At 61.4% G+C, this 57,671-nt stretch carries 45 protein-coding genes (1 of these 45 running past the window's edge); 22 read left to right on the top strand and 23 right to left on the bottom strand.

Going from position 1 to position 57,671, the window contains the following annotated elements; translation table 11 throughout:
- Together ACILSO_RS23870 and ACILSO_RS23865 are read left to right on the top strand one after the other, a co-directional pair.
- Window positions 1-564, top strand: the 3' portion of a protein-coding gene (locus ACILSO_RS23870) for a YceH family protein (RefSeq protein WP_395739984.1). Its footprint begins 138 nt before the window's first position; the window shows 564 of its 702 coding nt (coding positions 139-702); the start codon falls outside the window, past its left edge; the stop codon is at window positions 562-564.
- Window positions 565-604: 40 nt separating this feature from the next.
- Entirely contained in the window at window positions 605-2,422 is a 1,818-nt protein-coding gene (locus ACILSO_RS23865) for a hypothetical protein (protein ID WP_395739983.1), read from the top strand.
- Window positions 2,423-2,438: 16 nt separating this feature from the next.
- Here ACILSO_RS23865 and ACILSO_RS23860 read toward each other — a convergent pair whose 3' ends face one another.
- From ACILSO_RS23860 to ACILSO_RS23850, 3 genes are all read right to left on the bottom strand, one after another.
- Window positions 2,439-3,992 (bottom strand): PDZ domain-containing protein, encoded by a 1,554-nt coding sequence (locus ACILSO_RS23860; protein ID WP_395739982.1) that lies wholly within the window; start codon window positions 3,990-3,992, stop codon window positions 2,439-2,441.
- A gap of 51 nt (window positions 3,993-4,043) precedes the next feature.
- Window positions 4,044-5,546, bottom strand: a complete 1,503-nt coding sequence (locus ACILSO_RS23855) for a PDZ domain-containing protein (RefSeq protein ID WP_395739981.1) — start codon at window positions 5,544-5,546, stop codon at window positions 4,044-4,046.
- Between the two features lie 86 nt (window positions 5,547-5,632).
- Window positions 5,633-7,306, bottom strand: a complete 1,674-nt coding sequence (locus tag ACILSO_RS23850) for a sialate O-acetylesterase (RefSeq protein ID WP_395739980.1) — start codon at window positions 7,304-7,306, stop codon at window positions 5,633-5,635.
- A 225-nt stretch (window positions 7,307-7,531) separates the two neighbouring features.
- Here ACILSO_RS23850 and ACILSO_RS23845 point away from each other — a divergent pair, with 225 nt between their 5' ends.
- Together ACILSO_RS23845 and ACILSO_RS23840 are read left to right on the top strand one after the other, a co-directional pair.
- Window positions 7,532-8,875 carry a hypothetical protein gene (locus ACILSO_RS23845; RefSeq protein ID WP_395739979.1) on the top strand — a complete coding sequence of 448 codons (1,344 nt, stop codon included), beginning with the start codon at window positions 7,532-7,534 and terminating at the stop codon, window positions 8,873-8,875.
- Between the two features lie 135 nt (window positions 8,876-9,010).
- On the top strand, window positions 9,011-10,582 hold the full coding sequence (locus ACILSO_RS23840; RefSeq protein WP_395739978.1) for a peptide ABC transporter substrate-binding protein: 1,572 nt from the start codon (window positions 9,011-9,013) through the stop codon (window positions 10,580-10,582).
- Here the strand turns inward: ACILSO_RS23840 and ACILSO_RS23835 are convergent, their stop codons facing one another.
- The gene (locus tag ACILSO_RS23835) at window positions 10,583-12,184 is read right to left on the bottom strand and encodes a hypothetical protein (RefSeq protein WP_395739977.1); all 1,602 of its coding nucleotides are present in this window, start codon (window positions 12,182-12,184) and stop codon (window positions 10,583-10,585) included.
- A 65-nt stretch (window positions 12,185-12,249) separates the two neighbouring features.
- Window positions 12,250-12,885, bottom strand: a complete 636-nt coding sequence (locus ACILSO_RS23830) for a hypothetical protein (protein WP_395739976.1) — start codon at window positions 12,883-12,885, stop codon at window positions 12,250-12,252.
- 175 nt (window positions 12,886-13,060) lie between these two features.
- Here ACILSO_RS23830 and ACILSO_RS23825 point away from each other — a divergent pair, with 175 nt between their 5' ends.
- Window positions 13,061-15,598 carry an efflux RND transporter permease subunit gene (locus tag ACILSO_RS23825; protein ID WP_395739975.1) on the top strand — a complete coding sequence of 846 codons (2,538 nt, stop codon included), beginning with the start codon at window positions 13,061-13,063 and terminating at the stop codon, window positions 15,596-15,598.
- Here the strand turns inward: ACILSO_RS23825 and ACILSO_RS23820 are convergent.
- From ACILSO_RS23820 to ACILSO_RS23775, 10 genes are all read right to left on the bottom strand, one after another.
- A complete protein-coding gene (locus ACILSO_RS23820; RefSeq protein WP_395739974.1) occupies window positions 15,591-16,850 on the bottom strand; it encodes a beta-ketoacyl-[acyl-carrier-protein] synthase family protein in 1,260 nt (419 codons plus the stop codon). The genes ACILSO_RS23825 and ACILSO_RS23820 overlap by 8 nt on opposite strands.
- The gene (locus tag ACILSO_RS23815) at window positions 16,847-17,209 is read right to left on the bottom strand and encodes a phosphopantetheine-binding protein (protein WP_395739973.1); all 363 of its coding nucleotides are present in this window, start codon (window positions 17,207-17,209) and stop codon (window positions 16,847-16,849) included. Before ACILSO_RS23815 ends, ACILSO_RS23820 begins: the two co-directional genes overlap by 4 nt.
- A 30-nt stretch (window positions 17,210-17,239) precedes the next feature.
- The gene (locus tag ACILSO_RS23810) at window positions 17,240-18,088 is read right to left on the bottom strand and encodes an SAM-dependent methyltransferase (RefSeq protein ID WP_395739972.1); all 849 of its coding nucleotides are present in this window, start codon (window positions 18,086-18,088) and stop codon (window positions 17,240-17,242) included.
- Entirely contained in the window at window positions 18,085-19,278 is a 1,194-nt protein-coding gene (locus ACILSO_RS23805; RefSeq protein ID WP_395740065.1) for an FAD-dependent oxidoreductase, read from the bottom strand. The genes ACILSO_RS23810 and ACILSO_RS23805 overlap by 4 nt, the downstream gene beginning before the upstream one ends.
- A gap of 14 nt (window positions 19,279-19,292) precedes the next feature.
- Window positions 19,293-20,453: a type III polyketide synthase gene (locus ACILSO_RS23800; RefSeq protein WP_395739971.1), complete on the bottom strand. Its 1,161-nt coding sequence runs from the start codon at window positions 20,451-20,453 to the stop codon at window positions 19,293-19,295.
- A gap of 3 nt (window positions 20,454-20,456) precedes the next feature.
- Entirely contained in the window at window positions 20,457-21,032 is a 576-nt protein-coding gene (locus ACILSO_RS23795) for a YceI family protein (protein WP_395739970.1), read from the bottom strand.
- Window positions 21,033-21,190: 158 nt separating this feature from the next.
- Window positions 21,191-21,673, bottom strand: coding sequence for a hypothetical protein (locus ACILSO_RS23790; protein WP_395739969.1), 483 nt, complete (start codon window positions 21,671-21,673; stop codon window positions 21,191-21,193).
- Window positions 21,674-21,870: 197 nt separating this feature from the next.
- The gene (locus ACILSO_RS23785) at window positions 21,871-27,159 is read right to left on the bottom strand and encodes a beta strand repeat-containing protein (RefSeq protein WP_395739968.1); all 5,289 of its coding nucleotides are present in this window, start codon (window positions 27,157-27,159) and stop codon (window positions 21,871-21,873) included.
- Window positions 27,160-27,170: 11 nt separating this feature from the next.
- Window positions 27,171-27,788 (bottom strand): RNA polymerase sigma factor, encoded by a 618-nt coding sequence (locus ACILSO_RS23780; protein ID WP_395739967.1) that lies wholly within the window; start codon window positions 27,786-27,788, stop codon window positions 27,171-27,173.
- A 126-nt stretch (window positions 27,789-27,914) separates the two neighbouring features.
- Entirely contained in the window at window positions 27,915-30,203 is a 2,289-nt protein-coding gene (locus ACILSO_RS23775; protein ID WP_395739966.1) for a multiheme c-type cytochrome, read from the bottom strand.
- A gap of 118 nt (window positions 30,204-30,321) precedes the next feature.
- Here ACILSO_RS23775 and ACILSO_RS23770 point away from each other — a divergent pair, with 118 nt between their 5' ends.
- The 9 genes from ACILSO_RS23770 (at window position 30,322) to xerA (ending at window position 40,122) form a co-directional block, all read left to right on the top strand.
- Window positions 30,322-31,002: a response regulator transcription factor gene (locus ACILSO_RS23770; RefSeq protein ID WP_395739965.1), complete on the top strand. Its 681-nt coding sequence runs from the start codon at window positions 30,322-30,324 to the stop codon at window positions 31,000-31,002.
- Between the two features lie 4 nt (window positions 31,003-31,006).
- Window positions 31,007-32,395, top strand: coding sequence for a sensor histidine kinase (locus tag ACILSO_RS23765; RefSeq protein WP_395739964.1), 1,389 nt, complete (start codon window positions 31,007-31,009; stop codon window positions 32,393-32,395).
- 385 nt (window positions 32,396-32,780) lie between these two features.
- The gene (locus ACILSO_RS23760; RefSeq protein WP_395739963.1) at window positions 32,781-33,068 is read left to right on the top strand and encodes a hypothetical protein; all 288 of its coding nucleotides are present in this window, start codon (window positions 32,781-32,783) and stop codon (window positions 33,066-33,068) included.
- Between the two features lie 69 nt (window positions 33,069-33,137).
- On the top strand, window positions 33,138-33,785 hold the full coding sequence (locus ACILSO_RS23755; protein ID WP_395739962.1) for a dihydrofolate reductase family protein: 648 nt from the start codon (window positions 33,138-33,140) through the stop codon (window positions 33,783-33,785).
- A 395-nt stretch (window positions 33,786-34,180) separates the two neighbouring features.
- Window positions 34,181-35,182 carry a hypothetical protein gene (locus tag ACILSO_RS23750; protein ID WP_395739961.1) on the top strand — a complete coding sequence of 334 codons (1,002 nt, stop codon included), beginning with the start codon at window positions 34,181-34,183 and terminating at the stop codon, window positions 35,180-35,182.
- Window positions 35,183-35,264: 82 nt separating this feature from the next.
- Complete coding sequence (locus ACILSO_RS23745) at window positions 35,265-35,990, top strand: DUF434 domain-containing protein (RefSeq protein ID WP_395739960.1); 726 nt, start codon at window positions 35,265-35,267, stop codon at window positions 35,988-35,990.
- A gap of 391 nt (window positions 35,991-36,381) precedes the next feature.
- Window positions 36,382-38,058, top strand: a complete 1,677-nt coding sequence (locus tag ACILSO_RS23740) for a 4Fe-4S binding protein (protein WP_395739959.1) — start codon at window positions 36,382-36,384, stop codon at window positions 38,056-38,058.
- A gap of 315 nt (window positions 38,059-38,373) precedes the next feature.
- On the top strand, window positions 38,374-39,168 hold the full coding sequence (locus tag ACILSO_RS23735; protein WP_395739958.1) for a hypothetical protein: 795 nt from the start codon (window positions 38,374-38,376) through the stop codon (window positions 39,166-39,168).
- 36 nt (window positions 39,169-39,204) lie between these two features.
- Window positions 39,205-40,122 (top strand): site-specific tyrosine recombinase/integron integrase, encoded by a 918-nt coding sequence (gene xerA / locus ACILSO_RS23730; RefSeq protein ID WP_395739957.1) that lies wholly within the window; start codon window positions 39,205-39,207, stop codon window positions 40,120-40,122.
- Window positions 40,123-40,135: 13 nt separating this feature from the next.
- On the opposite strand, the gene ACILSO_RS23725 is transcribed toward xerA, so the two are convergent.
- The 3 genes from ACILSO_RS23725 to ACILSO_RS23715 form a co-directional block, all read right to left on the bottom strand.
- Window positions 40,136-40,726, bottom strand: coding sequence for a hypothetical protein (locus ACILSO_RS23725; RefSeq protein ID WP_395739956.1), 591 nt, complete (start codon window positions 40,724-40,726; stop codon window positions 40,136-40,138).
- A 78-nt stretch (window positions 40,727-40,804) separates the two neighbouring features.
- Window positions 40,805-41,743 (bottom strand): 2-hydroxyacid dehydrogenase, encoded by a 939-nt coding sequence (locus tag ACILSO_RS23720; RefSeq protein ID WP_395739955.1) that lies wholly within the window; start codon window positions 41,741-41,743, stop codon window positions 40,805-40,807.
- A 44-nt stretch (window positions 41,744-41,787) separates the two neighbouring features.
- Window positions 41,788-42,168, bottom strand: coding sequence for a globin (locus tag ACILSO_RS23715; protein WP_395739954.1), 381 nt, complete (start codon window positions 42,166-42,168; stop codon window positions 41,788-41,790).
- Between the two features lie 271 nt (window positions 42,169-42,439).
- Here ACILSO_RS23715 and msrA point away from each other — a divergent pair, with 271 nt between their 5' ends.
- The 5 genes from msrA to ACILSO_RS23690 all read left to right on the top strand — a co-directional run bounded on the left by msrA (window position 42,440) and on the right by ACILSO_RS23690 (window position 48,235).
- Window positions 42,440-43,108, top strand: a complete 669-nt coding sequence (msrA, locus tag ACILSO_RS23710) for a peptide-methionine (S)-S-oxide reductase MsrA (protein WP_395739953.1) — start codon at window positions 42,440-42,442, stop codon at window positions 43,106-43,108.
- Between the two features lie 207 nt (window positions 43,109-43,315).
- Complete coding sequence (locus tag ACILSO_RS23705; protein ID WP_395739952.1) at window positions 43,316-44,338, top strand: hypothetical protein; 1,023 nt, start codon at window positions 43,316-43,318, stop codon at window positions 44,336-44,338.
- Window positions 44,339-44,417: 79 nt separating this feature from the next.
- Window positions 44,418-45,791: an HD domain-containing protein gene (locus ACILSO_RS23700; RefSeq protein ID WP_395739951.1), complete on the top strand. Its 1,374-nt coding sequence runs from the start codon at window positions 44,418-44,420 to the stop codon at window positions 45,789-45,791.
- Window positions 45,792-45,800: 9 nt separating this feature from the next.
- On the top strand, window positions 45,801-46,316 hold the full coding sequence (locus ACILSO_RS23695; protein WP_395739950.1) for a hypothetical protein: 516 nt from the start codon (window positions 45,801-45,803) through the stop codon (window positions 46,314-46,316).
- Between the two features lie 188 nt (window positions 46,317-46,504).
- Window positions 46,505-48,235, top strand: coding sequence for a hypothetical protein (locus tag ACILSO_RS23690; protein ID WP_395739949.1), 1,731 nt, complete (start codon window positions 46,505-46,507; stop codon window positions 48,233-48,235).
- 76 nt (window positions 48,236-48,311) lie between these two features.
- On the opposite strand, the gene ACILSO_RS23685 is transcribed toward ACILSO_RS23690, so the two are convergent.
- Both ACILSO_RS23685 and ACILSO_RS23680 read right to left on the bottom strand, forming a co-directional pair.
- Window positions 48,312-48,887: a transposase gene (locus ACILSO_RS23685; protein WP_395739948.1), complete on the bottom strand. Its 576-nt coding sequence runs from the start codon at window positions 48,885-48,887 to the stop codon at window positions 48,312-48,314.
- Between the two features lie 490 nt (window positions 48,888-49,377).
- Entirely contained in the window at window positions 49,378-50,646 is a 1,269-nt protein-coding gene (locus ACILSO_RS23680; RefSeq protein WP_395739947.1) for a Gfo/Idh/MocA family protein, read from the bottom strand.
- Window positions 50,647-50,840: 194 nt separating this feature from the next.
- Here ACILSO_RS23680 and bioB point away from each other — a divergent pair, with 194 nt between their 5' ends.
- Both bioB and ACILSO_RS23670 read left to right on the top strand, forming a co-directional pair.
- Window positions 50,841-51,878 (top strand): biotin synthase BioB, encoded by a 1,038-nt coding sequence (gene bioB, locus ACILSO_RS23675; protein ID WP_395739946.1) that lies wholly within the window; start codon window positions 50,841-50,843, stop codon window positions 51,876-51,878.
- Between the two features lie 18 nt (window positions 51,879-51,896).
- Entirely contained in the window at window positions 51,897-52,370 is a 474-nt protein-coding gene (locus ACILSO_RS23670) for a hypothetical protein (protein ID WP_395739945.1), read from the top strand.
- Between the two features lie 26 nt (window positions 52,371-52,396).
- Here ACILSO_RS23670 and ACILSO_RS23665 read toward each other — a convergent pair whose 3' ends face one another.
- The 3 genes from ACILSO_RS23665 to ACILSO_RS23655 all read right to left on the bottom strand — a co-directional run bounded on the left by ACILSO_RS23665 (window position 52,397) and on the right by ACILSO_RS23655 (window position 56,778).
- Window positions 52,397-53,155, bottom strand: a complete 759-nt coding sequence (locus ACILSO_RS23665; RefSeq protein ID WP_395739944.1) for a purine-nucleoside phosphorylase — start codon at window positions 53,153-53,155, stop codon at window positions 52,397-52,399.
- Window positions 53,156-53,245: 90 nt separating this feature from the next.
- The gene (locus tag ACILSO_RS23660; RefSeq protein ID WP_395739943.1) at window positions 53,246-54,172 is read right to left on the bottom strand and encodes a 2-dehydropantoate 2-reductase; all 927 of its coding nucleotides are present in this window, start codon (window positions 54,170-54,172) and stop codon (window positions 53,246-53,248) included.
- Between the two features lie 140 nt (window positions 54,173-54,312).
- Entirely contained in the window at window positions 54,313-56,778 is a 2,466-nt protein-coding gene (locus ACILSO_RS23655) for a DEAD/DEAH box helicase (protein WP_395739942.1), read from the bottom strand.
- 128 nt (window positions 56,779-56,906) lie between these two features.
- Here ACILSO_RS23655 and ACILSO_RS23650 point away from each other — a divergent pair, with 128 nt between their 5' ends.
- Window positions 56,907-57,479 carry a hypothetical protein gene (locus ACILSO_RS23650; protein ID WP_395739941.1) on the top strand — a complete coding sequence of 191 codons (573 nt, stop codon included), beginning with the start codon at window positions 56,907-56,909 and terminating at the stop codon, window positions 57,477-57,479.
- Window positions 57,480-57,671 lie beyond the last annotated feature (192 nt).

Raw genomic sequence — 57,671 nt, 5'->3', positions numbered from 1 at the left:
TGCAATCAGACCACCAACCGCGACCCCATCGTGCGTTATGATGAGCGCACCGTTTTGCGCGCCTTGGAGTCCATGAAATCCCACGGCTATGTCTTTGAAGTGAACGTCGTGGGCGGCCGCACTCTCAAATACCGTCACAATCTCAAAGGCAAGCTGCCCGGTCTGGACCGCTCCCACATGGCACTGCTGTGCATGCTCATGCTGCGCGGTTCGCAGACCGCTGGCGAGCTGCGGCAGCGCACGGAGCGCCTCTTTGAATTTCCCGACATGCAGAGCGTGGAGAACACTCTGGCGGAGCTCATTGGCTACAATGAAGGCCCGCTCGTGCAATGCATCCCCGCAGGCCCCGGGCAGCGCGTGGCGCAGTTCATGCATCTGCTCTGCGGCGAAGTGGCCGGGGCGCCGGGCACCGGCCTCTCCTCTCATGCCCCCGCTGCACCGCCCGCGGAAGAATCCTCCACTTCTGGAGCGGATGCCGAGTGGCGTGCGAAGATGGAAGCGGAGATTTCTCTGCTCAAGGCGCAGGTGTCCCGCCTGCAGACGCTGATTGGCGCCGTGAAGTAAGCCATTGCCAAAAAGCGCGGCATTGCAGATGATCGCGCTCATGAAGCGCCGTTTGTTCGCGTTGATCACCTTGGCTGCTGCCGTCTGCCCGCCATCGTCAGCCGCGCCGCCGGAACCTGCCCCTCCGCTGGAAAAAAAGGCGGTGCGTGATTTGATCCGTGAAGTCGCAGCAAAAATCGAAGAGAAGTACAAAGGCATTCATCCCGATGCAGACGGACTCGTGCAGCGTGTGGAGGAGACTCTTGCGGCAGATGAACCCGCCCCGCCAGATTCCGCAGACCGCCGGTCCATGCTGGCGCGCAAGATGACCCTGATGAATGGACGGGCAGGCTTCAACAGCATGATAGGCACCCACGGTGCTGTCTTTGACAACACAGACACAGGCTTCATGCAGCGCTATCACGATCTGGAATCCGCAGACACAAAGGATGCCGCTGAAGTCTGGCGCTGGCTGGAGATGGGGGATGCCGCACGGCATTTGAAGTGGCATGACAAAGAGCAGCAGTGTGCGCAGCGTGCCCTGGGTGCTGCGCGTGCTCTCATTTCCCGCGAGCCAAAAAACGCGGAGGCCTATGCGCTGCTGGGCATGGCGCTCGAATGGAGCAGCGAAAAACTCACCGCGCTGCGCACCGCCCTCAAGCTCGACCCGCGCGAGCCTCAGGCGCTCCACGAGCTCCTCTGCCATCGCGTCATGCAGGTGCTGGAGTCGGCTGCTCTGCGCCGTGACTTTGCTTTGGAGGAAAAAGAAACGGACTACACGGCCCTCGCACGAGCCTTGTATGACCGTCCTTTGTCAGAGGAGGAGTTTCTGGCCTTCGACCGGCGTCAGGAGGAGCTGCGGCGGGAACTGGCCAATCTGCTCTCGACCGCCCAGGAGCGCCATGACCTGCGGACCTATCTCAAATCCGTGAGTCTGCTCTCCCTCATCAAACAGCACCGCATGGAGGCCACTCTGGCTGCCAGGCGCCCTCTGGAAGAAAGTTTCGAAGAATTCTCAGGCAAACTGGCGCTCACGCTCGGCAGCAACGCCGTGACAGTCTTCGAAGATGAAACGCTCTTGCGGAACGCGCTCAATCTGGCGGCAGATGATGCCGAGGCCACGGGCACCATCATCCTGCTCGCGCTCATCGGCGACTCCATGCGTTCGCAGACCACCCAGAAAAAGCCCCCGGAGTCCCGCATGGAAATCGTGCGTCAAACTTCTGACCGGCTCCTTGAAATGTCCCGTGCGGAACAGCACCCCCAGGCAGCTCGTGCAGCCGAAGCCGCCTTCATCATCGAGGTGTGCATGATGATGATTTCTCAGCGTGAGCCGAAGCATTTCGATCTCCTCCTGCGTGCGATTCATCTGGACCCTTTCCGCCAGCGCACCCAGCACATGCTGATGGGGCTGTGTGCCGGCATGCTGCCGCAGGCTGAGGATTCTCCCGCCGCGGCCGCGCTCGCCCTCACGGAGCTGGCTCTGCTGCCCGGTCTGCAAACACGCCGCACCTGCTCCGCCACCGCCGCCGTGCTGCATGACTGGCCGTCCGCCCACCACCACATTGACGCCTGCCTCAAAGAAAAACCGGACGACCTCGGCCTGCTCAATCAACAGATCGTCACCATGCTTCGCGAGAGCCAGTCCAAAGCCACGCTCAAAAAAGCGGAGCTTCATTTTCAAAAAGCCGAAGCCCTGCACGAAAAATCAAACGGCGCCGCCAGCAAGGAGGATCTCAGCCTGCTCGCGCGCAGCCACATCCTCTACCTCGCCATCTGCGGCAAAAACGACGCCGCACACGAAGAACTGGCCGAGGTGAAACGCGCGCAGGTTCTGGATGGCAGGCAATGTGAGGAGCTGGAAGAGCTGCTGCGCTGACTGCGGGGGAACCGCACTACTCCAGCCGCTTCAGGCTGCCGATGCGGTAGGCACCGCCCAGGAGGCGCATGTTGTCACGCTCAGCATTGAAGCTGTCCAGGTAGAGAAGGTGCGGGAATTCATTGAGCTCAATCACATGCACGCTGTCCTTGGCGTTCTTGAATGCTTCCGCAAGGTCGTCCAGCTCCTTGATGACACGGCCGTTCACCTTGTTCACCACCTGGCCGCCCAGCTTGTCATATCCTTGGGTGCTCGGTGTCGGCAGCACCAGGCTCAGGAAGATGAGCTTCTTGCGCCCTTCCTCCTCATACTTGTCCGGATGCGAGGCGATGCGTGAAAGGCGCAGGATGGCGCCTCCGCGCTGATCTTCGCCAAAGGCATCCAGATAGGGGTGGGAGAGCTCTTGAAAGAGCAGCCCGCCCATCAGCACGTAGCGCGGGCCTTTGTCAAAAAGGTACGGCAGCACCAGAAAGTCGTCCGGCTTGCGCCTGGCCAGCTCTCCCGTGAGCATGACTTCCTTGCCGTCCCGAACCACTTTGATTTCGACCTTGTCCCCCACGTAGGCGCGGCCACGCACCAGGTGGCTGGAGCTCAGCGCGCCAAACTGCGGATCCTTGTAGTTGCCACGCGAATCAATGCTGAAGCCATTGATCGCCACCAGGATGTCTCCCTTTTTCAATCCGGCCTTTTCAGCAGAGCCGCCTTTCATCACCATGCTGATGAGCACCCCAGGTGCGTCGGGTTTCATGCCCAGGTACTCGCGATACTGCTCGTCCATCGTGGCCTGCATTTCCATGCCCAGGCTGGGAAAGCCCTCGTAGCTGCCGTCGGCCACATCTTTGAGAAAGTGTTCAATGATCGGCGCGGGCAGGATCGTGGTGATCTGGTTTTTCGAGTCATACGTCAGCAGCAGTCCCACGAGCTTGCCTGCCTTGTTGACCACTGGCAGCGTGAAGCTGTTTCCCTCGCTGCGCACAATGTTGTTGGCCTCGTAAACCAGAAAGCCCGAGCCTTCCACGATGTAGCGGCGGATCAGCACCTTGCCGATGATTAGCTCGCTTTCGATCAGCTCACCCACTCGCCCCGTCTGCAGAATGTCCACCTTGTCGCCGATGCGGGCGCTTACATCCACCGCCATCGGCTTGAGTCCTGAAAAGAAGGCTTTCTGCCTGTCCGAGGGCACGGTCTCCAGCAGCGCCAGATTGGCCTCATAGTCCACCGCCACCGCCTTCGCGGGGATCTTGTGCCCCTTCTCCGGCAGTTCCAGCTCGATGTAGGTGGCATCCGCCACCATTTGCGCCGTCACCAGCACACGGTTGCCCGCCATCACGACTCCCAGGCCACGCCGGCCGGAGGGAGACTCCTTCTGCCATGGCAGATGCAGGCTGTAAGGCTGGGAGGTGGCATTCACCCTCACCACCGAGTTGTTTTGCACCACATGCTGCGGCGCGGGTGCGGCTTCAGCAGCGGGCTGCGCGCGCTTTTTTTTGGGCGTGTCAGCCGCGGGCGTTTGTGCCTGCAGCGCGGTGCCACCGAGGACCAGCAGGAGGAAAATCTGGGAAAGCTTCATGGGAACGTGGGAGCAAAAGGAGTTCAGAATCAGATCAGGCGGTTTCCACGGCTATTCGTCACCTAGGTAGGTGTCTTCCATGATGTTGTAGGTGTCCATGATGCGCTTGTGCGCGGCCTCGGCCAGCTCCCGCTTGAGCACCAGCGGGCGGTTCTTTTCCAGCAGCATGATCTCGATGAATGGCTTGTCCTTCTTCGCCAGGGCGGTCTGCACATCCTTCAGGGATTTGATCTTCACGCCGTTGATTTCATCCACGATGCTGTGCGCATAGGGAGCCAGCCAGGTGTTCACTTCATCCGGCAGCACGTTTGTCAGCACCACGGGCTCCGGCAGCTCCACATACAGTTTCTCCGTCAGGAAGTTGTCGAAGACGTAGTTCACCGTGTCATCGCGCATCTGGTGTGCGTCCATCAGGTTGCGGTCCAGCGGCTGAAACACCAGCCCCGCGCTCACGATGTAGCGCGGCCGCTGGTTGTACTGTGCGCCCAGCCGCACATAGGGGTCGAAGCGCTTCAGCGTCACCGTTGTCTCCATCTTCTTGCCTTCGCGCATGTATTTCAGCTTGATGGTGTCTCCGGCAAACTTGCGCTCCACAATTTCATTCATGTCCATCAGCTCGCCTTCAAAGCGCACCAGCCCGTTGTTCATCACCGGATTGTCATCGATGCTCAGGATCACATCGCCAATCTTGAGCAGTTCGCCGACGCTGCCCTGCGGTTCCACATCACCCACCATGACACCCACGCCATCGCCATTGATTCCCAGCGCCTTGGCCTGCGCCGGGTTTTCGATCGGAAAGTCGCTCGCCGCCAGGTCCACATAGTGGTCATAGCGCCCGTCCTCGATGTCCTTCAGGAAGCGCTTGATCACCGGCACCGGAATCATGTAGCCCACGTTCTGCGCCACCCGTCCGCTGAAGCCCTGGAAGGCCACGCCCACCACCTTGCCCTCCTGCATCACCGGTCCGCCCGAGTTCCCCGGGTTGATCGCCGCATCCACCTGGATCGCCAGATGCGAGTCCACGCTCGTATGGCTGTAAGGCCGGAAGTCGATGCGCGAAACCACGCCGCGTGTCACCGAGATGCGGTCTCCGCCGATCGGATAACCAATCGCGATCACCTCCGTGTTCAGCTGCGGAATGCCGCCAAAGTCCAGCGGCTTGAGCTTTTCAAAGTGCTTCCCGTCCTCCGCCTCGATCAAGGCCAGGTCGCAGTCATGCGCGATGTGCACGATCTTCGCCGGATGCGGCTCCGGATCATTCGTCGTGCGGATCAAAATGCGCGTGGCATTGCTGACGACGTGCGCATTCGTCAGAAAGCGGTTTTTGCCAATGAGGAATCCCGTGCCACTGCCCCCGCTCGGCTGCCCGGCGTTCCATGGCTCACGATAGTCAGGCACCAGCACTGAGACATCGATGTTTACAATGCCTTCCCATGCGCCCGAGGTGGTGTCGATCGCCTGGGGTGCTGCAGGAGGTGGCGGAACGGGTTGCGCGCTGAGAGCTGAAGGCAGCAGGGCCAGGGCGAGATAAGGCAGGAGCGGGCGGATGTTCATGCGGGATGACTTGAGGCCATGAACATACGCTTCCCGCCGCTTCTAACACAAGTTTGCTGAAGAAATAATCGGCATCGGCGCAGGCCCTAGTTTGCGGGCTTGGCCTGCTTTTTGGCTTCGTTGGCCTTTTTCGCCTCCATGAGCTTCTTCAGATCCTCGGTACGCTTGGCGGCCTGGGCGGCGGGATTGGTCGGACTGGCAGGATCCGTGATCATGGGGAAATCGTCCGTGCGGAAGGGCGTCACCGGCAGTCCTTCAGCGGAGTACACATTGCACACCGGATTGTCCGCCCAGGCATAACGGACCGCCACCGGCTTCGCCACGCCTTCGGCGCTCACCTCGATCTGGTTTGTGCCCTTCTTTGAGCCGCCCACGATGCTGGCTTTCGCCCACACCCACTTCTTGTCCTCACCGCAGATGGCAAAGCCCCTGGCCTCATCCGTGTCCACCGTGCGCAGGCCCTGCGGAGCGTAGTCAAAGGTCAGCACCGCCTTGGCTCCTTCAAACTTCGCGTCTTTCAGCTCGGGGCTGCGGTAAACCAGCTTCTGTCCGTAGTCGTTCACCAGCGCCCAGCGGGCCAGGCGCTCAGCCACGTCACGTTTGTTATGGGGGTGAATGTCGTTCGCCTCACCCAGGTCGGTGATCACGCACTGGCCGGTGTGCTTCAGCTTGCTCATCGTCAGCGTCTGCGCCTCGCGCAGCTCCGCCCAGTCGCTTTCCACGGGCTCTGTCTGGTAGTTCTTGTAGTCCGCCAGCTGCACCCAGTAGAAGGGGAAGTCTCCCTGCTTCCACTCCTTGCGCCAATGCTCGATCATGAAGGGAAACAGGTCACGATATTCTTTGGCGCGACCCGAATTCGACTCGCCCTGATACCAGATCACGCCCTTGATGCCGTAGCCGATCGTCGGGTGCAGCACACCCGCATACAGATTCCCTGGACGATGCTGGCCCGTCATCGGGTTCTGAGGCGCACGTGGCCCTGGTTTGGTGAACATTTCCTTGGCCTTCGCAGCCGCAACCCGTTCCTTGTTCCAGGCATCCAGCTTCGCTTTGTGATCCGCCACCTGCTTCTCAAACGCCTCCTTCGTGAAGGTTGCCTCCTGCTGTTTCCAGCGCGCGATGATCGAGGCAAAGCGCGGATCCTTCTCCAGCACATCACGCTTCACCCAGGCCTCGCAGGCGCTGCCGCCCCAGGCATTGTCGATGAGGCCCACCGGCACGCCCAGCATCTCGTGCAGCACCCGGCCGTAGTGATACCCAACCGCGGTGAACTGCCCCGCATTGGCCGGGCTGCACTCCTCCCACTGCCCCTTGAAGTCGTCCTGAATCTCCTGGGTCCCCACCTGCGGAACCGAGATCAGGCGGATCTGCGGGTGCTTCGCCTGCGCGATGTCCAGGTCCGCATCCCACGTGCTGCTCAGATTGAACCCCATGTTTGACTGCCCGGAGCAGATCCACACTTCGCCCACGAGCACGTTTTTCAGTTCCTTCGTGCTGCTGCCCTTGATCGTAATCGTGGCCGGCTGAGCATTGGCCGGCACCGCGTCCAGCTTCACCGTCCATTTGCCCTTGTCATCCGCTTTGGCCGTCTTCGTCTGCCCGGCAAACGTCACCGTCACCTCAGTCCCCGGTGCATCCCATCCCCACAGCGGATTCGCCTGCTTCTGCTGCAGCACCATGTTGTCGCCAATGATGGCCGGAAGTTTCAGTTCCGCGCGGGCGGAAACGGCGAGGAGGGTGAGGAGGCAGAGTATGCGCATGGGTCGGGAAAATGAGGGACGTTGGGAACGCTGGATGAAGGCGATTCATTGCAGAAGGATGCGAGGAATGTGCAAGAGACAGTTAGCAGCCATGCCATACTTTTCTGAAAGGCGTCCAATTGGCGTTTTTGTCCCCAGTGTCTTCATGAGAGGAGCGGACACGGTCTGACATGTGAACGAATTTCCTCGACACATGATGGTGGTTTCAGACATAAGAATTTTTACATGACTCAAGCCGATTACGACACCCTCGCCAAAGCTCCCTTGTTTGTCTTCCTGCACGTTGCGCATGCCAAAGGTACAATCACTTCCGCTGATGAAAAACGCTTTGCGGAACTTTCGGAGGAGGCGGCGAAGCCGAATGCGCGCATGTGCCTCTATACCGATGTCATGCGCCATTTGACCATTCATTTTGACCGACTGTATCCCGAAGTGAATGGCAGCCATGAAGGTCCTGCATTAGTGCGGGCCATTCGGCAGATCCTGCAAAGTCTGCCACAGGAAGAAAGCATCCGCTTTCGCTCCCATCTGGCGAGAGTCGCGATTGCCTCTGCGCGCGATGAGGCAGGGCATCCTGTGACTGCGGCGGTTCAAATGTGCACAACGATGGGCGAGACCTTTGGGATGCCAAACTACGGCCATTACAACAAACGGCTGACCGATGGCCTCGAAATCGTGGACTACTGGCCCGGCTGCGATCCCTTGCTCGCAGACTTCAGCGATGCTGAACTGCGCAGCCTGGCCGCTGTTTTCGGCTGTCTTTTTGCCACACTTAACGGCTGTCATGGAGCAGCGGCGACCCATGCTTTCGACGATGCTGTGCGGGACTGGCTCATGGCCGCTTACTCTCCAGGGAAGGAAACCTGCCGCGTGCATTCTTTGCTGCGTTATCTCGACCAGCTGTTTTCACTGACGCACGTCGAAGTGCAGTTCACCCAGTCCAGCCTTCCTGTTTTTCAGGAGGGGTATGCCCTCCTTCAGGCAAAATTCAGCGCCGAGGAACAGGCGCGCTTCATGCATTTTTTTAATACATTGGGTGCAGTTTTCATGACGCCAGACGCACCCCCTGCAGCGTCCGAAATGCTGACCAAGATCACCGCCATCATGCAAGGCGAGTCTGCGCCGGAGGAGGACGACAGACTGCAAGAGGAGGAGCTGGATCTCATGAGCCTGGGCTTCATCGCTGCCTTCACACTAGTGGCCGGGGCGGACGGCAAAATGGGCCGTAAGGAAATGGAGACTTTTGTCAATCTCATCGAATCCCTGCAACAGGCTGAGCATCTAGGGCCGGTGGTGCAGTCCTTGACGCGCATACCCAGTGTCTTAGACAGCTTGTGGCCGCTCGCAACTGCTCGCAATGCTCAGCCGATGAAACTCGTGCAAGCCGCGATACGGCTCGTCGAAGAGCGACTGGACCCTGCAGAACATGCTGCCTATTGCGCTCTCATCATGACTTTGGCCGAAGCAACGGCCGAAGCAGAGGGCGGCTTTTTGGGGATGGGCTCAAAGATCAGCAAGGAGGAGCGCGTCGTGCTGGACCACCTCAAAGCGATCATTGGTATTGAGTAAGAAAGCACCAAGGCAAAAACGAGGACGGACGGCCTACGGTAATAGCGTGGGTGATTCGGTCTTCGAGCTTCATCATTCATTCGTCATTCTTCATTCTGATTTCGTCATTGCCCCCGGCCCGTGCTACCCTCCCGCGTGTCCCGCCTCGCCCTCGCCGCCGCTCTCCTGTTCTCCCTCGCCGCCTGCGGCAAATCACGGCCGCGCGCGGACCTCGTCTTCATCAATGGCGCGGAACCCGAGAGCATCGATCCGCACATCGTCACCGATCAAGTCGGCATGCGCGTCGCTTCCGCCTTGTTCGAAGGACTTTGCCGCATCGATGAAGCAGGCAAGCCGCAGCCCGGTCTCGCCGAGCGCTGGGACGTCACGCCGGACCGCAAGACCTACACCTTCCACCTCCGCCCCGGCACCACCTGGAGCGACGGCACGCCGCTCACCACGCGTGATTTTCTCTACTCGTGGCAGCGCATCCTCAGCCCCGACTTCGGGGCCGACTACGCCAGCCAGCTCTACGTGATCAAAAACGCCAGCGCCTTCAACGAGGGCCGGCTCAAAGACTTCTCCCAGGTCGGCGTCCTCGCGCTCGATGACCGCACGCTGCGTGTCGAACTCGAAAGCCCCACGCCTTACTTCATCGACCTCTGCGCCATCACGCCCTTCTGTCCCGTGCCGCGGCACATCAACGAAAAGCACGGCACCGCATGGATCAAGCCCGGCCTCCTCATCGGCAACGGCGCCTACATTCTCGAAGACTGGCTGCTGGATGACCGCATCTCGCTCCGCCGCAACGAACGCTACTGGGACGCTGCGAATGTGCCGCTGAAGACCATCGACATCCTTCCCATTTCGGAGCCGAACACCGCCATCAATTACTTCCTCACCGGCCAGGCCGACCTCATCATGGACAAGGGCATGGTTCCCACCTCCCTCACCGCCAAACTCAAACAGCAGCCCTACTTCCACACCGGCCCCTTCCTCGGCAGTTTTTTCACCCGCTTCAACGTCACCCGCGCCCCCTTCGACAATCCCAAGATCCGCCTTGCCTTCTCACTCGCCATCGACCGCAAACGCATCACCGAAAAAATCACCCAACTCGGCGAGCGCAATGCTTTCAGCCTCACCCCGCCCGGTGCCGGACAAGACTACCAGCCGCCCCCCGGTCCCGAGTTCGATCCTGAGCGCGCCAGAAAGCTCCTCGCCGAAGCCGGCTACCCCGGAGGCAAAGGCTTCCCTCGCGTCGATCACCTCTATTTTCCGAAACCCTTGGAGCGCAATATCGCCATCGAGCTCCAGGCCATGTGGCAGCAGCACCTCGGCGTCAGCGTCGATCTCGCCAAGCAGGAATGGAAGATCTACCTCGACTCCATGAAGGAGAAAAATTATGACCTCTGCCGCAGCAGCTGGGTGGGCGACTACAACGACCCCGGCACTTTTCTGGAGATGTTCCTCTCCACCAATGGCAACAACCGCACCGGCTGGGCCAGCCCGCAGTATGACGAACTCATCGCCGCCGCCGCCCGCGAACCCGATCAAAACCGCCGCAACACCCTCTTCCAGCAGGCCGAAAAACTCCTGGTCACCGACGACTGCGTCATCATTCCCATCTATCACTATGTCGGAGTCCAGTTCTACCACGCCGATCGTCTCGCCGGCCTTCAGCCCAACATGATCGACGACCACCCCTTCCGCTGCATGCGCTGGAAATAGTCATTTCGCCACTCCAGCCACGGCGATCCCAAGCTCCACGGTCGGTTCGCTCGCATCGTCCATCGGCGGTTCCGTCGGTCTTCCGTCCGCGGATTTCAGATCATTCCCCACCGACCAGATCAGCCCGCGTGCCAGGCTGTACTGCAGCGGCCCGCCGGTGTAAGGATCCACCGGCACATCGAGCAAATAGTTAAACGTGCGCAGCTGATCCAGCGTCACGGGCACCGTTTTCTTCTCAGCAATGCAGCGCCGCACGGCAAACAGGGCGATGATCAAATTCCCCCGGGTGCGCACCAGCCCCAGTTCGGCGGGCAGGGGAGTGTAAAGCTTCATGCGCTGGTGGTAGTAGGCCAGGCCGGCGGAGTTCGGCTGGTAGGTGGTATCAGGAGCCATGCTCTCCTTCAGCCGCACCTCGGCCGTGTGGATCAGCGGTGCCTGCGTCTCCGCTTTCATCTGCCGAAATGCGATGGCAAAATGCTGCAGTGTTTCATGCGGCTTGAAGAAGAGCCGGCCCGGACGTTGCAGCTGCACGCCACCCGGCATCGTGTCCAGATTCTCCCCGCTCTTCGGTCCGAGAATGAGTTTTTTCTCATGCACGTAAAACCCGTTCATGGCGCTCTCCAGCACCTTCGTGGAAGGCTGGCACACATTGAACTGCCGCTGAAACTGCCTCAGCGTGGACTCCGGCAGCTTCGTTTGCCGCAGCAGATCCGCGAGCGTTTGGGCCGCCAGGGTGTGCGCCTCCAGCGCACGCCTGTAGCACGAGGGCCATGCCCAGATCTGCTCCAGCCGCCAGCCAAGTTCCGCCAGATCGATCCCTGCGGTAAACGCCGCCTCCTCGTGCATGCGGCGCGAGAGATAGGCCGCCTCCGCCTGCTTCAGCAGCATCGCCTGGCGCCAGCGCGGGTCCGCGCAGGGATCCGCCGCATGCCAGGCCGCATGCGTGGCATGCCAGTCCGCGTCTTCCAGCAGGTCACGCAGATTGTCCAGAGCCGTTCCGTTGGCCTGCACCACGCGCGAAAGCGTGGGCGTGTCCCACAGCCACGGCGGCTTGGTGTACAATTCCGCATTCTCAAACGGAACAAGCGCGTTCAAAAACTTGTGCAGCTTTTCCGGCGTCTGGATCGTCACCGCCTGATCCACCGGCCGGTTTAACCGCAGGTCTTCATCCAGCCCCGCGTTTTGATCGTCCACATACAGCCAGGCGATGAACACCAAGGCCAGAAGGCCCATGCTCAGGATCGCCAGAGTGGACCACGAGGCCTCCCGCTCCACCGCCTGTGCAGGCCGCCTCGGCTTCGTCACCAGCCGGGAGGGCGGCGCCTTTCGCGGTGGCGGCGGGGCTGCCTCTGCCAGTTCGTCCCTCGGCGGTGCTGGCTGCGGTTCGGGCTCCGGCACCGGTTTAGGTTTTGGCTGCGGCACAGGCTTGGACTCCTGCGGTGCAGGCGCCGCTTTCTTCTCCACGTAGGGGATTTTTTTTCCTGGCGGGGCATCCTGCCATTCCAGATCCAGCTCCCATGGGGACGCCCAGGCAAGACTCGCTCTCCCGCGATGGGCGGGCTTCTCAGCGGGTGTTTCTGTCGGCGAGTGCGGCCGGATCATGCGCCGCAGTATGAATGCACTCCGGCAGCACGGCAACGGGCGTAATAGCATTCCTGACGCGGCTCTCAGCGCCACGCCATGAACCGCAGGCCGCCCAGCGGATGCTCGTGCGCCTCTGTTTTCCACTCCTTGCCAAGCCCCAGCGCCTCCTGCAATTCCCGCCCGCGAAACCCCGCACGAATGCTCGCCTGCAAGTCATGCCGCTGCACGTGGTTCAGCTCCGCCACCACGCAAAACAACCAGCCTGTCATCGTATGCACCCAGCGCCGCGCCGGCTCCGCAGCGATGATCAGTCGCGTCACCGGAGATATCCGCGCACCCAGCATTCCCAGCTGCTCCTTCGTGAAATGGTGCAGAAACAGATTCGCGATCACGATCTCCGTTCCGGGCAGCGCCTGCTTCAGCACATCTCCCTGCGTCCAGTCTGCCCCCGCCGGCCAGTGCTCCGGCCTCGGGGCCAGATCAAACGCATGCAGATCCGACTCCGCGCAGCACCCGGCTTCCACCAGCCGCAAAGACAGCGCCCCATCCCCCGCCCCCAGTTCGGTCACCCGCCATCCCTTCTCTCCGTGCCGTCTCACCATCCTCTCGATCCACCGGTGATTTCCCATGATGCCATTGACCTGCAGCATCTCCTCCCGCGAACGGATCGCGTCGGGATCATCATGCGGCAGGATGTCGAGCAGTTCAGGTTGGAGCACGCGCACTTTCATCCCGAGGTATCGTTTTACGCAGTGCCGCCGCGTCTCAGCATGTTTTTGTGGCGGATTTCACGGGCGCAAAGCATCCGCCTCAGCCCGAGGCGAAACATCCCATGCTCAATGTGCGCCATTGCGGAGCCGGAACCTCGGGCCGAATTCTTCCTCCTGCACCATCATGGATACGTCCCCCTCCGCAGCTCCCGCCAGCGCTCTCCTCACCCGGTTTTTTGTGGAGCATCGTCTGCTCGGCTGGCTGGCCATGGCTGCGGTGCTTGCCTGGGGCTGGCTCTCTTTTCAAAGGCTGCCGCAGCAGGAAGACCCGACTTTTCCCACGCATGATGCGGTGCTCCTCACCGTGCATCCGCTCCTCACTGCCGCGCAAATGGAGCAGGAGGTGACGGCCAGGCTGGAAGCCGCGCTCGCCCGCCTCCCCACATTGGAAAAGCTGCAGTCGCAGTCACAGGACAACGTCTCCACCATCGTCATCAGACTCCACGCCGACCGCAAGGAAGCCATCGATGAACAATGGCGGAAGACTCGCGAGATCTTGAAAACGGTGCCCCTCCCCGAAGGCAGCGAGGAGCCGCGTCTGGAGACGGACTACCAGCTCCCTGCCACGCTGCTCTTTGCCGTCCTGGGAGACCAGGCGGCCGCAGGAGCCGATGCGATCGAGAAAGCGCTCAGGGCCGTGCCCAGCAGCGGCCGCATCCGCCAGTTTGGCCATGCACCGGCAGAGATCACCTCTTTTGAGGACATGGTGGCCGCCAGCTACTCCGTGCGCACTCTTCACCGGGGAAAAAGCGGCGCGCTGCAGCCCGCCTCATGCGTGCTCGTGGCCGTGGAGATGAAAGCGGGAAACATCATCCATGACTTCAAGGAGGCTGTGCTTGCGAAAATAGGCAGCCTCTCTTTGCCGGAAGGCGTCCAGGTCATCACCGTCTCCGACCAGCCCGCCGCCACAGCTCACCGCATCAGCGAGTTCCTTCGCTGCTTCATCGAGGCGGTTGCGGTTGTCGTTCTCGTGGCTCTGCTGCTCATGGACTGGCGCACCGCGCTCGTCGTGGCCCTGGCCATTCCTCTCACCATCGCCATGACCCTCGGTGGCATGGCCGCCTTGCATGTCCCCCTCCAGCAGATTTCCATCGCCGCGCTGATCATCTCCCTGGGCATGCTCGTTGACGATCCCGTGGTCGCCTCGGACGGCATCAACCGCGAGCTCGCTGAAGGGCAGCCTCGTGGCATCGCCGCCTGGCTCGGCCCGTTCCGGCTGCGCCGCGCCATCTTCTTTGGCACCATCATCAACATCGTCGCCTTCCTGCCGCTCGCTCTCCTGCCCGGAGACATGGGCGCCTTCATCATCTCCCTGCCCATCGTCATCACTCTGGCGCTCGTCTCCTCCCGCTTAGTTTCCATGACCTTCATCCCGCTTCTTGGCTATTACCTGCTGCGTGGCCAGAGGGGCTTCGATGCAGTCACCGGCTCCCACCCGCTGCACCGTCTCATTCCGTTTTATCAGCGCACCCTGCAGCGCGCGCTGCGCAGGCCTCTGCCCACCATCCTTGCCGCTTACGGCCTTCTCGCTGCCAGCACCGCTCTCATCCCACTTTTCGGCAAGCAGTTCTTTCCCGTCGCCGAGCGCAGCCAGTTCCTCATCGACCTTCGGCTGCCTGAAGGGAGCAGCATTGAGCAGACACAGAAAGTCACAGCACAGATCGGTGAAAGGCTGCAGCAGGAGGAGGCCATTCAGAGCGCTGTCATGGTGAGCGGCGGCGGCACCCCCATGTTCTACTACAACGTGCTTCCCCGCCAGCCTGCGCCAAACGTGGCCCAGGTGCTGGTCAATACGCGCCATGCGGAGGACGTCCCCGCACTCATCATGCACCTGCGCGAGGTCTTTGACCGCGAGGTCAAAGACGCGCTCTGCCTCGTCAAACAGATCGAGCAGGGTCCCGCTCTGGAGACTCCCATTCAGATCGAAATCAGCGGTGAGGACATCCCGGTCAAGACTTCCCAGGTACGCCAGGCACTGATCGAGGCCGGAGCTTACAAAGTGCACGATGATTCAGGCGTCCTCACCCGCATCAATCAGCAGCGGACGGTGACGGTGAAAGCCCTGGCGCCGTTCGGCTCGCTGGCCTCGGGCATTTTGCACAAGGCACGCGCATCCTTTCCCGCCTCCGGCATCGCCTTTGGCGGCGAAGAGCGTGAACTTCTCAACAGCCAGCGCGAGATGGAGCGCGTCCTCAAAATCTCCCTCGCCCTCATCGCGCTGGCGATGATGGTGCAGTTCCGCTCCATGGTGAAGTCACTCGTCGTCATGCTCACCGTGCCCCTGGGGCTGATCGGCGCTTTTGCAGGCATGGCAGCCACGCATGCCTCCTTTGGTTTCATGGCGCTGATCGGCATTGTCAGCCTGGCCGGTGTCATCGTGAGTCACATCATTGTGCTGTCCGATTTCATCGAAGAAGAGCGGGCCGCAGGCATGGAGCTGGAACCGGCGCTCATGCGGGCTGCTCTGGTGCGCCTGCGTGCCGTGCTGGCCACCGTGTTTGCCACCGTCTGTGGCTTGATCCCGCTGGCTGTGACCGGCGGCGAACTCTGGCGACCGCTGACCGCCGTGCATATCTTTGGCCTGCTCTTTGGCACCGTGCTCACGCTCGTGGTCCTGCCCGTCCTCTACCTCCAGTTTGCCAGATGGCGCTGGATCAGGTAGCCGAAAAAATCAGCGTCACGTTCGAGCCGCCAAAGCCGCTCGAGTTGCTCATCGCCACCTTCGGCACCTCGTCCGTCGGCGCAGTCAAAATATTCACTCCTTCACACGCGGGATCCAGGTTCTGGATCTTTGCCGAGATTGGCATGAAGCCCTCCTTCAGCGCCACGCAGCAGATGCCAGCCTCCAGCGCTCCTGCCAGGCACAGGCCATGGCCCGTCAGCGCCTTCGTGCTGCTCACCTTGGGTTTCTTGTCACCCGTGAAAACCGTTTTCAGCGCGCTCAGTTCCGCGATGTCGCCTGCATTCGTCGCCGTCGCATGCGCGTTGATGTAATCGACCGCCGCAGCCTCCAGTCCGGCATCTTCCAGCGCATTCGTCATCGCACGCGCCAGTCCGCTGCCGCTGGGGTCCGGCGCCACCACATCGTAGCCATCCGAGCCCTGGCCCCAGCCAGACACCTCCGCATACACGGTGGCGCCGCGCGCCGCGGCCTGCTCCGCTTCTTCCAGCACCAGCACCACACTGCCGCCTGTCGTGATGAATCCATCACGCCCGGCGTCAAACGGCTTTGGCGCCAGCGCCGGATCGCTGTGGGAGCTCAGCGCCCGCAGCGAGGCAAACGGCAGGATCGTGTGCAGCACCTGCGCATCCTCCGCGCCCACCACAAACATGGTCTTCTGCCGTCCCATCCGGATCATGTCGCACGCATGCCCCAGCGCATGAGAGGAAGAAGCACACGCGCTGTTAAACGCCAGAGTCGCCCCATGGATCTTGAACAGCGCCGTCAGGTTCAGGTGCAGTGAGTTCGGCATCCCCGTGATCACCACCGGAGCTGATGTTCTCGCCGGCCCGCGCTTGATCACCGAATCCATTGCCAGATACGTCATCCACGGCGATCCTGCCGAGGCGCAATACAGCCCCGTCTGCGCGTCAGAAACCTGCGCCGGCTCCATCTTCGAGTCCGCGATCGCCTCCAGCATCGCCGCATACGCAAACACCGCGTTTGGCACCATCGTGCGGAGCTGCGCCCGGTTCAGCTTCACATGCTCCGGGAAGGTCCAGTCCAGCGGGTCGCTCGTCGGAAAGGCAAAGCCCTTCACCGTACCCGCCAGCTTCACACGGTCATTCGCCGCAGCCAGCTCCGGCACAAACTCGATGCCCGACTTCCCCTCGCGCAGGCTTTCCGTCACCTCCGCGCGGTTGTTGCCAATGCTGGAGACAAAGCCCAGCCCTGTCACGACGACACGCTTCATGAAGCGCCCGCCCCAAATTTGGCACGCAGGAATTTCTTCAGATCGCCCAGCGTCACGATCCCGCTCAGCTCTTCATTGGCGATCGTCAGGCCCAGCACTTCCTCCGCCGTCATCACCACTTCGATCATCCCAAAGGAATCCATGCCGATGTCCTCGATCAGCTTCATGTCATCCGTTACCGAAGCCATGCCATCCGGCCGTGGGTTGGCCGCATCACGCGCCAGCACGCCGGGGATGATCACATCAAGTTCGTCCAGGTTTTTTGTTTCTTCAAAGCGCAGCGCCGCAGCCACGGTCTCCTCACTGCAACGTTTGAGGGACTTGGTGATTTCCTGGGTTCGTTCTTCGCTGACTGGCATGGCCGGTGTTTAGTCAGTTCTGGGAGGGGTTCAACGCTTTTCGGCGTGGAAGACTCCGTACCTCTGCACTCCCAGCTCATACGCCAGCCAGATCCGGAACAGGGTCAGGGCAAAGATGCGGTTCGGATTGCGCGAGCTGAACAGAAAGCGGCGGTAGTGCGACTTGGTCAGCAGCCCCTTCACCGTGCGCAGGGCGCACAGCGGCCAGGTCCTCTTCACCTGCCCGGCGTAGTCCTTGAACTGGTAGTTCACAAATCCCGCTCCCTCCGTCGCCGCCCGAAACTCGCTCTCCGGCCTCACCCCCGCGATCTGCGTTTCCCGCGTGATGGCGTCAATCAGGTGCCGCCTGGCAAAATCGTCCGGGTTCTCGCAGCTCATCCAGGCGGTGGCCACCAGTCGGCCTCCTGGCTTCAGCACCCGGAAGCATTCACGAAAAAAGCCGGGCAGGTCCGGCATGTGCTCGAGGCTCTCCACGGTTTGAACAATGTCAAAGTGGTTGTCCGGCAGGCCGTTGGCATACCAGTCCCGCAGCATGAAATGCGTCTTTCCCGGCACCGAATTGTGCGCCTCCGCATAGGCCACCTGCACCGCTGAGATCGTCATCCCCGTGATATTGACCCCGTGGTTCTGCGCCAGAATCCGCGCCGTCGTGCCATAGCCGCACCCGATGTCGCACACCTCTTTTCCGGGACTGTGCCCGCCGAGATCGGCCACGATTTTGACGAGGTTTTCCGCCGCTTCCGTGTCAGTCTCCCGGCCCGTAAGCCACACGCCGTGGTGGATGTGCTCCCCCCAGATCTCGCGGTAAAACTGATCCAGATCGTCGTAGTGGGAGGCGGCGCCTTCGATGGTGGGGATGTACGTGGGGCTGTCGGTCATGAGGCAGTGTCCAGGGTGCGCGGTTCCAGCCTTGAGGCAGGGACGCGTTTGAGCGTGTTGAAAGGAATGGTCAGCATGGCGTAAAACGCCCCCATCCGCCGGGCCACCGGCCCCTGGCAGAAAAGGTGTTTCAAGATGAAATCCCGCACCAAGGAGCGCGCGCGGCCCCGCCAGGTGCCCAGCCACATGCCCCACTCCGCGCGGAAGATCGCCGTCTTCACCGCCTTGCGCCGGCAGCGGTCGTAGGCAGGCAGCAGCTTCAGCGGTTCGCTGCGCGTCAGGATCTCAGCCAGGAACTCCGCATCTGCAAAGCCCGTGTTCATCCCCTGTCCTCCGATCGGGCTCATGCCGTGCGCCGCATCTCCGCAGAAAATCACCCGCCCGTCATAGTAGCGGTCGCAGTTGAACTTCCGGGGCGTGAAGACGCTTTCATTCAACTGGTCCGCCACAGGCACATCGATGCCGGTGCGCCACCGCGCCAGCTGGCTTACCAGACCCGGCGGCGGCCGCTCCATTCGCGTCTCTGTCTGCACCACCCAGCGCCGCTGGCCACCCGGCAGCGGAAACGACTCCACCGAGCCATCCGCCGTGAAAAACAGGTGCGCCTCGTCTCCCAGGCCGCTGCGGTCCACAAAGTCTCCCATCACAAAATGGCAGTCATAGCTGCGCCCCGGCGCCCGCATCCCGAGAATGCTGCGCACGGAGCTGCGGCTCCCATCACACGCCACCACGTAGCGTGCCGTCAGCCTTCTCCCGCCGGCCTGCACCTCGCAGCCGTCAGCCTGCTGCCTCACATACCCCACTTCACACCCCGCTTCGATGTGCTCCTGCCCCAGATGGTTTTGCAAAATCGCGATCGTGGCAGCCTGCGGCAGTGAAAGGATGTAGCGCCGCTCGTCCGGGATTTCCCGAAACGACACGCACCCCAGCCTCCCCCGCTGACCGTGCACAAAGCAGTCCCGCACCTTCACCCCTCCGCTGACGAACTCCTCCGCCAGCCCCAGCTTGTCCAGGATCTGCAGCGATGGCGGCGTGATGCCGATGGCCGCCGAATGGGTGATGGGACCCGTGCGCCGCTCCACCACGCGGATGCGCTGCCCCTGCTGCTTCAGCAGGCACGCCAGCAGCAGCCCCACCGGCCCGCCGCCCACGATGATCACATCGAAGTCCGAGGCCCCCGCCAATGGCATGTTCGCACCGCTTTTCATGCCGCTGCCGTTTGCGCCATGACGGCGGGTTTCGCCATTCCCGCGGGCGGTATTGCCGCACCGCACCGCTCCAGCACCGCCGTCTCCACCGTCAGCCCGGGCCCAAAGGCGATCGCGCACGTCGTGGCACGCTCCGTTTCCGCCTCTTCCAGAAAGCCCTTCAGCACAAACATCACCGTCGGGCTGCTCATGTTTCCGTAGTCACGCAGCACACTGCGGGACATCTCCAGCGCGGTTGTGGGCAGCGCCAGCTGCTCCTCGATCTGCTCCAAAATCGCCCGTCCCCCCGGGTGCACAGCCCACTCATCGATGTCCTCCACCTTCAGCCCGCGCTTGTCCAAAATGCTGGCCAGCATTTCCCGGATGTTGCTGCCGATCAGCTCCGGCACATACGCGGACAGCACCATGTTAAATCCGTTGTCCCCAATGTCCCAGGCCATGTGCGCCTCGCTTCCGGGCACCAACGCTGACTGAAACGCCTGCACCCGGTAAAACGGCCGGTCGCCCACAGGCTCCCGTGCGCTCACCAGCGCCGCCGCCGCACCGTCCGCAAACAGCGCATTGGCCACAATGCTCTCCGGCCGGTCGCTCACCTGCAGGTGCAGCGAGCACAGCTCCAGGCACATCACCAGCACCACCGCCTGCGGGTTCGCCTCGCAAAACTGCGCCGCCATCCGCAGCGCCGGAAACGCCGCGTAGCACCCCATGAACCCCACCGTGTAGCGCTCCACGCTCTCATTCAGTCCCAGTTCACGGATGATGTGGTAGTCCGGCCCCGGATTCGCAAACCCCGTGCACGAAGCAAACACCACATGCGTGATCTCCCCCTTCTCAAACTCCGGGCACTCCCCCAGCGTTTTCCGCGCGAGCCTCACCGCCAGCTCCCGCGCCGCGCGTGCATACAGCGCATTGCGCTGGCCGGTGGTCGGCGAATTCATGGTCCCGTCCGGCAGCGTGTGGAAGAGCCCCCCTTCCTCTTTCATGAAGTCATCGCACGCGCTGTACCGCGTCTCGATTCCCGTGCGCTCGTAAATCATGTCGATCAGCCGTTTGGCCCGCGGCTCCGCGACCCAGCCCTTCATCCGCTCACGCGTAAACTCATTGCTGTAGATGAACTCCGGCGTCTCGGTGGCGATGTGATGAATGTAAGCGGCCATGGGTCAGGAAGGGTTGCGTTTCAGGTTCACGACTGCATGCACCTTGACCGTGTCGCCCACTCGAATCAGCAGCAGCACGGACGGGACCTTGATGCCGCTCGTTTTTAGCGAGAGATCGAAATCCAGGTCAAAAGAGGCCTTGTCCCCTTGCTGCTTCCACTGGCTGATTTTCCCGGTGACCGTCTGCGTCTTCCCCAGGATCGTCAGGTTGATCGGCAGCGTCGAAGGTGCCGCCTCGCCCTGCCGGATCGCGCTGAACGGAGTGTCGATCACCCCTGTGATCAGCGGATGCGCGGTGGCCTGCATGGCCTTGCGCATGTTTTCGTCCCTCTTCGCCTCCGCCGTGTCCATCTTCGCCACGTCCACCGTCACCGTCGCCACCACCTTGGTGGGATTTCCCTCCTTGTCCGTGCTCACGGTGGTCACAAACGGCCTGGCCTCCACCTTCCCTCCCCAGTCATGCAGCGTGGAGGTGCCATCGAAAGAGATCTGGCTCGTGCCGGACCAGCGGGAGGTATCCGCCAGCGCAGCGCCGGCCGTCAGACAAAACAGACCCAGCAGACAAAGAGAATTTTTCATGCAGAAACGTGGTGAAAAGGAGTGGCGGCATTGCTGCCATAAATGGATGGATTCGTCTGACAGCACTGACGTCAGACAGCATTACGATTCGGCTCAGCATCCGGCATGCCTCAGGCAATACGCCAATGCTGCGCGGCTCTGGCACGGCAGTGCAAAAATCAAACCAGCAGACGCACCGTGGTCATCTCCCGCAGCGCCACATTGCGCCCGGCCTCACCGCCTCTCAGCACCTCTTTGCAGACCTCCTCCAGCCGCACCATGTCCATCCTCGCATCAAAAAACACCAGCCCATCCTCGCAGCAGGGCCTTTCTTTGATCTGGCGCTTCGCCTCATCGTCTGGCTCCGTCAAAGTACCTGTGACCTGATTCGTCGAAAGACTGTGATCTCCTTCCGTGCCCGGTTCGCAATAACTCACCAGGATGCGCCCCAGCAGACCTTCATGGTCGCAAACCTCCGGCGTAAAATCATCCTCCCGATGGTGCAGCCGCACCTGCATTCCCTGCTCCGTCCGGCAGATCATGACCCGGTGGCCGCCATCGATCGCTGCCAATGCCGCAAACACGGCCGGCATGATCGAGGTGGCTGTGCCTGCGTAGGCAAGCAGCAGCAGCGCGGCGAACATGCGGTGTATGCGCTCCATGAAAGAAGGTCCCTTGATTGAGAGGCTGCGATTTTTCCACATGAAGTACTTCATTCAAGCATTTCCTGTTCCACCCCTTCACAAGAGTCACCTGCTTCGCACCTGTGTTCTGCCGCTGCCATGTTTGCAAAGCTTCGTCTCATGGTGCGGATCATGTTGATAATGAATCTCACGATTGCCGCTTTCTCGCGACGTAATCACGGTCTCATCAGACGGAAGAATTTCGAACCCGAACTCATCGGCACCTCCACCTGGTTGTAGCCGCCCGCCGAAGTGATCGGGCGCGTGGAATTGATCCAGCTCGCCGGATTTAAATCAGGCGCCTCCTGCAGAATCCAGCCGGTGAAAGAATCCGGCCAGCTCACGCTGAGTGTTCCCGGACTCGACAGGGACACTTCCACCCGCGGCTTCACCACCACATCGTTCACTCCCAGCATGAAAGGAGAGAGGCTCGGGCTTACCGCCTGAATGACATGGTTCGCAGTGTCCACCTTGCAGCTCAGCTTCTCCCAGGCGCCATTGCGGAAGTGATAGATGACGAGCTGGTTCTCATCGTAGCCGGCCGGCAGCAGGCTCGGGTCATAGGCAAACTTGAGTTTGATGCTGCCCGTGTGCACGCCGTTGTAATTCAGCTTCCACAACTGCCTGCGTGTGCCATTCGGGGTCTGAACCGCCGGCAGCACAAACTCGCCCTCAGCCTCCCGTTCCGCCATCTCCGCATCGTCAGCATCCGAATACTCGCCGTAAAAGGTGCCTTCCTGGCTGATGCCGTCGAACTCGAAATCGACGCCTCCAACATGCCCGGAGCCGCCATTGCAGCTGCCGCCGCCACCGGTGCCGGTGGATCCTCCGCCAGTGACGACCACCTTGGTACCCGTGAGCAGGCTCAGCACGATGTCAAAGCTGACGCTTTGCCCCGCTGCCAGGTCGCCGAGATTCCAGCGCTGTCCGCCTGCAATCCAGCGGTTCGCAGGCGCGAAGCTGTCGCGCCCCTTGCGTCCGACGAACGGGGCGCTCTGCCAGTTGTTTTCAATCGAGAGGTGAACTCCGTCCGAAGGCTTGCCGCTCACATGATCGTCGATGCCATTGCCCTCCGTCCCATAGCTGCCGATCTCAAAAGCAGTGGGCGCCACCTTGGCATGGAAGCCGATCAGATCCTCCAGCCCGACGCTGGAGCTCTGGTTTCCGGCCGCGTTGCCGTCCACGCCGGACATTGTGGCATCGTACCGATACTCGGAGAGCTTCCCGGCGTAGCTGCGGTTGTCATACTGACCATGCTGGGAGATGAACCCGTGCAGCAGCTGGAACAATTGCACATTCGTGATGCTGACACCGCTGATGTTTTTCACGATGAAGGTCTGGTTCATCACATAGCGGTTGCTGTTGATCGCAGCGCCTCCACTTGCCGCTCCCGCTGGCGTCACTCCCATGGGTGTGCCCACCACGGTGTCCACCATCTCAAACCGCAGCGTGATTTCGAGGTCGTCGTTGGCGATCACGGATTCAGCAATCGGCAGTCCATCCACATTGCTGCCCGCAAGGTGAATCCCGGTGACCACATGAAAGTTCGAATTCGTCTGCCAGTCCGGATAAAGGAAGCTGGGGTCCAGCCACGTCGGTGACTGCGTCTGCCCATTGCGCTGGTAAGCAACGGCGCTGCCCCATTCGCCGGAAAGATACTCGCGTCCCACAAAACCCGGCGTGTTGTCGAGCAGGAAATCCGAGTAGCCGAAATCTGAAAGCGTGATGTTCCAGTTCGGATTGGCCAGGGTCATCGTCCCTCCCGTGCTCGATGCCGGACTTGCCTGAATGTTGTCCACCAGGAAGCGCAGCGCTCCAACCGGGGCCGCTGGAAGCTGGAGCACGATCTGGTCAAACGCGCCGCCTGTTGAGTTAAAATTGATCGTGCCCACCGGCAGCGTGTCCCCCACAGTCACCGTGCCATGCGCGATGCCCGTTCCCACACTCACCGGTGTGCCGCTGGAGGTGTCATACGCGGTGATCTGCACATTCGATGGCACGTCCACGCTCAGCGCTTCGACGGTCGCGAAGTCCACGCTCACCCCGGTGACCGGATGATCAAACTGCAGCACCAGCATGGCATTGTCCGCGAGCGGTTCGAGGTAGTTGCCATCGAACTTCGACAGCACTCGTCCGCTGGCCGTCTCGGTGGTGATCTTGAAGGCATTGGCCGTGGCCGAGCTGAAGGTTGCCGTGTAGCCCGCCTTCGTCTGCACCAGTGGCAGCGGCGCATCCAGCGCCGGAACAGGCGCTGCGGTGTCGAAATCATAATCGATGGTCACCGGCGCTACGGCGAAGTTCGCGGTCAGCGTGGCGTTGTCGTTTGCGGTGAAGGTGTAGCTCGCGCTGGTGCTTACCTCGGTGCCGGTGTTGTCCGTCCAATCGACAAACGTGTACCCGGGATTGGCCGTCGCGACGAGCGTCACGCTCGTGCCTGGATTCACGATGCCCGCACCCACGATGCTCCCCGCAGAGCTCGGGCTGGCGGAAGCTGAGATCGTGAGGCCCGCCACGAAGTGCGCCACCAGCGTGCGGCCGGTGCTGGCAGTGAATGAATAAGTCGCGCTCGTGCTGACAATTGCCGCGCCATCCGTCCAGTTCAGGAAGGCATAGCCCGCGTTCGGCGTCGCAGTCACGGTCACATTTGCGCCGCTGGCATAGGCTCCGCCGCCACCGGTGCTGCCACCGGCCGCTGGTGCGGAACTGGTGACAATCGTGCTCGCCGTGGCAAAGTTTGCCACCAGCGTCCGGTTCACACTCGCGGTGAACGTGTAGGTCGGGTCGGTGCTGACAATCGTCGCGCCGGAGCTCCAGTTCACAAAGGCATAGCCTGCATTGGGCGTTGCGCTCAAGGTCACACCGTCGCCAATCAAGTAGCTGCCGCCGCCGCTTGTGGTGCCTCCAGCCGCCGGACCCGCGCTTGTGGCAATGCTCACCCCGCCGGTGAGCGCGAAGTTCGCCACATAGGCATGATTCGCCTGCACGTTGCTAAAGTTCAGCGTCGTTCCAGTGCCGACGATGGCTCCGTTTTCCGTCCAGTTCACAAACTGCCATCCCGCCGTAGGCCTGGCGATGACGTTGCCGCTGTCTCCCGGATTGTAACTCGCGCTGTCTGCCTCCGTCGTGCCTCCCGCCGGTGGATTTGACGTGCCCGTGATATAATAGACCGGCGTGAAAGTCGCCACAAGCGCGCGGTCCGCACTCGCGGTAAAGGTATAGCTCGCCGCGCTGCTCACATTGCTCCCGCCCTGCTTCCATTTGCTGAATTTGTACCCCGGTGCCGCCGTCGCCACCACCGTCGCACTCGTGCCGTTCGCATACGAGCCGCCGCCGGTGGTCGTGCCCGAGTTCGCCGGTGAAACTGAAGTCGTGATCGCCCGCAGGATGCTGCCGGTCACGGCGAAGTTCGCCACCAGCGTGCGGTTCGAGGTCACATTGAAAGTGTAGCTCGCATTCGTGCTCACTTGCGCGCCGTTCTCCGTCCAGTTCACAAAGAAGTAGCCCGCATTTGCGGTGGCCGTCACCGTGGCGCTGCTGCCGCTGATGAACCCACCGTCGCCACTCGTGGTGCCTCCCGCCGCTGGCCCGGCGCTCGTGCTCACGGTGAAAGAGGGAAGGGGGGAGAAATTCGCCACCAGCACGCGGTCCGCCGTCGCATTAAAGTTATAGCTCGCACTGGTGCTCACAATCACCGCGCCTTCCGTCCAGTTCGTGAAACCGTAGCCTGCATTGGCCGTGGCCGTCACTGTGGCACTCGTGCCATCATCCACGAGCCCGTCTCCCGCCGTGGCACCGCCTGCCGCTGGCGCGGCGCTGGTCGTGATGGACCACTGCGTCACCAGCGGCGCAAAGTTCGCCACCAGCGAGTGGTTAACATCCATCGTCAGCGTGTAGCTGCCATCCACACTCACCACCTGCCCGTTGTCCGTCCAGTTCACAAACACATAGCCTGCCGCCGGCGTGGCCGTCACGGTGGCGCTGTCCCCCACGTTGAAGGAGCCGTCTCCCGTGGTCGTGCCCGTTCCCACCGGCGCTGCGGTGGTGTCCAGCAGGCTATGCGCTGGGAGCGCGGCGCCAGCGGCCGCGATGTTCATAGTGTAGTTCTTCTGCACATCCGGATTCACGCCATCGCTGGCGACCACGCTGAAGCTGTACGTGCCCGAAGTACTCGGCGTGCCGGAGAGCACACCCGTCACTTCATTGAAGGTCAGACCCGGCGGCACCGTGCCCAATTTCGCAGCCGTAAACGGCAGCGCCCCTTCAATGACCACCGTGCGCGGCGCGAAGGCCTTGCCCACCTTCCCCTCGCCTGTGTGATCAATGAGCCCCACCGCCGCATTCACATCCACCGCGGCCATTTGCGATCCGGTGAAATCTCCCACCACCACCTTCGTCGTCATGTCTGTGGTGATGGTGACCCACTCTCCCAGCGCGCCGTCAAAATGATCCGCATACGTGGCGCTGCCGGAGCCATGCTGCCCGTCTGCCCCCACCGCCGTCGCCATCGCCTCTCCCGTCTCCGCGTCCAGCGGGCCGGTGTACTTGTAGAATTCGTAGCGCCGCGTCACGACTTCATTGCCGTTCGGCAGCGCTTCAGCCGCCGCAGGCACCTTGTTGTTCGGGCCGCCGTCTGCCGCGCTCGTTTTCTTTTGCAGGATGCGCCACTCCGTTTCGACTTCGTCAGGCTCTCCGTTCTTCCAGTTCTTGTCGTTCGGGTTGCCCGGATCATCAGAGACCAGATCGCGCAGCTTCACCTTGTTCGCGTTATGCGTGGTGGTCTTGATCTCCTTCATCCACACCGCATTTCCAAACTCTTTGGGTGGCGGTGCTGGCGGTGGTGGCGGCGCGATCACCGCCTGCACCTGCGCCGGTGCCGCCGCCGCCGGAGGATAGTAGGTAAACGTCGGCGTGGACACCTGTACCACACCACCATGCACCAAAGTGCCAGAGCCGCTGTCCACCAGCCAGTTGTACAGCACCGCACTGGGCTGCACCGTGTAGCCCACACCGAAGTGCTCGCCGCCGAAGTTCACCGCTGGGTTGGTGAACTGATGTCCCTGCGTCGGCGGGATCGGGGCCGCGGGAATGGCCGTGTAGGACGCCCAGGTGCCGTCCGCATTCTTCTTGCTCTGCCAGCGGATGAAGACCTTCGGATGCCCCGCCACCGAATTGTCCTCCGTGATCTCCGGCACGCCGTAGTGGTTGTAGTTATACGTGTACGTGATGTCCGTGCTGTGAACGTCATCGAGCTCGATCTCAAACCCGTGACATTCCTTCCCGGTGTCGTTCACCGTGTCGAAGTTGTTGATGCTGCCATAGGCGATGCTTGCCCGCGCGCTGCCACTCCCTGCGGCATAAAACAGCGCCGCGAGCAGGCATGTCCACAACCCGTGGCGGACAAAGTTCCGGGCTGTGGGGTGCTTCACCGCGGACTTGGGGGGCTGGCTGGGGATCAGAGTTTTCATGGTGGTCAGGCTCATGGGTGTGCTGTCACAAAGGTTCCGGTTCGGGGTGTCCAAGATTCACCAGAGGCGCGCCGGGGCGCACGCGTTGCCTCCATGCGCTCCCGCAGACTGCGGCACAGGCGGTGCAAGTTCACCGCCACTGCGCTCCGCGTCCGCCCATGCATGGCGGCGATGTCACGGCTCGACTTCCCCTGCACGTAATGCAGCACCAGCAGCTCCCGCTGGGTGGAAGGCAGCCTCGCCAGCAGGGCGCACAGCCGGTGGTGCTGGTCGTGCAGCTGCTCCCGTTCCGGCGCCACTCCATCAAGGCAGTAGAGTTGTTCCCTCGACTTGCGCCGGGCCTCATTGCGCAGCGTGTTCAGTGCGCGGTGCATCCCGATGCTCCTCAGCCAGCCGCAGAAGGACCCGCGCGCTTCAAATTCACCTCCTTGGCGAAAGGCCTCCGCCATCGCCTCGTGCGCCACATCCTCCGCCACATGCGGAGAGAAGCGCTGTCCCAGCCACCCCGCCAGCCAGGGCACGCATTGAGCGTAAAGGCGCTCCGCCGCCATCGCATCTCCCTCCATGGCCCTCGCAAAGAGACGATCGTATTCGTCCCCGGAGTGAAGGTCGGCGGTGGTGGTGTTCATGACGTGCGTTTCCCCCGTATTCCGCCACAGACTGCGCTCCAAGGCACGTTATCGTTTGGTAATGAAAGCGCTGCAATTGCCGCAGGCTGCGTCTCGATTGCTCCCGGAGAAAAGGAGGACGGAGGATCAAGGTGTGCCAGGTCCCGTGGCCTCGATCCGCAAAAAGCGCGCTGCGGCTGCACCCGTTCCCATCGTATCGCGCACCTTCAGTTCGGTTGCCCCGTCGTTCAGGATGATCGCAGGCGTCCAGTTGATGAGATCCCCGGAGGCTTTCACCGTCGTGCTCATTTCCGCAGGGCGTATCGGGCTGCGGAAAACGCGCAGCGTCAGGTACACCGTGCCTCCCACGTTTTCCATCTGGAGCTGCGGCTGGCGTGTGCCTCCCAGCGCCGGATCCAGCCCCAGCGCGTACTCCAGCCAGTCGCTCATTCCGTCGCCATCGGAGTCACGCCGGTAGTCCGTCCCTCCCACCACCACCGACACCGTCGCCGGCTGAGAGTCCACATAGCTGCCGGAATCACTCGCGATGTAAGTGAAAACATCCGGCCCTTGGTAGCCGGCATCGGGGAAATACGTCGCCACCTTGCCCGCAATGCCGACGGTGCCGTGAGAAGGCTGCTGGATGACGCGCAGCTGCGGACTGGTGCCGCTGGCTGCAAGCGTGATGCTCGACTGCGTGTTCAAGGGCACCACCAGCTGCGCAGCTGCCACCGTGGGGCCGACGTGAGTGCTCGCATTGCTGCTGCCGGGTCCATTGTGGCAGTAGTAGCAGCTCACCTCCATGCCACGCTTCAGCGTCAGCAGGCCAAACTTCGTCGTCAGCGCCCGATCCGCCTGCGCACGTGACAACGGAGTACCGCGCAAGTCCGTTCCATGGCATTCCCGGCACGCCGCATAGTTGGGGCTGATGGCACGGGCGATGTCCGCGTGATCCTTCACCCAGGTCTGGCTGCCGATGGGGTGGATGCCGTGGGGGCCGCCCACGCTGTTGGAAGGCATGGAGGGATGGCACACGGTGCAGTCAGCCAGCTTGCCGCGGTGCCCCTGCTTGTTCCAGGAGTAGAGATTGTCATCCCGATGCAGAGACGGGTATTCCGCATGTGTGCTGCCATGGCAGGCGCTGCAAACCAGGCCGCCGTGTCCTTTTGAAAATCGAAACAGCGATTTGCCCGCCATGGGTGTGTCCGCATTGGTGGCGAAGCGCTGGTTCGCGGGCACACGCACCACGCCAGGTGCGCTGAAGACGCTGGTGAAGCGGATCGAGCCTTCATTCGACTGCGCATCTCCGCTGTGGCAGGCCTGGCAGTTGGGCTCGTCCAGCCAGCCGGTGCGGGCGGTGCTGCCCACGGTGCTCATGCTGCCATGGCAGCTCTGGCATTGCATCACCAGGGAGCCGTCCGCCGCGTTCACCGCGCCGCCCATCGCTCCGCGCAGGCAGCGCGTCTGCGAGCCCGGATGGCAGAGGTAGCAGGCATTCCGGCTGAGGGCGGAGTCCATGAGCTGGCCGTTGGTGGGGTTCGTCACCGTCGCATGCCTGCCGTGCATGGCCGCGGTCAGCGGCTTCACACCCGCGTAGCCCCCGGTCCCGAGCGCCTCGGAGGCATGGCACGTGGCGCACAGCACCTGCTTGTGATTGTTTGCGACGCTGTAATACAAGCCCTCCGGCGCATACCCCATGGCCGCCAGCGCCGGCGCGTACAGTGGGTCAGCGGCGCTCTTTTCATCGTGCAAACGCAGGATGTTCAAACGGAAGTCACGCTTGTCGTTCGCATCATTCACCCAGCCGGCCGCGGGCATCGCCGCAGGGCCGGAGCCTGACTTGTGGCAGGCGCGGCAGTCCATCTCGTCCGACACGGGTGCCACGATGTCCGCGCTTGCCAGCACGCTCCCGGCGCCGTTTTTCACCGAAACACGCAGCAGCGGATATGGATTGTGCCGGCCTGCATCATCCGTCGGTGTGAGCGGGATGCCCGCCGCCTCAAACCAGTTCATCCCGGCGCTCCATGTCATCGCCTGCGGAGTGTTGGCGGCGCCGGGCATGGACTTGCCCGCCAGCCCCTGGTCTGTTCCCAAATTCGCGCCAAACAGCACTGCCGCGTAGTCGTAGAAGTTTGTTTTGCCAAAGGAAGTCGTGTTGATCGAGCCGTCCGGATTCGCCAGCGCCTCATAGGTTACCGTGATGCCTGCTGCCGTCGGGTCCGTGATCAAACGCCCCGCCGCATCCATCACCTGCGCGTTGATCGTGTTGAATGGCGGCAGGATGGAAAAAACGCTGTAGTCATCGTCCATGCAGTGCATGCCCAGGTTGTTCCACGCCACCACCGTCCACTGTCCGCCTCCGGCATGCAGCACCGCAGGCTGCATCAGCAGGCCTGCCAGCAGCCAGCTTCGCCAAATAGAAGATGGGCGGTTCATTTCCCCTCATTTCGCCACAAGCCGCTTCCGCTGGCACGTTATCGTTTGGTAATGAAGCCAATCCCCGCCTCAATTTGCGTGCCTTTTTCTTCGCCCCGTGCCTAAGCTGGCTTTTTCCATGCATATCTTGCTCGTAGAAGACGATGCCGAACTCGCGCGCCAGACGGCGCTCTGGCTCCATGAGGCAGGCCACAGCTCCATTCACTGCACCAGTGGCGCCGCCGCCCTCTCGCTGCTGTCCCGGCAATCCTTCGCCGCGGTCATCCTCGATGTCGGCCTTCCTGACATGGACGGTTTCACCGTCGTGGAAAAAATGCGCGCAGCCGGGCAGTCGCTGCCCGTGCTCTTTCTCACCGCGCGCGACAATGTGACCGACCGCGTGCGCGGTTTGAAAGCCGGCGGCGATGACTACGTCACCAAGCCCTTCGCCATGGAGGAGCTGCTCGCGCGGCTGGAGGCCCTCCAGCGCCGCGCAGCCGGCAGCGCCGCCGCTCCTGCCACACGCACCATTGGCCGATGGACGCTCGATCCCATCAAACGCCGCCTGCTTCATGCCGAGGAAAAAGTCGAGCTCCAGCCCCGCGAGTGGACGCTGCTGGAGGTCCTTCTCGCCAATGAAGGCCGCACCCTCACCAAGAAGTTCCTCCTCGAAAAAGTCTGGGACATCCAGTTTGACCCTGGCACCAATGTCGTGGATGCGATGATCTGCAAGCTGCGCCGGAAGCTCGATTCTCCAGGCCAGCCGTCCTACCTGCAAACCGTCCGAGGCAAAGGCTATGTTTTCAAAGCTGTTCCCTGAACGCATGCCGTCCACCTGGCGGCTGGGCCTGCTGCTCGCCGTGCTCATGGCCTGCAGCACCGCCCTCTGCATCACCGTCGCCGGCTGGGCCATGCGGCAAAATCTCAGCAGCATCGCACGCGCCGTGGTGCTTGATGATCTGGGCGAATACGCCGTGCTCTACAATCGCAACGGCCTCAAGGAACTCCGGGAAGTTTTTGAAGCCGGCAAGCACGAGGAGAGCCAGGCCGTCCGCATCACCAATCCTCAGGGAGACACCATCTTCGAGCAGACACCGGACGCCGTCGCCGGCTACAACTGGCCCAGGCGTCCGCCCAAAAAAATGAAGCCTTCGGAAACCTGGCTCATGACCATCGCGCACACGGAACGGCAGCAGCAGCTTCTCGTCGGCTGCCAGGTTTTGGACGATGGCAATGCGCTCTGGTTTGGCCGCACCGACGCCGAAGACCTCGCCTACGTCGAGCACATCCGCCGCCACCTCTGGTTTGCCGGGCTCGCCTCCACCGTCCTCATGCTCCTGCCTCTCACCTGGTTTGTACGTCATGTGCTCCAGCCCGTGCGGGAGATGATGCTCAGCACCAGCAAGATCGCCGGAGGCAGCACCGACGCCCGCCTCCAGGCGCCCGATGCTGTCCCCGAGCTGCAGGCCTTCGCCACCGCCTTCAATACCGGCCTCGACCGCATCGCCGCACTCACCGCAGAGCTGCAGGACGCCAATGACAACCTCGCGCATGAACTGCGCACCCCGCTCGCCCGCATCCGCGGCAACCTCGAAACCTTCCACGACCACATCGAAAACCCCACCGCACGCGACGCCGCCGCACGCGGCCTGGAGGAGCTCGACCGCGCCACCGCGCTCGTGCAGACCATCCTCATCACCCGCGCCGCCGAGCACAAAGCCCTCAAGCTCCACCTGGAGATCATCGACCTGCGCGAACTGCTCACCGATTTGTTTGAACTCTACAAGGCCGCCGCCGAGGAGCGCGCCCTCCGCTTCACCCTCGAAGCCCCGGACACCCGCTGGGTGCTCATCGACCGCCAGCGCATCAACCAGGCCGTGGCCAACCTCCTCGACAACGCCTTCGCCTACACCCCGCGTGGCGGCGTCGTCACCCTCGCCCTCAGCATTCAGGGCGAGCAGGCCCGCATCTCCGTCCGCGACACCGGCCCCGGCCTCACCGCCGCCGATCACGCCAGGATCTGGCAGCGCTACGTCCGCGGCTCCGCCTCGAGCGCCACCACCCCCGGCATGGGCCTCGGCCTCAGCCTCGTCCAAGCCCTCGCCCACGCCCACCACGGCAGCGCCGGCTGCCGCAACAACGACGACCAAGGCGCCGAATTCTGGATCGACCTCCCCGCCACCGATCCCCTCGCCTCCGCGAATGTGGTTTGATTAAAAAAACAAATCGCCCAACTCGGAACACGTAAAAAAGAGAACATCTCAACACACCACACCCGCCTTTCCTCTGGGCCGGATCGTCCTCGCCCTCCTACTCGAACTCAGCCTGCCCTTCGTAGCTTTAGCGAAGAACGGGTCCTCGATTCCAGCACGTCAAACCTCCCCATTCTATTCGTCCAACCTTAGAGTTTTGTCATTTCCCCCCCTTTCGATCCCCGTCTTCTCATAAATCATCTCCACGATCCTCTTCGCCCTTGGCTCCGAGACCCACGGTTCCTATCCGGCAAACTCCGGAAAATTTTTCTACCCATAATCTTTCTACTCTTCATCTGTCCGCATTCCTGTGCCATCGGTTGAACGTCACACCGCCGCGCACCTCATGGGATTTTTTGATTCATTGTTTCGCCGCAAACGACAAACCTCGGTTGTCTCTACCTCTGACTCACGGACTCAGCAGGCACTTGTCGCGTTCCGGCAAGCGGCAATCCTCGCTGCCGAGGATAAGCTCGCTCGCTCATTATCAGAAGCCGAGCGTCGCGGTCTTGAAAGCGTCGCCTCCATGATGATGCTCGAGTCATGCGAGCGTTCGTTTAGTTCGCCACATGTCACTCAGACACAAGTAATCGCTGATCTGGAATACTTCGCAAAGCAGGCGCAGAAAACATGAGGCCATGATCTGATCATGCGCCTCAGTTCAGAACGCGCTCGCTTCCCCCCCAATCCAACGCTCACCCCCATGTCCAAACTCCGCGTCGAAAGCTTCACCCTCTCCCTCGATGGCTTCGCCGCCGGCCCCGATCAAAGTCTGGACAACCCTCTCGGCATCGGCGGCACCGCTCTCCACGCCTGGGCTTTTTCCACTCGCACTTTCCAGTCCAAGCTCTTCGGCAAACCCGACGGTGAGACCGGCATCGACGAAGACTTCGCGGCGCGCGGCTTCCACAACGTCGGCGCCTGGATCATGGGCCGCAACATGTTCAGCCCCTTTCGCGGCCCATGGCTCGATGACTCCTGGAAAGGCTGGTGGGGCGACAACCCCGTCTATCACGTGCCTGTGTTCGTCCTCACCCACCATCCCCGCGAGCCCCTCGTCATGGAAGGCGGCACCACCTTCCATTTCATCACCGACGGCATCCACGCCGCGCTCGAGCAGGCCCGCGCTGCCGCCAACGGCATGGACGTCCGCATCGGCGGCGGCGCCTCCACCATCCGCCAATACCTCGAAGCCCGCCTCATCGACGAACTCCACCTCGCCATCTCCCCCGTCCTCCTCGGCACCGGCGAGCCCCTCCTCACCGGCCTCAACCTCCCCGCCCTCGGCTACACCTGCACCCAGCACGCGGCCTCCGCCCGCGCCACCCACATCGTCCTAACCCGTTCATAACCCATTCCGGAAAAAATCTTCGTTACCCCCAATCTTCGTTACCCTTTCTCCGGACTTATCCCCGGCGTCTCCACAACGCCCCAAAAATAATCCCCTCTCCACCCATCCACTTCTCCCCCACTCCACGATAACTCATTGATCACCGACTCAAAGCTCAACCAATCTAGGAAGAGCCGACAAGAAAAGTGATTGTCAGGCGCGCGGACCCTCACCGGTCCCGCGCCTCTTTTTTTCCGTTTTTCTGGCTCCCAAGGATCCCTTGATGACCAGCCCATTCAGGCTCAAGTCATGAGGGTGAACGTGCGATGAGATCCGTCACGGTCATATGATGTTGGAGTTGCAGCCGAAAAGTTGTGCGTCTCCATGAGGCGGGTTAAAGGTTGACTGAATCAGGCATGCTTCTGGAACAATCACAACATGAAGGGGAAGAGTGGCGCTTCGAAGTGGATTATGTGCCTGCAGGAATGAAGGCAGTCAGGATCGGGTGGGCGGCAAGAATGAACGACTTCGAGAGGTTCCAGGCCCTCCGGAAAGTGCTTTCTCCAAACAATGGTTTGAGTGGGCCTCACTACGCCGATTCAACAAGATCCCACGGTTTCACCGTGAAAGGATCGCCAGATGATTCCCATGTTCGATATGCGATTGCTGAACTCCAAAAAGCTGGCTGGACACCGGTGTTTCAGGGGATGGCAGGGCCAGGCGAATGGGACAATCATTTCCCAATAAAGCGGTTTCGTCCTGATTACCCATTAGACAGCTCCGACTGGCTCATGCTATCTGGTGCCTGTGGAGATGGCGGAATCATACTCCAAGCAGACGAGAGTGGAATGGTGGCCATCGCCAGGCCTGAATGGGCGAAGAAAAAAAGCCATTGCCTCAATCTGCTGTGGTGTGAACTGGCGGTTTCGCAGGAGTTCAAAGACAGTTTTGAGCAGGCGCAACTTACAGGTGCCGTGTTCCGCCCACTTACCTACGTGCCTTCCGCTCCAGGATTTCATCCCAAGCTTTATCCCAACAAACCACTTCCGCCATGCAACCGAATCTATTGGATGGACAGCACTGTAGTCGCGCCGTGGTCACTCCGTAACCGACGGCTTGTCATGAGGTCTTCAGATCACCCGCTGTATGGCACTTTGCTCGGCCACACGAATGAACCGCTGATGGGGCAGTTGGGAGAAGTCGGCTTTGACGATGCAGGCTATACCGGCCGCGGCGTCGACTATTCCAGAGCCGAAATGGAAGCGCTGGAAGGTGTGGACTTCATGCGCATGGCAGAGTGGATGTGCGAACGCAACGGCGTCTGGCGTTCGCCTCATCTGGTAAGTCAGCGTTTTCGCAAGTGGGCCCGAAACTTTGGCTGCCGACTTAATATGAACGGAGTCAAACTGCGGGACTGAAACCCACCTCTCAATCTTTGCACAGACGCTTGTAGCTTGGCATCATGCCCGCCATTCATCGGCATTCCCCTTCACCCCTCCCATGAGCAGCTCAGACCGCCATCGTGGCAAACACCCCTCAGACACTGAGCTCTTCGGCCCCGCCCCCACGCCTGCCCTCCGTCAGGCCGTCTCCGACCTCTCCTGGCTCCTCGGTCGCGGCTACGCCCGCAACTCCGCCGTCAAACTCGTCGGCGACCGCTACGAACTCCGCGAGCGCCAGCGCCTCGCCGCAGCCCGTGCCGCCTGCTCAGACACCGCACGCGAAGCCCGCGCCCAAAATCATCTTCCCGCCGAGGCCCTGCGCGGCCGCAGCGTGTGGATCGACGGCTTCAATCTCCTCGTCACCCTCGAAGCCGCCCTCAGCGGCGGCGTCCTCCTGCACTGCCGCGACGGCTGCCTGCGCGACATGTCCAGCGTCCACGGCTCCTACCACGCCGTGGTAGAAACGGACACCGCCATCACCCTCGTCGGCAGCCGCCTCGCCGAACTCCACGCCGCCTCCGTCCACTGGCTGCTCGACAAGCCCGTCTCCAACAGCGGCCGCCTCGCCGCCCGCATCCGCGAACTCACCAAGCAGCACACCTGGCCCTGGACCGTCGAAGCCGTCTTCAATCCCGACACCGACCTCATCGCCGCCCGCGACTCCATCATCATCAGCTCCGACGCCGTCGTCATCGATGGCGCCGCCTCCTGGTACAACCTCGCCTCCGACCTCATCCTCACCCACCCCTGCGGCCCCACCTGGATCGTGGATCTCCACGATTAAAAAATGCCTCCCGCTAAAAAAAATCCATCTCCACCCATCCACATCTCCCACCCGCCACGATGACCCAGTGATCACCGACACAAAAAGCTCAACCACTCTAGGAAGAGCCAGAAACAGACAGATCGTCAGGCGCGCGGACCCTCACCGGTCCCGCGCCTCTTTTCGTTGCTCGGTGTCCCAGCAGATTCTGACTCTGATTCTCAGAAAATTTTTCTGCCCTAAATCTTTCTGCCCTTTTTCAAGACCGCTGAGCCCAGCGCACCAGCCGCAAAACCAAGGCTTCAGACTCCCGCCCCCATTTTCGCGTCGTCTTGCGCCTCTTTGCGGCCACCAACTCCCACTCTGTAAAATTCTCTGCGGCGTTCCCTCCTCTGCGGTGTAAAAATCCGCCATGCCCACCCGCCGCTGGAAACCCCTCGCCCTCCGCCTCTGGCGTTTGTCGTTGCTGGTCCTGGCGGTCCTAGCCCTCCGCCGCACCCACCCTGCAGCCTCAGCCGTCTCCCTTACCCCGGACCGCATCCACGACTTCTTCCCCGCCGCCGCTACTCTCTCACCGCCCAACAGCGGCGGCATGCAGGCCGTGCAGGACACCTCCGGCATCACCCTCGGCCACGTCATGCAGACCTCCCCGGAGGCCGATGACATCATCGGCTACTCCGGCCCCACCAACACTCTCATCGCCCTCGACTCCCGCGGCAAAGTCCTCGGCCTCCGCATCCTCTCCAGCGGCGATACCACCGATCACCTCGCCGAAGTCGTACGCCATCGCCCCTTCTTCAAACAGTTCACCGAAAAGAAAGCCGCCGACCTCGCCACCCTACAGCCCCAGGCCGTCACCGGCGCCACCCTCACCAGCAGCGCCATCGCCGAGGGCATCCTCCGCCGCCTCGGCAAAAGCGCCACCACCTCCCTGCGCTTCCCGGACGCCATCACCCTCGCCGAAGTCCAAAAACTCGAGCCCAAGGCCGCCTCCCTCCAGGAATCCAAAACCCACCCCGGCTCCCAGGAGGTTCTCGATGCCACCGGCACCCCCATCGCCCTCGCCGCCCGCACCGCTCCCGCATCCGACAGCACCATCGGCTACAAAGGCCCCAGCGATACCTTCATGCTCCTGGACGCCACCGGCACCACGCTGCGCGGCATCGCCCTGCGCCGCAGTTACGACACCGAGGAATACGTCGGCTACGTCACCGGCGACCCCACGTTTCTGAAAACCTTCGATGGCATGACCACCGAAAACATCGCCCACATCGATTTCGCCGCCGCCGGAGTCGAAGGCGTCTCCGGCGCCACCCAGACCAGCTACGGCATCGCCGAAGGCGTCCGCGTCCGCGCCGAATCCTGGCTCAAAGAAAGCGAAGCCCGCCGCACTTGGTGGCAGCAGATCCGCGCCCGCTGGCGCTGGCAGGACACCGGCCACGCCACCATCCTCCTCGCCGCCCTCCTCATGGCCTTCACCCCCCTGCGCGGCCGCGCCTGGTGCCGCCACCTGCACCACGCCCTGCTCGTCATTTACGGCGGCTTCATCGCCGGAGAGATGCTCTCCCAGGGCCTCCTCGCCGGCTGGGCCGCCCACGGCACCCCATGGAAAAATGCCACCGGCCTGGTCCTCCTCGCCGCCGTCGCCCTGGTCGGCCCCGTCTTCACCAGCAGGCAGCTCTACTGCCACCACATCTGCCCCCACGGCGCCCTGCAGCAGCTTTTGGCCCGCCACCTGCCCTGGCACTGGTCCCCTTCCAAACGCATCGACAAAACCCTCTCCAAGCTCCCCTTCCTCCTCCTCGCCCTCGTCCTCTTCAGCGCCGCCTTCGCCCTCCCCGTCAATCTGAACTCCCTTGAACCCTTCGATGCCTACCTCTTCCGCGTCGCCGGCTGGGCCAGCATCGCCATCGCCATTGGCGGCCTCCTCTGGTCCTTCTTCACCCCCCTCGCCTACTGCCGCTACGCCTGCCCCACCGGCGCCCTTTTCAAGCTCCTCCGCTTCACCGGCGATGCCGACCGGCTCGGCACTCGCGATTGGCTCGCCGCCCTGTGCCTGGCGGTCGTTTTTCTCCTGGCTCCCGGCTGAAGGCAAAGAACAGGCTGCTCATTCACTTCAGCGCGGATCGGCGGATGTAGCGCGGTATTCCGATACCGCGTCGGGGCGTACTCGGAATCGGAATTCCGAGCTACATCAAGCCCGCTACACGCTGGGCGTGCAGCCCAAAAACACGCACCATCGAAGTTGCCTCTCGTTCCACGATCCAGCCGCCTTGAGTTCGTGTTCCCCTCTTTCCAGCCCTCATCCCACCCTCTCACCCGTGGCTAAAAAATATCCAAACTGACCCATCACCCGTTCTTCTCTTGGCTCCGGCCTGAAACCGGACTACCAGACACTCCAGACATGTCCATCATCCCCAAACTCGAGTCCAAATTCGGCCGCTTCGCCATTCACGGCCTCGTGCAGATCATCGCCGGCTTTCAGCTCCTCGTGCTCGTCATCGTCATGGTCATGAACAAAGAAGGGCGGGATGCCTACCTGCAGTTCCTTGAGCTTAATCCCGAGCGCGTCCTGCATGGAGAAGTCTGGCGCCTCGTCACCCACGTCTTCATTCCCCGCAATTTCTCCCTCATCTGGGCCCTCATCGGCACCATGTTCATGATGTGGATCGGCCGTGGTCTCGAAGGAGCCTGGGGCGCCTTCCGCGTCAATCTCTACATCTTCGGCTGGATGTTTGCCGTCACCCTCGGCACGCTCATCTTTGGCTGGGCCGCAGAGGGCCTCTTCCTCTACCAGACCCTCCTCTTCGCCTTCGCCACCCTGTTCCCCGATGAAGAGATCTACATCTACTTCATCCTCCCCATCAAAATGAAATGGGTCGCCGCCATCAGCGCCGGCATGACGGCCTTCCTCGTCATTGCCGAGCCCTCCATGTTCTTCCCCGTGCTCGTCGGCCACTTGAACTTCCTCATCGCCTTCGGCCCCGGCTTTGTCAGCGAGCGCGCCCGCATGGCCCAGGTGGCCTCCCGCCGCAGCCGCTTTGAGTCCTCCAAAATCCCCGAAGGCACCTTCTTCCACCAGTGCTCCGTCTGCAAAAAGACCGAGATCGACAACCCTCAGCTCGATTTCCGCGTCCTCGACTCCGGCGAAGAAATCTGCACCGTCTGCCGCGCCAAACAGACACAGACCGCCGGCTAAGCCATAAACGCACACGCCATGGAAAACGCCCCCCCCATGGACAACACAGCCCCGGCACCGGTGTCGGCACCGGACCCTCTCGCCACCGGCTTCCTCGAATTCATGGAAGCCGAGCGCCGCTCCTCCGACCGCACCCTGGCCAACTACGAGCTCGCCCTCCGCCAGTTCCGTGAATGGCGCACCCCCTTCAAAGGCTGGGCCGAACTCACCGCAGACGACTTCCGCGCCTTCCTTTTCGATTTGATGAAAAAGGAGCGCGGCCGCGCCACCATCCGCCTCCAGTTCGCCGCCCTCCGCTCCTTCTTCAAATGGCTCACCCGCCGCCGCGGCTGGAAGGCCAATCCCCTCCTCGACGTCCAGCTCCCCAAGCGCGAAAAAAAGCTCCCCGTCGTCCTCACCCTCGCCCAGGTCGAGGCCATGCTCGCCCTCCCGCTCAGCATGGAAAAATCCAAGCGCGACGCCCTCTGGGCGCCCGAGCGCGACACCGCCATTCTCGAGCTTTTCTACAGCACCGGCATGCGCCTCAGCGAACTCGTCGCCCTGAACGTCGCCGACATTGACACCTACACCGAAACCGTCCGCGTCTTCGGCAAAGGCAAAAAGGAGCGCCTCTGCCCCGTCGGCTCCAAAGCCTTGGAGGCCGTCCAGCGCTACCGCCTCAAAGCCGGCGTGCATGACGGCCCCCTCTTCCTCAGCAAGCTGCGTAAACGCATCACCGCCCAGTCCGTGGACGACGTCATCATGAAATACTGGCGCGCCTCCGGCATCCCCGTGCACCTCACCCCGCACAAGCTCCGCCACAGCTTCGCCACCCACCTCCTCAACAACGGCGCTGATCTGCGCAGCGTCCAGGAGCTGCTCGGCCACGCCAGCCTCTCCACCACGCAGATCTACACCCACGTCTCCACGCAGCGCATGAAGGAAGTGTACGAGTCCGCGCACCCTCGCGCTTGAGCGGCCGCCTTCTTCACGGCTCCGCCACCGGCTCCTTGCCCACAAAGATCCCCAGCACCGCGCCGCCGAGGACCCACGCGATCACATGATCCGCGATGTTCACCACGGCGTCACGTGCAGGGCATTCAAACCAGATCCACATCGGCAGATCCGACGTCAGCCCCGCAAACAATCCCGCCGCCGCCACAAAAGCGATGCGCGCCGGATAGTGGATCGCCGTCTGAGACAGCAGCGCCGCGATCAAAAACGCACAGATCAGGCTGCGCACAAAGCTCAGCGCCAGGTTCGTTCCCATGCTCAACTCTCCTTTGCCAGGCCGGATCACAGCATACACATACGGGCCATCCTTCAGGGCCTTCTCCTGCCTGGCTTCGAACTCCTTCTTCTCCTCGGCCGTCGCGATCTTCGGCGCCTCGCCCATCGCCGGCAGCAGGTAGATGCCATGCCCGGAGGTCACGTTCGCCTTGACCACTTCTGCCACCGCCGATTCATCACGAAACGACCGGAATCCGTTTTGATGCCAGCCAATGACCGTCCACGAAACCGCCTCCCAGGCGAAGACCACGACGGCGGTGAGAATTGCTCCAACAATAAGTTTGCCCATAAGATTCAATAGTAGCTCAGGCTGCAAGGGCAAGCAGGCAATCGGCCAAATCGATCAGGCAATCCTAGGAAGAAAGCCTCAGCACACGGGCGTCAGCAGCGCCGCACCACTGAAGTGCGCCGCCAGATTCTCCACCACCAGCCGCGCCATGGCAGCGCGCGTCTCGTGCGTGCCGCTGCCCAGATGCGGCAGCAGCACCGCGTTCTCGCACTGCATCAGGGCCTCAGGTACACGGGGCTCGTCCTCAAACACATCCAGCCCCGCGCCACGGATCGTGCCGTTTTGCAATGCCGCGATCAGCGCCGCCTCATCCACCACCGAGCCGCGCGCGATGTTGATCAGCGTGCCCTTCGTGCCCAGCGCCGTCAGCACCTCGGCATTGATCAGGTGCTTCGTCGCAGCTCCGCCAGGGCAGGCCACCACCAGGAAATCCACCGCCTTCGCCAGCGCGACCAGGGAATCAAAATACTTCCAGCTCACCGCCTGCTTCGTCCTTCCATGATACGCCACGCGCATGCCATGCGCCCCCAGCCGCAGCGCGATCGCCTTGCCGATGCGCCCCAGGCCCACGATGCCCGCCAGCTTTCCATGCAGCGCATGCGCCAGCGGAAAGGCCCCCTTCAGCCACGCGCCCTCATGCAGGAAACGGTTTGCCGCGATCAGCCTGCGGCTCGTCATCAGCACCAGTGCGCTCGCCGTGTCCGCCACATCCTCCGTCAGAACGTCCGGCGTGTTCGTCACGCGGATGTTGTGCGCCTTGCACCAGTCCACCGGCACACCGTCATACCCCACGCCAAACACGCTGATGATCTCCAGCTTCGGCAGCTGCTCCAGCAAGGCCACCGGCGACACACTCCCCCCCGCCATCACGATGCCGCGCACCTCCGCGCCCACCTTGGCCAGCAGCGCCGCCTTGTCCGCTGCATGAAAATAATCATGACACACATGCGCCGCCAGCAGCGGTTTCATGAGGAAGTCCGGCAGCGGGGCGAGAATGAGGACGGGAGTTTTTTCCATGGAGCCGCACCTTCCTGGCACGGCAGCGCCTGACAAGCAGCGATTTATCCCGGACGATTCCGCATCATGTCCGCCACCTGCGCAAAAAAGCTGTGGATGACCGGCCCATCCGCTTCCGGCATCTTCACCTCCTCCATCGCCTCCGTCATGAGCTTCATCCAGCGGTCCCGCTCCGCCTCGCCAATCGAAAACGGCATGTGCCGCCCCCGCAGCCGAGGATGTCCCCGCTCCTCGATGTAGGTCTGCGGCCCGCCAAAGCGATACACGATGAAATCCGCCAGCCGCTTTTCCGCATTTTCCCAGTCATCCGGCGGATACATCGTGCCGATCAGGTCATCCACCCGCACCCGACGGTAAAACGCCGTCACCATGTCGCGCAGTTTCGTTTCGCCCACCCGAGAGCAAAGAGTTGAGATTTCGTCCATGCAGCAAAATGAAGTTGGCCGCTAAGAAACGCAAAAAAGAACAAAAAGCCAAAGCCTCCAAATCCGTCTCCCTTTTTGCGCTCCGGGGCGTTTCCCGCCGCCCGTCATCGGCCGCAAAGACCATCGCAAAGACTCAGCCTTCAGCTCTGGCTCCCCTTTTTTGCGTCTCTTGGGGGCCATCAATTTCTGCTTTCCTGGAATTCCCCGGAAAGTTTCGTCTCTCACTCGACGGATGATTGACTCTCCGCCCCAACTCGTTCGTATCCATCCCATGAAAACCGCGCTCACCCTCCTCACCCTTTTCCTCATGGCCTCCCTAGCCCCGACCTCCTCTGCTGCAGACGCTCCTAAAACCGAAACCGCCGTCATCGGTGGCGGCTGCTTCTGGTGTGTGGAGGCCCAGTACCTCCTCGTCAAAGGCGTGAAAAGCGTGGTCAGCGGCTACGCCGGCGGCAAAACCATCAACCCCACCTATGAGCAGGTCTGCACTGGAGACACCGGCCACGCCGAAGTCATCAAGATCGAGTTCGACCCCACGGTGGTCACCTACAAGGAAATCATCGACCTTTTCTGGGACGCGCACGACCCCACCAGCGTGACCAAGGAAGACGGCATGCACCACGGCAAATTCCTGCCCAAAGGCACCGCCTACCAGGGCAACGACTACGGCACCCAGTACCGCTCCGCCATCTACTACACCAGCGAAGAGCAGCACAAGATCGCCGAAGCCTCCAAGGCCGAAGTGCAGAAAAAGTGGAAAGACCCCATAGCCACCGAAATCGCCCCGCTCAAGAAGTTCTACCCCGCCGAAGACTACCACCAGAACTTCAAGGCCCTCAATCCCGACCAGGGCTACGTCCGCGCCGTCGTCACTCCCAAGACCGAGAAGTTCAAGCACAAGCTCGAAGAGAAAGGCAAGATCAAGCCCGAGGCGAAGTAACCGCCCAGCGTGAAGTGGTTCGCACTCTCCGAGTGCGGATTCCGTCTCCCTCTCAGCCCAGACCGCAAGGTCTGGGCTTTTTCGTTCGCCCGGCCAAGACGATTTTTGAACGCCCATAGAGATAATCTTTCTCTGCCCTAGGTCCTGGATTTATCTGGCTACTTGCCAGCCATTCTGGCAGAACCGTCGGTTTACCTGTTTGCTCCTATGTCCTCCCACATCCTCCCTCGCATTCTTCTCACTCTCGCCTGCGCAGTCGGCGTCGCGATCGCCGCCATCGCCGTCCAGGCGCGCCATTTGGCCACAAAGCCCGGGGAGTTTCGCTCGCTCGCAAAGCTCGTCGCAGGCGGACAGCTGGTCTTCAGCGACAGTGTCTCCTGGCGTGAACAGCAGCAGGACTTTTACGGCACGATCATCGAAACCATTGAATCCGCCGAAATGAGCCGCCGCGCTCTGGAGCGCGTCAGGGCGCTGAATCCCGACATCAAGGACTCCGATGTGGCCATCCGTGTCGCTCAAACCAAGGGCAGCGCCATCTTCAACATCCTCGCGACTGGAGCCGAACCCAAATACACCCGTATCTTTTTGGATGCCCTGCTCGATGAATTCATCTCCTTCCGGCAAAGCATTCGTGAACAGGCGCAGGGCAAGGTGCTCCAGCAGTTCCTTCAGGAGGTGGTTTCAAAACAAAAGGCCATGGAAGACTCCATCGAGAAACTGGAGAAGGCACGTGCCAAAGGAGTGAACACCATCAGCGTCAAATCAGACATGGAGCGGCTCGTGGTACGCCTCAATGCCTCGCGCAATCAGCGCGACGACCTCCGCCTCAAGATCAAGACGATGAAGGACGACGATGCCGCCCGTGCGACCTCCCAGACTCAGGTCGACGCCTTGGAATCGGAAATCCGCGACATCGAAAAGGATCTGGACAGCAGGGAACCGGCGCTCGCCGAAGTGAAGACGCTTCAGGACAAACTCGAAAGCGACAAGCTGGCCTACGAGAAGCTTTTCGAGCAGGTCGAAAAGATACAATCCATATTCAATTCAGCATCTGACTACGTCGCCATCCAGGAGCGCGCCACTCCCGCCGCTGAAAACGTCGAAGACTGGGTGATGCCGGTCACCGTGGGTGCCGGTGGCGGCGCCCTGCTTGGCGGCCTCGTCGGCCTGGTGCTGAGCCTCATCCTCATCCGCAAGCCCCAGCCTCCCCAGCCCACGGCGGTGGGGTGATGAACGACCCTCCATAGTTCATTCAGAAAATACACTTTGAATTGTTTAGTGTCATTGCCTATATGATAATTTTTACCAAATGAGCCGTCCGCGTGTCTTTCGTGATCCTATTCACGGACTGATCAATATCCATCCGGGGGATGAGTTTCTGCTGGATTTGATTGATGCGCCAGAATTTCAAAGACTGAGAAGGGTGCGGCAGCTAGGAGTTAGTCATCTCACATACCCGGGTGCAGAACACACACGGTTTAATCACAGCTTGGGTGTCTTTCACTTAGCGCAACGGATGCTAGAGGGGCTGACACGGCTGTATGGACATGATTCGTCCATTGGGCGGCTGATAATCGAGCATAGTCGGCACGTGAAAGCGGCGGCACTGCTGCATGATACCGGACATGCGGCCTTCTCCCACCTGATGGAGCGGGCTTTTGAAGGGTCGGCGGATCATGAAGAGCGCTCACAGAGCCTGATCTCGGGATCGAACAGTTCGATCCCAGGGATTTTGAAGAAGCATGGATTGAATGCGATAACGGTGGCAGACATTGTTGGAAAGCGTTTTCCTCACCGCTTCCTACAAGACATTGTGAGCAGCTCACTGGATGCGGATCGGATGGACTATCTGCTGAGGGACGCGCACTTTACGGGGGTGCGCTACGGAGTGTATGATTTGGAGTGGCTTATCAACTCGCTCTGCCTGGGCACGCTGAAGCCGCAAAAGGATGAGGGAGAAGAACTATTAAGGCTTTGCTTGGACCACAAGCGCGGCCTGTACTCCGCAGAGCAATTGCTGATGGCACGCCAGCACATGAGCATGCAAGTCTATTTCCACAAAAGCACGAGGCGGTGGGAGGCTCATCTGCTGTGTCTTTTCCGTGAAGCGGCACGGTTGGAAAAGGAAGGGAAGCTGCCTGCGGGCACTTTGCCGATGGTGAAGGACTACTTTGCCAAAGAGGGAGGGGTGAAGGATGATGTCTTTCTATGTGTGGACGAGCCAGCGGTGATTGGTTGCTTGGGTCTGTGGGCGGTCAGTGACAAAAAGCACCATGAACTGCTAGCAAGACTGGCAACGACGTACCTAAACCGGCAAAAGATTTTCCACATGAAGGAACTGCACACAGGTGCGGCGGCGGCGGCGGAGTGGCGGAAAGAGCTTGAAGAACTCCCGGGGAAATGGCATAATTGTTGGGAATTGGATGCGATCTCCTTCATCGCTTACAAAATGCCCAAAGTTGGTGACAAGGAGCATGATCCAGAGGGCTATTTCCAAAAAATTGCTGCCAACGCGGTTTTGCTGAGCCGGGGAAGCGCGAGCGATGCTGCGGTCCCGGTTCAGGATGAGTCGCCGATTTTCCGTACGCTGGGTGCTGAGCAGCCCAAGTTTTTAAGGCTTTATTTTCTTCCGGAAATGGAGAAAACCATCGTAAAAATTGACAAGAAATTAAAACTCAATTAAAATGTTCGTATGAACAGTATCCTGATTATCGGACAACTTTTAGATGCTGTTGGAGCGGTGGAGGGACGCAAAAAGTTCCAGAAGCTGGTGCATATTCTCCAGTACCTAAAACTCATCCCTTCGCATTTTAAGTTTGGTTACTTGCACTATGGGCCCTACTCAGAGGGGCTGGATGTGGAACTGCGCACTTTTGGCGAGGAAGGGCTAATTCAGGAAGAGCAGATCGAGACAGGGCCTTACAAAGCGTACCGTTTTACCGCGAAGGAGAAACTCACGAACTTAGTGAAGAAGCTCGGCGATTCGAAGCCGCTATCACATGCAGAAGTGGTGAAGGAGCTAAATGGTAAGAGCTCTCTGGAACTGGAAGCGATAAGCACAATTCTCTACCTCCGAAGCAGCGGCAAGGATGGCAAGGCGCTGAAGGATACCTTTTGTGAGTTGAAGCCAAAGCTGGCCAAGGATTTTGAGCAAAGGCTGAAGGCGGCGCGTGAACTGGAGAAGCGCGTATTACCGAAAGCGGCGTAGTTTCGCCGAAAACATCCGCGCTATAAAGTGTGTCACCGCAGAGGCGCTCGTCTTCGAAGATCTAAACTTCGATTGCAAACCGTTTCGCGAGCCCCTCAAGGAACGGGTAAATTAAGCCGTGAAGTGGTCCGTCCGCCGACACCACATCGTCACTTGCATCCCGCAGCCGCGTGCTTCATTCGCGGCGCTTGAAATCCCTCCACCTCATCGATGCCATCGGCCCCTTCTTCCGCGGGCATGACGTGCGTACGATCAACTGGTCCAAGATCCCCTGGCACCATCTGCCGAAGACGCGTGATGAAGCTGCGGATGCCTGGTGGGCGCAGGTGCGTGCAGACCTCACCCGCTTCGCCGATCAAGCCTCCGCCTGGGGCTTCAACGCCGTCTCGCTCGATGACGTGACGCATCTGGCAGACCACCCCTGGCTTGAACCCGAACTGCGCGCGCGCATCGCCTACTACCGCGAAGAATTCGCCCGCTGCTTCGACATCTTCACCACCCGCGGCCTCCACGTCCATCTCACCATGGACGTCATGACCTACACGCCCGAGCTGCGGCGGCGCATGGCGGAAGCGAAGCGCGAAGTAAACGACTACCTCGCCGAATTGCTCGACGGCTTTTTTGCAAGCTTCCCGCAGGTGGCCGGCATCATCATCCGCATCGGCGAATCCGATGGCAAAGGCGTGCACGATGAGTTCCGCAGCGAACTCGTCATCCAAAAACCCGCCCAAGCCCGCCAGCTCCTCCTCGATCTCCTCCCCGTCTGCGAAAAGCACGCACGCCGCCTCATCTTCCGCACCTGGACCGTCGGCGCTTATCGCATCGGCGATCTCATGTGGCACCGCCGCACCTTCACCAGCGTTTTCGAAGGACTCACCAGCCCCGCGCTCGTCATCTCCATGAAATATGGCGAGTCCGATTTCTTCCGCTATCTCCCGCTCAACTCCAACTTCTTCCGCACCGACGTCGCCAAGATCGTCGAGCTGCAAACCCGCCGCGAGTACGAAGGCTGCGGCGAATACCCCAGCTTCACGGGCTGGGAATACGAACGATACGCGCAGGAGCTGAAGCACGCGAAGAACGTCATCGGCTGCATGGTTTGGTGCCAGACCGGCGGCTGGGTCCCCTTCCGCCGCATTGCCTTCATCGATCCCGAAGCCATCTGGACCGACCTCAACACCTTCGTCACCCTCCGAGTTATCAAGGACGCCATGCCCGTGGAAGACGCCATTCGCGCCTTTGCCAAAGAACGCGCGCTAGGCGATCCCGAAGCCCTCATCGAACTCCTCCGCTACTCCGACGAAGTCATCCGCGAGCTCCTCTACGTCGAAGAATTCGCGCAGCAAAAACTCTTCTTCCGCCGCGTCCGCATCCCTCCGCTTCTCCAAGTCTATTGGGGAAACATCTTCATCAATCACAGCATCAAAAAGCTGCTCCTCTACTTCGTGCGCGAGCCCGGCGCCGCTCTCCTCAGCGCCGCCCGCTGCATGGACCGCCTCGATCAAATGATCGCCCTCGCCCCCCGCGCCGGCGTCCCCGTCGCCGACCTCGAATACATGCGCGACACCTTCCGCCTGCTCGCCCTCGCACGTGAGTACTACTTCACCGAGTTTACGCCTGAGATGGAGACCCGCCTGCGCGAAGCCAAGCGCGCTTACAAGGCCAAATACCCCAAGCGCGGCCTGCGCGCCCGCTACCGCATCAAGACCGACTTCAAGCCCTTCTGGCTGCACCGCCGCTACCTCGGCTGGGCCATCGAACTTCTCATGCGCCGCCGCCGCGGCTACCGCCTCATCGACCGCCTCCTCATCCTCCACGTCCTCTCCCTGATCTACCGCTTCATCGCCGTGCGAAAGCCCCACTGGATCCCCGGCTTTGCCAAAGAAAGCGCCATGGGCGTGGACGTGGTGTTCCGGTAAAGTACGATGGGCACTCCTGCCCGTCGGCCAGCGCTCCCATCAACACCCACAATTCCCAAACGAACCTACGACGCCGTCACAGCAACGGCATGGAAGAACGACAAAGCTCGCATGCGCGCCTGGACCCTACTGTCTGGTTGTTCGGAAACGCCGGAGCAGTCGAAAACGCTGATCGACGGGCAGGAACCAGAGCGCAGCGGAGGTAGCCAGCCGCAGGCTGCCCAAAGGGCGAACGAAGTGAGGCAATGCCCAACGTACTTCGAACAATCTCCCAGCGCTGCTCATAGCTGAAATCCGTCGCAGGTAGCCCGGCCTTCTCCGGGTTCATCTGGATGTAGCGCTGAAACTTCTTCAACTGTTCCAGACTGCGAACGATGTGACTGAACGACTCCTGCATCCACATCGCACCTGATCGTTCTAACATGCGGTTGATGTTCCGGGCACTGACGCCCTTGATTGGCCTCATGATTTCTTCCAGAGAAACATTCCCCAGCGGCTGCAGCAGCACATGGACATGGTTGGGCATCACCACCCAGTCTCCGAGATCGTAGTCCTGGCCGTGCCTGAAAAGAAGACGCTCCGCCACCTCCTTCTGGCAGCGTTCATCGCGCAGCACACACTCGCCGTATCCAGCATCCAGCCAGCGTTCCATGCGTGCGGTAAAAAGACTCTGATGCTCCTTCCGCGTGATCTCATCCCATGGCTCGGGATGTTCTGCCAGCCACGCCTGCCGATTGTATAACCAGCGTTTCAGCAGCTTCTGCGGCAATGAATCCTCCAGCCGGAAGGTGACAAAATAAATGGCACCTGTCAGAGATAGCTGGGGCAGATGTCTGTGCCGGCCGCCCTCCACCGCATCCCAGTCAAAGGGTATGAAATCTCCTCTGCCAATGGCACGCATAAGATAAGTACGATGGGCACTCCTGCCCGTCGATCAGCGCTCCCGCAAACCGCTTCGTCATCGAATGAGCAGAAACTTCCGCCATCGGATTTCCGAAACGTCGAGGTCAAAGACAGCAGTAGATGCGTGCACGAGACATCCCACCCATGCCGGTGATGTGGCGTCGTTGTGTGTCTGTTTGGAAATTGTGCAGTTCTGGCGTAAGCGCTGGGACCGACGGGCAGGAGTGCCCATCGTACCCTCAAATCTTCGGCTCCCACCCCTTCCGGTATCCACCATCGCGTCCCCAGAACTTCATCGCCTCCGCATTATCCAGCACTTTCCCCGTCTTCGGATCACACTGGACCACCGTGTTCGTGCGATACGCCATGTTCCCAAGATGACACATCATCGTGCTCTTCTGCCCTTCCTCGATCGGGCTGTTCAGCTTCGCCTCGCCACGGATCGCGGCAATGAAATTGCCCATGTGCGCCACATCGCCGCCACCGGCTCCCTTGCCCTTGCTCATCTCCACGCCCTTCAGGTCGTAGTTGATCCACGAATCACGCGCGATGGCCATCGTGCCGTTGTCCCCGTAGAACATCACCTCCGCCAGCGGTTTCTCCGCCGCGCGTGCGTGGCTGCTGCTCTGCACCCACTCGCAGCCGGCGTGGCCGAAATCATACACCGCCGTGCCGGTGTCCGGCGTCTCCTGCGCATCCTGATAAAAATAGCGGCCACCATTGTACGTCGTGCGCAGCGGGTAGCCGCCCTTGATGCCCCAGCGCAAAATGTCCAGCGTGTGGATGCCGTTGTTGCCCAGCTCGCCATTGCCCCAGTGCCAGAACCAGTGCCAGTCGTAGTGCGCCAGCTTCTTGAAATCGTGCTTCACATCATCCGGCACCGGCCCCTGCCACAGATTGTAGTCGATGTCCGGCGCCGCAGGCTTCTCATTCGTCGCCACCGACTTGCGCGTGTTATAGTAAAACCCACGGCCAAAGCGCACGGTGCCGATCGCGCCTCCGTGCAGCGCTTCAATCGCCTCTTTCATCCACGTGCGGCGCTGGTTGCCCATCTGCACCAGGCGGTCGTATTTCTTCGAGGCCGCCACGATCATCTGCGCCTCTTCCGCATTCTGGCTGCCCGGCTTCTCCACATACACATGCTTCCCCGCCTGCATGCACAGCAGCGCCGCCGGCGTGTGCCAGAAATTCGGCGTGGCGATGAACACGGCATCCAGCGTCTTGTCGTCCAAAATGGTGCGGAAGTCCTTCACCCCCACGCAGGACACCTTCTGCGTGTCATTCACCACCTTCAGCCCCGCCTCCAGCCTCTTCGGGTCCACCTCGGCCAGATAGGCGATCTCCACGCCCGGAATTTTGAGCAGCGCCTGCACATGCGCCATGCCACGCCCCAGCGCCACCACCGCCACCTTGATCTTCTTCCCCGCCGCATCCGCAGCGTAGATTTTTGGAAGAGCGGACACCGCGGCCAGCGCGGACGTTTGGTGGAAGAAAGTGCGGCGGTTCATGATGGTGCAAAGAATCGCCTCTCACGGGGTCTGTCTTGCGGCCAATCCCATCTTACTCTTCCTCATACTCCTCCTCTTCCTCCCTTTTCGGGCGGCCCATCACCCCCCTTCTCCATCACTCCATCCGGTCCCCCCGCCCACCCAAACGCCCACCATTGCCAAAACGCCCTTTTTGCGCCAAGAATCCCCTGCTCATGACTTTCGCCGAACTCCACCGCATCTATCACCAGCCCTTTTTCGACCTCCTCAAGCAGGCCCGCGCCGTGCATGACGAGCACTGGACCGGCAATGAAGTGCAGCTCTGCACCCTCCTCAGCATCAAGACCGGCGGCTGCAGCGAGGACTGCGGTTACTGCGCCCAGAGCGCCCGCTACACCACCGGCGTGCAGGCGGAGAAGCTGATGCCCAAGGAGCAGATCATGGAGCGCGCCCTGGCCGCCCGCGCCAGCGGTTCCACCCGCTTCTGCATGGGCGCCGCCTGGAAAGGCGTGCGCAAAGGCACCCAAAAATTCGACCAGGTGCTCGACATCGTGCGCGACGTTTCCAAGCTCGGCATGGAAGTCTGCGTCACCCTAGGTGAACTCGGCGCGGACGAAGCCTCCGATCTGAAGGAAGCCGGTGTCACCGCCTACAATCACAACGTGGACACCTCCCCGGAGCACTACCCCAACATCGTCAGCACCCACACGTATGAGGACCGCCTGCGCACCATCCGCCATGCGCAGGATGCAGGCATGTCCGTTTGCTGCGGCGGCATCCTCGGCCTCGGCGAGACCATCGAAGACCGCCTGAAAATGCTGGAGGTCATCTCCAACTTCAATCCCCAGCCCGAGAGCATCCCGATCAATGCCCTCATGCCCATCAAAGGCACGCCGATGGGCGACAACGAGGTCGTCGATTCCTTCGCCTTCATCCGCATGATCGCCGTGACCCGCATCGCCGTGCCGAAGGCCAAGGTGCGCCTCAGCGCCGGCCGCACGAACCTGAGCCGCGAAGCCCAGGCCCTCGCCTACTTCGCCGGAGCCAACTCGATCTTCTACGGAGACAAGCTCCTCACCGCCGCCAACCCGCGCGCCAACGAGGACATGAAACTCCTCCGCGACCTCGGCCTTGCCCCCCAGGCCCCGAACCCAGAAATGGAAGCGCCCGAAGCCCACGAAGGCCGCCCCCTCATGCCCTGCTGCACCGAGGAGCACGCTTGCGAGATGGAGAAGGCGAACGGGTGCTGCTAGCCCAAAGTTCCACGCCGCATGCCCCAACTCCCATCAGGCCGGCATTTCGCCCTGGATGTAGAGCATCTTTACAAGCTCATTGAAGATGCTTTCAAGGCCCAGTGGGTGCACAAGCTGATGGCCATTGAAAAGGTGGAGGATCTGCATCCTTACATCGGCATCGTGCTTTTGCGACCGGCGGAACAGGACATGGTCAGCCAGGTTTTGGCCAAAGGTTCTCTGCCTGTTTCTGAGACTTTGGAACCCCTTCCTTCAGGTTACAATCTTGCAAACGTCCATGAACTGACCTCCACATGGTCTGAGGAAGATCAGACTGCATTCCAAGCGTTCCTCAAAGAGGCGCGGCTTCAGACCCATCTTCAGAACCAGTTGCAGGCGGTTGAAGAAGCCAAAGAGAAGCTCTTGGGCCAGCCGGACACCACGGCCGGATTGCTGGCGACATATTGGAAAATGGGATGCCATCCTCTGCAGGAGCAAGAGGATGAACTTTGATTGAATGACGAGGGTAGGTGAGCCCTTCACACCGCCGCCTTCAGCAGCCTCGCCAGATAACTCCCCGCCGTCTTCCCCACCTCCACCACTTCGGCGTGATGCAGCGTCTGCGGGCGCAGACCGGCGGCCCAGTTGGTAAGCATCGAAACACCCGCCACCTCCATGCCCAGCGCCCGCGCCTGGATCGCCTCGGGCACGGTGGACATGCCCACCGCATCCGCGCCCAGCGTGCGCAGCATGCGGATCTCCGCCGGCGTCTCATACTGCGGCCCAAGAACGGCGGCATACACACCGGCGTGCAGCTTCACGCCGATCTCCACACTCGCCGCATGAAACCTCTCGCACCACGCGCGTGAGTACACCTCGCTCATGTCATGAAAATGCGGGCCGCCCAGCAGCGGCGTGGTTGCCTGAAGATTGATATGATCCGTGATCAGCATCAGCCCGCCCACATGAAAATCCTCGCTGATCGCCCCCGCCGCGTTCGTGAGCACCACCCGCTTCACCCCGATCTCATGCATGAAGCGGATGCCCGCCGTCACCTCCTGAGCCGTCAGCCCCTCATACAGATGCCGCCGCCCCTGCGCCAAAAGAATGGGCCTCCCATGATGCTCCGCCAAAACAAACCGCCCCGCATGTCCCGGCACCGTGGAAGCACTCAGCCCCGGAACATCCGCGTAAGCAACTTCGCTCTTAATCCCAAACGCCTCCGCCACACCTCCCAATCCAGAACCCAGCACAATCGCAGTTTCAGGACGGGCATTTTGTAAAGCAGTGAGCGACATAGGCGTGAGCAAAGGGGTCCGCACAGTCCTCTGTGCGGTCAGGCGAACGTCTCCTGACACTCAAACCCGCACACAAAACAGCGCGTCCCACTATCTCCCCGCAATCCCCTCCTTCAACTCCTCATACAGCCTCTCCACCTCCGGCATCTCAATCCCCGCCGCCTTCGCCCTCCGCACCGGCTCACCCCAGATCGCCTCCAGCTCCACCTCGCTCCCTGCGAGAAAGTCGATGAGACTGCTCGGCTTGTACGCGGACATCGTGCGCGTGCGGTCGATCATGTCGTCAATCAAACCCAGCGGAATCTCATGCCCCAGCCGGCCCGCGGTCTCGATGATCTCGCGCATCAGCCTGCGCACCCGCCGCTCCAGCGCCGCGTCCGCCAAAATCGCCGCCGTGTCCTTTCCGCCCGCGGCAATCGAAAGCCCGTTGAACGGCACATTCCACACCAGCTTCTTCCACCGCGCAGCGATCAGGCTCGGCTCCACCTTGCACTCAATCCCGCAGCGCCGGAACTCCACCGCCAGCGCCTCCGTCCGCACCTGCGCTCCGCCGCTGTGTTCTCCCAGTGAGATCTGCCCTTGTGCGATGTGATGAATCACCCCCGGCGCGATCCGGTTGATGCACACAAAGCACAACCCGCCCAGCACATGCGCGGAGCCAAAGTGCCTCGCCAGAAAGTCATCGCTGCCCAGCCCGTTCTGCAGCGTCAGGATCATCGTCTTCTCTTTCAGCAGCGGCGGCAGCAGCTCCAGCAGCACCGCATTCGCCGTTGCCTTCATGGCGATGATCACCAGATCACACGCTCCGATCTCCGCCGTGCTGCGATGGCAGTGCACCTGCGGCAGCTCAAAGTTTCCATCGTGGCTGGTGATCTTGAGCCCATCCCGCTTCACCACCTCATAGTCCGAGCGCATGAGAAAATGCACCTCATGCCCATGCTGCGCCAGCCGCCCGCCATAGTAACAACCGACAGCGCCAGAGCCGACGATGGCGATGCGTGGATGATCCAGATTCATGTTAGCAGTGTGCGGTGCACCGGTGATTCTTCAAATCCTCATACACAGTCAGTTTGGTGACGTTCGTGCGCTGCACTGTTTGCGCGAACGCTTGTCGTCCAAAACATTCTCGCGTCTGGCGGTGCCTCCGCCCAGCCCTCTCACTTCACCATCAAATAATGTCGCGTCTTCCCATGCCGCTGCTTGTTCGTCAGCGGCGGCAGGTCCAGGTGGAAAAAATGCCGCAATGTCTTGGTGTGGTGCTTCAGCGTCTGCTTCGCCGCCTCCTTCAGCTCCTTCCATCTCCGCCACGGATGCTCCGGCGCATGCGTGATATGCCGCAGCAGGCTCAGCCACTCCACATACGCGCGCGAGATGTCCCCTTCTGCAATCCCTGCCTTCAAATCCTGCGCGCCTGGCTGGTCCGGGTGCAGCAGCGCATCCAGCAGCTCCGCCGCACCTTCACCATAATCATCCGGCAGGCCGTTCTCCAGATAGCCATGGTGGTTCACAAACCCATACGTGCCACGGCACACGGCCGCGAGCCGCTCCGAGGCACAGTCCAGCGCCAGATCAAACTTCGAACCGCTGCGCAGGTTTGCCATGTGGTGCACCAGATCATCCGCCGGGTAGCTCTCGTCCTCCAGCGCCGCCACGATGGCCAGGCCCTCGCCATGCTGGAAGAAGCTGAAGATTTCCCCGCGCCGCGTCGGCACGCCTTCCGCATCGATCAGCCCCAGCGTCCGCCACGCATGGATGGGCGAGCCACCGCGCGGTTCACGCCCCGTCGTTGCGGCTTCATCCGTATGCACGCCCGTTTCATTACGCACCACGATGCTGCGCTCCTGCGGCATGAAAAGCAGCCTGCCATGCCCGTCCTCGTAGGCCATCACCTCCACCGGCGCGAGATCAAAACACGCAAACACCAGGTTCTCCTTCACCACCGTGCCGATGAATTCCGGAGCCACATCCTTGATGACGTCCTCCGCATTGGCCAGGATCACATGCGCGAGTTCACCCGCATGCAGCACAGTGATCTCCTCCAGCGGCACCGTTTCCAAAGTGCGTGAGATCCTCAGCAGACGACGGATCGACTTCGTCGGCTTCACCTGATCTCCCGTCGGCGTTCCCAGGCTGACCTCCACTCCGTAGGTCACTTCTTTGTCCCGCCGGATTTTTCCCACGCGGCCGATGCCATGCGCAAATTTTGCCGCAAAAGCCGGTACCGTCAGCGCAGCATGCACCCGGCTCAGGGGCACACGCTGGAGTGCGTGGCGGTGCTTGCGCTCCCATTCGCCGCAGGAGTTCAGCACCTGCTTCTCCGTGGCTTCGAGTCCGAAGAGCGCTTTGGCATTCTCAGGCTGCGGCGGCGTCACGTCTGGCTCCAGCTCCTCCAGTCCCAGCAGCGGCGGCACTTTGGCAAACAAGCGTCCCGCAAAGCGCGTCGCAGCATCAAAGGGATTCTCCTGCTGCAGCGCGGCATGCTTCATCACCCGCAAAAAGATCGGCCATGCGAGCAGCGAACTGCGGTGCAGCCGTGCGGGCCGCGCATCAAAGATGGATGGGCTGTCACGGCTCGTCACCACATGGCCCTTGTCATCCAGCCCGCGTCTTCCCGCGCGGCCGTACATCTGCAGCAGTTCATCCGGTGCCAGCTTATGCTCGCTCCTACCATCGTGAAAAGTCGTGCCCGCCACGTGCACGCTGCGCACGGAGAAATTGATGCCCGCCGCCAGTCCCATCGTCGCCGCGATCACGCGCAGCTGCCCCGCCTTCGCCAGCGGTTCAATCACCCCTGCCCTCGCGCCATAAGAAAGCCCGCTGTGGTGAAACGCCACACGCTTCTCCAGAAGCGTTGCCAGATCCTTGCCGCACACTGCACGCTGTTCCGTGGTCAGTTCCAGCGGATCACCCATCGGCAGATCCGCAGCGAGCCTGCGCGCAATCGACTCCGCCTCCTTGCGCCGTGGTGCAAAAATCAGCAGTGGCGCAAGATCCGCCATCATCACCGCCGCGGCAAAACGAGGCCAGTAGTTTTGAAACTGCTTCTGCCGCTGCGGCAGCGTCTCCATCGGCACTTCCTCCAGCGGCACCGGCCGCTCACGTGTCATCACCACCTCGGCCTTGCGGCCCAGGCTCACCAGCCACGCCGCCACATCCTCCGGATTCGCCACAGAGCCACTCAACAACAGCAGCCGCGTTTCCTGCGGCGCCAGCGCTATCGCCGCTTCATAGTTCGCCCCTCGCGAATGATCCGAGATCATTTGGTATTCATCGATCACCAGCAGCGCCGGCCCCTCGCCGCGCACCAGCCGTTCCAGCTGCGTCTCCAGCGTGGCCACCACCACCGGTGCGTCCACATGTTCGGCGATGTCCCCCGTGGCAATGCCCACATGCCACTTCGCCTCCTTCCACTCCGCATATTTGTCATTCGCCAGCGCCCTCGTCGGCACCGTGTAGATCGCCTGCCCCTGCAAATGCCGCCCCTGGTGCAGCAGCTCAAAAATGTACGTCTTCCCCGCCCCCGTCGGCGCACTCACCACCACATCGCTCCCGGTGCGCAGCAGATTCACCGCCTGGTGCTGCCACGGGTCGGGAAGTTTGAGCTGGTTGAGGGATGGAAGCATGGTTTGAGACTAGACGTGGCGATGTCTGCCCCTAGAATCAATGGATGATCTGCAAAGGCTTCAGAAAGTTTCTTCCCCTCGCCCTCTCACAGCCAAAAACGACCCGTCATGGATTACGTGCGTGCTTCATGGCCGGACTCCTTTTCGGACTTCTGGGTTGCAACTACGGCACCATGACTGTCGGCAGCTATGACGGCACCACCGGAAAGACCAGCACCAAGGTGTACTCAAAGTACTACGACAACGGCACCTGGCTCATCAAGGACAAGCTTGGCGTTGTGGTCCTCGTGGATCATGAAAAGAAGAATATTCCCGTTGCCCACGGAGTCGCGCAATCGCTCGGAGCGCTTGGCCCTGGCGATTCCGTTGCCTCAGGCAAAGTGACCGTCGATCTTTGGAACTTCGACTCCGTGTCCCATCCCGTAAAGTTCAAGCGCCTGCTCGCCAGCGGCGGCGAACTGGATTTTCAAAACCAGCTGGTCACCGCCGACCCGCACGCCTACACGGAAACCCCGGTCGGCGTCATCCCCATCTCCAATTACGGCACATCAGTTCATGTGGTGCTCGAAGTGGAAGTCGCAGGCAAGCCACGTCGTATCGAGCTTGACCTGCCACGCCGTACCCAGCAGCAGCTGGACCAGTACTTTTCCAAAGGCGCCGCACGCCCGTATCCCTGGGGTGCGCGCACCGTCTCGCAGTAAGCTACCAGGCGCTCGAAGGAGACCTGCGTTGACCATTCGCATGCCCAGCGCGAGGTAGGGCGGGCTGTCCAGGCTGTGTGAAAACTATTTCACCGGTTTGACCGGGGGCGTTCATGCGCAACAAGATGGGCATGAGCCACCTTCGAGGAACTGATCGCAGCGAACTGCAGATGCTGCCGCCATGCCTGGATG

It is taken from the genome of Prosthecobacter sp. (genome assembly GCF_044226605.1).
Taxonomy (GTDB): Bacteria; Verrucomicrobiota; Verrucomicrobiia; order Verrucomicrobiales; family Verrucomicrobiaceae; genus Prosthecobacter.
The sequence above is the reverse complement of the archived record's forward strand: the minus strand, read 5'-3'. Positions and strand labels throughout refer to the sequence as shown.

Bases quoted from the DNA above. Each gene is read 5' to 3' on its own strand.
- ACILSO_RS23835 (WP_395739977.1), bottom strand. From the start codon at position 12,184: ATGATCCGGCCGCACTCGCCGACAGAAACACCCGCTGAGAAGCCCGCC.
- ACILSO_RS23845 (WP_395739979.1), top strand. From the start codon at position 7,532: ATGACTCAAGCCGATTACGACACCCTCGCCAAAGCTCCCTTGTTTGTC.
- ACILSO_RS23815 (WP_395739973.1), bottom strand. From the start codon at position 17,209: ATGCCAGTCAGCGAAGAACGAACCCAGGAAATCACCAAGTCCCTCAAA.
- ACILSO_RS23805 (WP_395740065.1), bottom strand. From the start codon at position 19,278: ATGCCATTGGCGGGGGCCTCGGACTTCGATGTGATCATCGTGGGCGGC.
- ACILSO_RS23850 (WP_395739980.1), bottom strand. From the start codon at position 7,306: ATGCGCATACTCTGCCTCCTCACCCTCCTCGCCGTTTCCGCCCGCGCG.
- ACILSO_RS23735 (WP_395739958.1), top strand. From the start codon at position 38,374: ATGTCCATCATCCCCAAACTCGAGTCCAAATTCGGCCGCTTCGCCATT.
- ACILSO_RS23670 (WP_395739945.1), top strand. From the start codon at position 51,897: ATGCCCCAACTCCCATCAGGCCGGCATTTCGCCCTGGATGTAGAGCAT.
- ACILSO_RS23745 (WP_395739960.1), top strand. From the start codon at position 35,265: ATGAGCAGCTCAGACCGCCATCGTGGCAAACACCCCTCAGACACTGAG.
- ACILSO_RS23765 (WP_395739964.1), top strand. From the start codon at position 31,007: ATGCCGTCCACCTGGCGGCTGGGCCTGCTGCTCGCCGTGCTCATGGCC.
- ACILSO_RS23775 (WP_395739966.1), bottom strand. From the start codon at position 30,203: ATGAACCGCCCATCTTCTATTTGGCGAAGCTGGCTGCTGGCAGGCCTG.
- ACILSO_RS23760 (WP_395739963.1), top strand. From the start codon at position 32,781: ATGGGATTTTTTGATTCATTGTTTCGCCGCAAACGACAAACCTCGGTT.
- ACILSO_RS23810 (WP_395739972.1), bottom strand. From the start codon at position 18,088: ATGACCGACAGCCCCACGTACATCCCCACCATCGAAGGCGCCGCCTCC.
- ACILSO_RS23770 (WP_395739965.1), top strand. From the start codon at position 30,322: ATGCATATCTTGCTCGTAGAAGACGATGCCGAACTCGCGCGCCAGACG.
- ACILSO_RS23865 (WP_395739983.1), top strand. From the start codon at position 605: ATGAAGCGCCGTTTGTTCGCGTTGATCACCTTGGCTGCTGCCGTCTGC.
- ACILSO_RS23720 (WP_395739955.1), bottom strand. From the start codon at position 41,743: ATGGAAAAAACTCCCGTCCTCATTCTCGCCCCGCTGCCGGACTTCCTC.
- ACILSO_RS23785 (WP_395739968.1), bottom strand. From the start codon at position 27,159: ATGAAAACTCTGATCCCCAGCCAGCCCCCCAAGTCCGCGGTGAAGCAC.
- ACILSO_RS23680 (WP_395739947.1), bottom strand. From the start codon at position 50,646: ATGAACCGCCGCACTTTCTTCCACCAAACGTCCGCGCTGGCCGCGGTG.
- ACILSO_RS23855 (WP_395739981.1), bottom strand. From the start codon at position 5,546: ATGAACATCCGCCCGCTCCTGCCTTATCTCGCCCTGGCCCTGCTGCCT.
- ACILSO_RS23685 (WP_395739948.1), bottom strand. From the start codon at position 48,887: ATGGAACGCTGGCTGGATGCTGGATACGGCGAGTGTGTGCTGCGCGAT.
- ACILSO_RS23755 (WP_395739962.1), top strand. From the start codon at position 33,138: ATGTCCAAACTCCGCGTCGAAAGCTTCACCCTCTCCCTCGATGGCTTC.
- ACILSO_RS23795 (WP_395739970.1), bottom strand. From the start codon at position 21,032: ATGAAAAATTCTCTTTGTCTGCTGGGTCTGTTTTGTCTGACGGCCGGC.
- ACILSO_RS23780 (WP_395739967.1), bottom strand. From the start codon at position 27,788: ATGAACACCACCACCGCCGACCTTCACTCCGGGGACGAATACGATCGT.
- ACILSO_RS23700 (WP_395739951.1), top strand. From the start codon at position 44,418: ATGAGCCGTCCGCGTGTCTTTCGTGATCCTATTCACGGACTGATCAAT.
- ACILSO_RS23800 (WP_395739971.1), bottom strand. From the start codon at position 20,453: ATGGCCGCTTACATTCATCACATCGCCACCGAGACGCCGGAGTTCATC.
- ACILSO_RS23725 (WP_395739956.1), bottom strand. From the start codon at position 40,726: ATGGGCAAACTTATTGTTGGAGCAATTCTCACCGCCGTCGTGGTCTTC.
- ACILSO_RS23860 (WP_395739982.1), bottom strand. From the start codon at position 3,992: ATGAAGCTTTCCCAGATTTTCCTCCTGCTGGTCCTCGGTGGCACCGCG.
- ACILSO_RS23740 (WP_395739959.1), top strand. From the start codon at position 36,382: ATGCCCACCCGCCGCTGGAAACCCCTCGCCCTCCGCCTCTGGCGTTTG.
- ACILSO_RS23820 (WP_395739974.1), bottom strand. From the start codon at position 16,850: ATGAAGCGTGTCGTCGTGACAGGGCTGGGCTTTGTCTCCAGCATTGGC.
- bioB (WP_395739946.1), top strand. From the start codon at position 50,841: ATGACTTTCGCCGAACTCCACCGCATCTATCACCAGCCCTTTTTCGAC.
- ACILSO_RS23705 (WP_395739952.1), top strand. From the start codon at position 43,316: ATGTCCTCCCACATCCTCCCTCGCATTCTTCTCACTCTCGCCTGCGCA.
- msrA (WP_395739953.1), top strand. From the start codon at position 42,440: ATGAAAACCGCGCTCACCCTCCTCACCCTTTTCCTCATGGCCTCCCTA.
- ACILSO_RS23665 (WP_395739944.1), bottom strand. From the start codon at position 53,155: ATGTCGCTCACTGCTTTACAAAATGCCCGTCCTGAAACTGCGATTGTG.
- ACILSO_RS23695 (WP_395739950.1), top strand. From the start codon at position 45,801: ATGAACAGTATCCTGATTATCGGACAACTTTTAGATGCTGTTGGAGCG.
- ACILSO_RS23715 (WP_395739954.1), bottom strand. From the start codon at position 42,168: ATGGACGAAATCTCAACTCTTTGCTCTCGGGTGGGCGAAACGAAACTG.
- ACILSO_RS23790 (WP_395739969.1), bottom strand. From the start codon at position 21,673: ATGGAGCGCATACACCGCATGTTCGCCGCGCTGCTGCTGCTTGCCTAC.
- ACILSO_RS23660 (WP_395739943.1), bottom strand. From the start codon at position 54,172: ATGAATCTGGATCATCCACGCATCGCCATCGTCGGCTCTGGCGCTGTC.
- ACILSO_RS23750 (WP_395739961.1), top strand. From the start codon at position 34,181: ATGCTTCTGGAACAATCACAACATGAAGGGGAAGAGTGGCGCTTCGAA.
- xerA (WP_395739957.1), top strand. From the start codon at position 39,205: ATGGACAACACAGCCCCGGCACCGGTGTCGGCACCGGACCCTCTCGCC.
- ACILSO_RS23825 (WP_395739975.1), top strand. From the start codon at position 13,061: ATGGATACGTCCCCCTCCGCAGCTCCCGCCAGCGCTCTCCTCACCCGG.
- ACILSO_RS23655 (WP_395739942.1), bottom strand. From the start codon at position 56,778: ATGCTTCCATCCCTCAACCAGCTCAAACTTCCCGACCCGTGGCAGCAC.
- ACILSO_RS23650 (WP_395739941.1), top strand. From the start codon at position 56,907: ATGGCCGGACTCCTTTTCGGACTTCTGGGTTGCAACTACGGCACCATG.